The organism is Novosphingobium album (ex Hu et al. 2023), assembly GCF_022832385.1.
GTDB lineage: Bacteria > Pseudomonadota > Alphaproteobacteria > Sphingomonadales > Sphingomonadaceae > Novosphingobium > Novosphingobium album.
The window spans coordinates 113,210-167,232 of record NZ_JALHLE010000019.1 but is presented as its reverse complement, the minus strand read 5'-3'; the positions used below and the strand labels follow the sequence as shown (position 1 = coordinate 167,232).

Genomic DNA, 54,023 nt, shown 5'->3' with positions numbered 1-54,023 from the left:
TTACACTAACAAATCACACGGACCACTCAGCGGGGGCCGATCACAGGAGTAAGGGGATCGGCCAGCGATCCCTTTTTCAGTGCGTCGAGCGACGCGGGTGTGAGTGTCTTTGCAACGTCTCTTGCCATAACCGATGCTCCGGTCGGCTCCCGTCACAGCAAAAATCATGACACAAATCCTGACACAATTGGTGTCCAACCGGGGCTAGCCGAGGCTTACCCAGTCCAACACACTGTGCTCAGCTTTGTCTCGTAACGCACTGTGAAAAGGCTGAATCTTGAGAGACTCGGTTGGCTGGGGCGGCAGGATTCGAACCTGCGAATGCCGGTACCAAAAACCGGTGCCTTACCACTTGGCGACGCCCCAGCAGGAATAGCTGCATGTGCGCAGCCTTCGAGAGAGGTGCCGCGCTTAGCCGCTAATCCAAGCGCTGAAAAGGCCTTTTGGGGCACATTTTCCACGCCGGATTTTGTACCTCGTCAGGAGGGCATGACTGCGTCGATGTCTGCAGCACTGTGCCGTTCGGCGATGAAGCCGTCGCTGGTGCGATTTACCACCGATCCACGTTTCACTGCCTTGCGCTGGCCGATCGTGTCCACCCAGCGGGCGAGGTTCTTGTAGCTTGCCATGTCAAGAAACGTTGCGGCGTCGCCATAGGCATCGCCTGTGACCAGCCGCGAGAGCCAGGCCCAGGTGGCGATGTCGGCGATGGTATAGTCTTCACCCGCCAGATAAGTGCTCTCGGCCAGGCGCCGGTCGGCGACGTCGAGGATGCGCTTGGCTTCCATGGTGTACCGGTTGATCGGGTATTCGTATTTCTCGGGGGCGTAGAAATAGAAGTGGCCGAAGCCGCCGCCGATCACCGGCGCGGTCGACATCTGCCACATCAGCCAAGAGATGCATTCGGCGCGGGCGGCAGGCTCTGTGGGCAGGAACAGGCCGAACTTTTCGGCGAGGTGCATCAGGATTGCACCGGATTCGAACACGCGGATGGGTTCCGGGCCGGAGCAGTCGAGCAGGGCGGGGATCTTCGAGTTCGGGTTGACCGAGACGAAGCCGGTGGAGAACTGGTCTGCGTCAGCGATCGAGATCAGCCAGGCATCGTATTCGGCACCGGTCTTGCCGGCCGCGAGCAGCTCTTCCAGCATGATCGTGACTTTCTGCCCGTTGGGCGTGCCCAGCGAATAGAGCTGCAGCGGGTGCTGGCCGCGCGGCAGGTCCTTTTCATGGGTGGGACCGGCGATGGGGCGGTTGATCTTGGCCCATTCGCCCCTGTTTTCCGCGTCCCAGGTCCAGACTTTCGGCGGCGTGTAGGTGGGATCGGACATGACGGAGGCTCCTGTATCGCGGGGAGGTCATCAGGTAGGTTCGGCACCGGCGCGGAGCAACCACCGGCGCCCTGAAAGTTCGCGGACTGGCCATTGGCGACTGGGCGGCAAGCGGGGCGCGGCGTCTGGACGTTGGATCAAGCCGCCGCGATTGACAGGCGAGGGCTTCAGGCGTGCATTGGCCGGAACGATTTCGGGGAGAGACTGTCATGGATGCCGATGCCGCACTGCCGCCTGTCCATGCACCGGGCAACCGCACCGTCGAGACGATCCGCGGTCAATATCACAAGTTCATGCTGATCCCGATGATCGACCACCATGCCGAGTGGTTCGAGGCAGGGCCCGTCTCTATCGCCGTCGAGGCGCGGGCGCTGGGCGACAGCCCGCAGCGCATGGTGCGCGGCCCCAGCATCCACGTGTTCAACGCGGCCCGGACCGAAGAATACATTCGCTTCGACGTGTTCGGCAAAGTGCTGCACTATCACTACATTCTCAACGGGCCGCAGCATAACATGCTGTGGGGCTATGATCCGGACGTGAACGGCCCGATGATCCCCTGGGCCTGCACTGCGCTTCGCGACCGGTTGCCGGTCATGCTGCGCCGGGCCGGTGCCGATGCGCTGGCGGTTGAGGTGGAAGAGCAGGGGTGGGACAGTTCGGTGCTGGAAGCCGTGACACGCGCGGCCACGTCGGCGCTGGCCCCGCGCGACGACGACATGATCCGTGCCCGCGAAGGCATGGACTGGATGTACGAATGGAAGCGAGTGCATCCGCAGTTCAACACGGTGGAAGAGGGCGAATACTGACATCTTCCCGTCGCGGGGCTTGCCGGTCAGCGCTCATGTCCCCATGGTCGGCCCGGTCAAACGGATCGGGACAAGATGAGCACACCACAGGTACAGCCCGCGAAGGCCAGGCCGGCGCGCCGGCGCAACAAGGCTTTCGATGAAACGCACACCGCTCTTATCGAAACGGCGGTGCGGCTTGTTTCCGAAAAGGGCATGGAAGCGCTCTCGCTGTCCGAAGTCGCGCGCGAGACGGGCGTCAACCGCACGACCATCTATTACCACTTCGACAGCCGCGAGGCGCTGGTGGATGCCGTGAGGGACTGGTCGTCCCGCCAGCTTGCGGCCGCGTTCTCCCCCGGGGATTCACGCGAAGACCGCACACGCTACATCGCCCGCTTCGTAATAGAGAACCCGGAATTGATCGGCCTGTGGGCCGAGGAGTTTCTGTCGCCCGGCGCGATCGTCGACCGTTACCCCGAATGGAACCGCCTTGTCGCCGGGATGCGCGAACAGCTTGCCTCGCGTCCGGAAACCGCCGGTATCGATGCCGAGGCGTACTGCACGCTCATGCTGACCTGGGCGATGCTGGGGCCGCGCGTCTATCGCGGCAGCGTGCGGCCCGATCTGCCCGTCGAGGAGGCCATCGAGCGCATGACGCAAGCCCAGGTGGGCATCATGCGCCTGCATGGAATCGAGTCGTTCTAATTTTTACGACAGACATGTTGTAAAAAGTGGGGCGGGGGCCTATACCGGTTGTCGCAGCCCAGAGTCGTTTGCGGGATCCGGGCGGGAGAGAGCGCCATGAATTCACCCACGACATTCACCCCTGTAGGTCAGGACGAGCTTGACTGGCTGGGCACTGATCCGGTGCCAACCAAGCCTTATTACGACCCCGCATGGTTTGAGCTGGAGCGTGAGGCGGTGTTCCGCCGCAGCTGGCAGCAGGTCGGCCACGTTTGCGAACTACCCGAGCAGGGCAGCTTCATCCGCCGCGAACTGGAAGTATTGGGCGCCTCACTGTTGATCGTGCGTGGCAAGGATGGCGAAGTGTGCGCGTTCCACAACGTATGCACGCATCGCGGCACGCAGCTGGTCGATGAAGCGGCGGGAAAGCGCAGCACTTTCAGCTGCCCCTATCACATGTGGACTTTCGGACTCGATGGCGGGTTGATCTCGGCGCCTGACTTCGAATCCTTCCACGTGACCAAGGCCGAATGCGCGCTTCCTCAGTTGGCTTGTGAAGTGGTGGGCGGGCTGATCTTCGTGCACTTCGGCAAGCCCGAGAGCAGCTTGCGCGAATGGCTTGGGCCTTATGCCAACAAGCTGGAGATGATGCCGGTGGCCCGCGCGACGACGTTCTCCGAATATGTCTATGACATCGATGCCAACTGGAAGCTGACCTACGACAATTTCCAGGAAAACTACCACCTGCGCTTCATCCACCCCTCGGCAGCAGGGCCGTCGACGAGCCCGGACAATCCCTTTGCCTATCCCACGGCCTATGATTTCCACGGGCCGCACCGCTCGCAGCGGATCTGGACGAAACCCGACATGGCGCCGCCCACTGGCGTGCAGGCGGTGGCTTTCCAGCGCGGCGCCATTTGCGCGATGGCGGATGGCATTCTGGGTGCGGAAACCGCCAAGGACTACATCGGCCTGTTCCCGAACTTCTTCGTGTTCGGCTCGCCGATGCAGCACTTCTCGCACACCGTCTATCCGATTGCGGCTGACAAGTCGCGCGGGGTGATCCGGCTCTACTGGATCGGGGAAGACGAGACACCCAGCGAGCGCTTTGCCCGCGAATACTTCATGGCTGTCGCCCGCGACGTCCATACCGAGGACCGCGCGGTGATCGAGCGTGGCCACAAGGGCCTTGCCAGCGGTGCGCTTGAATACCTGCATTTCCAGACGCAGGAATCGCTATGCCGCCACTTGTTCAACATGGTTTCGGAAAAGGTCGAGGCCTATCGGGCAGAACTGACTGGCCGGGCCGAACAGGAAGGAGCCAGGGCATGAGCACGCAGACCTTGCTTCCCGAAAGCTTCGCCGCGCTCGAGCCGTACGTCGCTGGCTGGGCGCGGAACGGTTCGGCTGCACGGGCGGGCAGGCGCGGCAACTCGACGGCGGAGGAACGCGAGGCGTTCTATGCGGCGGTGGCGGGTGAATTGCCCCGTGCACTCGACTACCTCGACGCCAAGGGTTTTGCCGCGTTGGATGACGCCGATCAGCGGTTGATGAACATGATGCTGTGCCTCGGCCACGTCGCACTGGCGGTGGAGCAGCAGAACGACGCCGAACCGCGCCACGCGCGCGACCGTGCACACATGCACATCACGCACACGCCTGCGGGAGCCTGATTTTCATCAGGACGAGGGTGCTGAAAAGGAAAACCCCGGAGCAGTATGCTGCTTCGGGGCTTTTTTATGTCCTGTTGCGGCAGGCCGCCTTAGCCGATCTTGCGCACCCAGCCGTGGGTGTCCTCAGCTTCGCCGCGCTGGATCGCGACCAGTCGGTTCTTGAGCTTCTGCGTCAGCTGGCCGGGGCCGCCCGAGCCGATGGTGAACTCGCCATCGCGTCCGGAAACCTTGCCGACCGGCGTGACCACCGCAGCGGTACCGCATGCGAACGTCTCGATCAGCTTGCCCGAAGCGGCATCCTCGCGCCACTGGTCGAGGCTGTAGCGGCCTTCCACCACCTTGAGCCCTTCCTCGCGCGCCAGCGTCAGCAGGCTGTCGCGGGTGATGCCGGGCAGGATCGTTCCGGTCAGTGCCGGGGTCAGCAGGGTGCCGTCCTCGAATGAGAAGTAGAGGTTCATGCCGCCCAGTTCCTCGATCCACTTGTGCTCGGCGGCATCGAGGAAGACGACCTGATCGTGCCCGCGAGCCATGGCCTCGCTCTGTGGCACGAGGCTCGCGGCGTAGTTGCCGCCGCACTTGGCGGCGCCGGTTCCGCCGGGCGCGGCACGGGTGTAGTCCGAGACCCAGATTGAGACAGCCGGTGCGCCTGACTTGAAGTAGTTGCCGGCAGGGCTGGCGATGACGATGAACTTGTACTGTTTGGCCGGACGCACGCCGAGAAAGGCTTCGGTCGCGATCATGAACGGACGCAGATAGAGCGAGGCTCCTTCGGCCTCCGGAATCCACGCGCGATCGATCTGGACCAGCCGCTCGACGGCCTCGACGAACAGGTCCTCGGGCAGCGTCGGCATGGCCAGGCGTTCGGCCGAATGGTTGAAGCGTGCCGCATTGGCTTCCGGGCGGAACAGGGCGATCGAACCGTCCGCCTGCTTGTAAGCCTTGAGGCCTTCGAAGATTTCCTGCGCATAGTGCAGCACCGCCGCCGCCGGATCGAGCGCGATGGGTGCGCGCGGGCCAATGACCGCGTCATGCCAACCCTGAACCTCGGTCCATTCGATTACTACCATGTGGTCGGTGAAGTTCGTGCCGAAGCCGGGATTGGCGAGCACGGCTTCGCGCGCCTCGCTGCTGGCGGGCGCGGGGTGGGGCAGTGTGGTGAACTTCAGGCCGGCATCGGCGAGACTCGCCATGGTAGAGGGGATCCTTGCTATGGAGTGACTGCGCGCCGTTGAATGAAAATTACGTTTAATGCAATAAAAAAGTAATTTTCCATCACGACTGATTTGTCATAGCACGGTGGCCATTGGGCGCAAATGGGATCAGGGCTGAACCCTGATTTGCCGAGGCGTGGAAAACTGCCAGCCGGTGCGTGGACGCGGTGGGATGCTGTCTCTAGCGGCGGCGCCATGAGCATCATTGCAACGATCATGAATTCGGCCACCGGCGAGCCGATCCAGAAAATGACCTTCGGGCGCATGCCCAAGCCCTGGGCCAGCTTCAACCTTGCCACTGGCGAACTGGTCACGGCAGACCGGGTTCATGTCGGCAAGCCGGCGCCGGGCAAGTTCATAACGCCGGTTGAGGTTTGGGTCACGCCCAAGGGCTAATCCGGTTCGCCCAAACGATAAGGTCGCACCGGTTTTCCGGTAAGGTACGGGGGAGTGGCTGGCCACAAATGAGAAGGGCCGCACCGGATCACCGGTACGGCCCTTCGCATGGTCAGCGGCCGGAAGTGCCGCCAGCGAGTACCTTTATCGCTTAATCAGAAATCAGCGATAATGCCTCGCGACGGAAATTGCCGACCTCTCTGCTGAACCATGAGACATCGGATCACCTCCTTTCGCGCTGTTGAGCCAAGTTAGCCACATCATGTGACCGGGACTTCGAGTTCCCCCGGGCGCGTTTCCCGGGTCTCGTCGTCCTGAGCCAATGTGTGTCTGATTCCGCAGCGCACAACAAGTCTTGCAATCATTTTTTTTGCCGTCATTATCTTGGCTTCCGGCCAGTTTTCCCCAGCTGTGCGGTGATTTGCAGGCACGGTTCGGGGCGCAGTGAAGTGCGGCCTGAAGCAGCAGCGAAATTCGGTATTTCAGGCAGTGACCGGGCTTACCGGCAGTCTTCTATGACTCGTGACACTTCAGCCCAGCTCGGAATGTAAAGCGGAGGAGTGCCTGCTGCCTCCACGGCAAAGCGCCCCCGGCTGAAGGCCATGGCATCGAGCAGTGGATCACGTGCGGAGAGCGTCACCCCCACGCCGCCTGCGACCGGGACCGCCGGCAGTGAGCGGACCGTTTCGCTGGTGCGGATCGTCATCGTGACCTGCCCGCTTGCTGAGCTGGCGGAACGTAGCAGTGTGATGGTCTGCCGCGCCGGGTCACAATGCATGATGAAATGCCCGTTCGCGAAGACCGCGTCAGATCCAGAATCCGAGAGCGCCCAGTTCCAGTTGCCCGGGGTTTCGGGCCGGTCCCGCCAGTCCGGAGAGGGGGCGGCAGGCACGGGCTGCGGGGTCGGGCGTGCGGTGGCCGTGGGGGCTGGTGTCGGGGCTGGTTTTGGCGGCTGCGGTACGCAGCCTCCCAGCATTGGCACGGCGACCAGCACCGTGAGAGTAAGGACGCGAAGAGTGGTGGCGCGGCTGCGCGGATTTGCCATCATGCCCCCGGTATGGAATGACACGCGCCCCACCTCAAGTATGCAAGCCCAGATGACTGACCCGTCCGCCCCTCGTCCTGTCGAAAAAAGCCGCGCGTCGGCCAAGATCCGCGTCGATCAGCTGCTGGTCGACCGCGGTCTTGCCGAAAGCCGCACCCGCGCGCAGGCGCTGGTGCTGGCCGGTCTGGTGTATTCGGGCGAAACGAAGGTCTCCAAGCCAGGGCAGGGCATCAAGTCCGATGCTCCGCTGGAAGTGCGCGGACGCGATCATCCCTGGGTTTCGCGCGGCGGCATCAAGCTGGCCCATGCGATCGAGCATTTCGATCTCGACCCCGCCGGTGCCGTGGCCATGGACATCGGCAGTTCCACCGGCGGCTTTACCGACGTGCTGCTGACCAGGGGGGCGGCCCGTGTATTTGCGGTCGATTCGGGCACCAACCAGCTCGCCTGGAAACTGCGGCAGGATCCGCGCGTGACCGTGCTCGAAAAGACCAGCGCCCGCATTCTGACACCAGAGCTAATTGATGCTCCGTGTAACTGGGTGGTGTGCGATGCGAGCTTTATAGGTCTTGCCAAGGTTCTGGAGGTGCCGCTGCGTCTGGCTGCGCCATCGTGCCGGCTTGTCGCGCTGATCAAGCCGCAGTTCGAGGTCGGGCGCAACGAGGTGGGCAAGGGCGGCGTGGTCCGTGATCCGGCGTTGCATCAACGTGTCTGCGGCGAAGTTCGCGGCTGGCTGGAAGGCGAGGGATGGGAAATTCAGGGCATTGTCGAAAGTCCGATCAAGGGACCCGAAGGCAATGTAGAGTTTCTCGTTTCGGCACGGCGCGGTAATTGATTGTTAGCAGACGATTGCGCCTTGGGCTTCGCGCCTGCACAAAACGCGCCGTCTCCGTGGCTGCCAAGTGATTCGGGAGTAGTTAAGCGAAATGACCCTGCTCGCCTCTTCGGGCCAGTTGCGTGCCAGTTTCATCCGTTGGGCTCTTGTTTGCGTTCCGGTGATCCTCCTTCTCGGGTTCCTGTCCGGAACGGCTGCGCAGAGCGGACCGCAAAATCCGTGGTTCGCCGCCCTCGTCAAGCCGGAGGCCTATCCGCCTCCGCAGGTGTTCGGAATCGTGTGGAGCGCGCTTTACGTCCTGATGGGGCTGGCGCTGGCGATGATACTGTCCGCGCGCGGCGCGCGGGCACGTGGTCCGGCGGTGATCGGCTTCGCCTTGCAGTTCCTGCTCAATCTGGCGTGGTCACCCGTGTTCTTCGGTGCCCACCAGCTGACCGGCGGGCTGATCGTGATCGCGGCGCTCGATGTCGCGGCGCTGGCTACGGTCTATCTGTTCAGCAAGGTCCGGCCGGTCGCTGCATTGCTGCTGGTGCCTTATGTGCTCTGGCTGCTTTTCGCGACGTACCTCAACTACGCGTTCCTCGAGGCCAACCCCACGATGGACGGCGTTGACGGGAATGGCGCGGTGGTGCGTTACCAGATCTGATCTCCTCTTGCGCTTGGGCGCACAGAGTTCCATCTAGGCACCATGCAAAGCGAAAACCCCTTCATCGCCGATTTCGCCAAGATGATGAACAGCGCTGCCGGCACGCTGGCCGGCATGGGGCGCGAAGCCCGCGATAATGCGCGCGAGCGGTTCAAGGAGTTCATGGGGGACATGGACTTCGTCAGCCGCGAGGAGTTCGAGGCCGTAAAGGACTTGGCCGCGACTGCTCGCGCAGAGGCTGAGGAGCTCAAGTCCCGGCTGGACGCGATCGAAGCGAAGCTCAACGCCGGCGGCTGACACTGCGCCCGCCTGCTGGTGCTTCGACAGGCTCAGCATGAGCGGTTTCCGTAGCGATTCCTTGATCCTCCAAAATCCGTTCATCCTGAGCTTGTCGAAGGATGTGATAAACGCCGCGGTTGCGGCCTGACCGGCAACCGACCAAACAGACCCCATGCATTTCCGCGCGCCCGCTCTTGTCTGTGCCACCCATCCGCACGGTGAGACGGCCGTTATCGCCCGGCTGCTGACGGCGGACCACGGGCTTGTCGCGGCCTATGTCGCCGGGGGCAGGGGCAGGCAGCTGCGCCCGGTGCTGATCCCTGGCAACCTGGTTGAGGCGGATGTCCGCTCGAAAGCCGAAACCCAGCTTCCCTTCGCCCGCGTCGAACTGCTTCAGAGCCGCGGGCCCTGGCTGACCGAGCCACTGCCTGCTGCCGCAATCGCCTGGGTGACGGCGCTTACTGCCTCAACCTTGCCCGAGCGGCATCCCTATTCGGCGCTTTACGAGGCGCTGTCCGGCCTGATCGAGGCGGTGTGCATGGCGCCGTCCGCGCGCGGCTGGGCCATGGCGCTGCTGTCCTATGAAGTGCTGCTGCTGCGCGAGCTGGGTTATGGGGTGCCGGTGCAGCGCCCCGACCAGTCCGACTGGGGCGCGATTCTCGACGCATTTGACCGCATTGGGCGCGAATTGGCGCGCTACCCGCTTGCCGATCGCCGCAGAGACGTTATGGCGGCGCGCGACTTGCTGCGCGAGCGGCTGAAGCGGATCGAAGGCTGACTATCATGACGAAGAACTCCCTGCGCATCGCGGTTTTCGCCGGTGACGGCATCGGCCCTGAAGTGACCGAACAGGCCGTGCGTGTCCTCGAAAAGCTCGGTCTTGAAGCGCTGGATCTGGTCGAAGGGGATGTCGGCGGCGCGGCCTACCGCAAGCACGGCCACCCGTTGCCCGCCGAAACGCTGGACATCGCGCGCTCGGCCGATGCGATCCTGTTCGGAGCCGTGGGCGATTTCTCGCTCGATCATCTCGACCGTCACCTGCGTCCCGAGCAGGCGGTACTGGGCCTGCGCAAGGAACTGGGCCTTTTCGCCAACCTGCGCCCCGCGCGCGTATTCAAGGGCCTTGAGGACCTGACCACGCTGCGCCCGGAAGTCGCGAGCCAGATCGACCTGCTGATCGTGCGCGAACTCAATGGAGACGTCTATTTCGGCGAGAAGGGGACGCGCACGCTGCCCGACGGCCGCCGTCAGGGCTGGGACATGATGTCCTATGCTGAGGACGAAGTGCGCCGCATCGCCCACACCGGCTTCACCGCCGCGATGGGCCGTTCGAAAAAGCTGTGCTCGGTGGACAAGGCCAACGTGCTGGAAACCTCGCAACTGTGGCGCGACGTGGTGATCGAGGTGTCGAAGGAATACCCCGAAGTCGAATTGAGCCACATGTATGTCGACAACGCGGCGATGCAACTGGTGAAGAACCCCGGCCAGTTCGACGTGATCGTGACCGGCAATCTCTTCGGTGACATCCTGAGCGATCAGGCGAGCATGTGCGTTGGCTCGATCGGCCTGCTGGCGTCGGCGAGCCTCGCTGAGGGCACTTATGGTCTTTACGAGCCCATCCATGGCTCCGCGCCCGACATCGCGGGCAAGAATCTGGCCAATCCGATGGCGACGATCCTCTCCGCTGCCATGCTGCTGCGCCACTCGTTCGGCCTCGAAGAGCAGGCGGTGCGTATTGAAAATGCCGTTGCAGCGGCACTGGCGGCAGGCGTAAAGGGCGGCGATCTGGGCGGCTCGGCCGGCACGCGGGAAATCGGTGGCGCGGTGGTCGAACGTCTCTAATAAGGCCTTCTTGAAATTCAACGCGTAAATACGGGGGCATGAAGATTACCAGTTCCGACCTTGCCCAGGCGGCGGATGCTGCCGCAGCTGTTGCCAGTCGTCCGCTCGAACTGGCGGTGGTGCTGCCGACCTATAACGAACGCAAGAACGTGGCGACCATGATCGCCCGTCTCGAAAAGGCGCTCGCGGACATCGCGTGGGAAGTCATCTTCGTCGACGACAACAGTCCGGACGGCACCTCGGACGAGGCGCGCCGGCTGTCGTTGACCGACCCGCGCGTGCGCTGCATCCAGCGCATCGGGCGCCGCGGCCTTGCCAGCGCAGCGATCGAGGGCATGTGCTCCACCGCGGCGCCGGTCGTCGCGGTAATGGATGCGGACCACCAGCACGATCCGGAACTGCTGCCGCAGATGCTGATGGCGGTGACGTCCGGCGAATACGATCTCGCGTATGCCTCGCGCTTTGCCGAAGGGGCCAGCACCGAGGCATGGGGGCGACCGGACCGGGTGAAGGCTTCGGGCCTTGCCAACAGGATCGCCAACAAGGTGACAGGCGTCGAACTGACCGATCCGATGAGCGGCTTTTTCATGCTGCGCACGGAAACCCTGCGCAATGATGCGCATCGCCTGTCAGGCGTCGGCTTCAAGATCCTGCTCGACATTCTTGCCACGGTCGACCGGCCGCTGCGCGTCAAGGAATTTCCCCTCAACTTCGCCGCCCGTGCGGAAGGCGAAAGCAAGCTGGACCAGACCGTCGTGTTCGAATTCCTCGTGGGCCTTTACGATAAGTGGCTTGGCCGCATCATCCCGACCCGCTTCGCGCTGTTCGGCACTGTGGGCGGACTGGGCGTGCTGGTGCAGCTCGGCGCACTGTGGGTGCTGCTTCATCACATCTTTGGCGAGCGTTTCGTCTACGGAAACTGGTCTGAAAGCACCACGTTCAACACGGCGAACACGCTGGCCGCCGTCATCGCGATGACGTTCAACTTCGTCCTCAACAATGAACTGACCTATTCGGACAAGCGCTTGCGCGGGTTCGGCCCGCTGATGCGCGGCTGGGCCCAGTTCGGCGTGACATGCTCGCTGGGGCTCCTCACCAACGTCGGCTCCGCGGCGGTCCTCAAGACGATCGGCATCCATGATGTGATCGCCGTTGTGACCGGCATTATTCTCGGTTCGGTTTGGAACTTCGCGCTCTCGTCCAAGTTCGTCTGGGGAAAGTACTGACCACTAGTTGCCGTTCGTCGGTTCCGGTAAGTCGTTTGCCGGAATCGTTTTGAGAATCGCAAAGTAATCGTCTCTTCGCCCGCGACCACATAAGCGGGAGAAGTTTGATGATCTTTCACGTTTCCATCGATGCGCGCGATCCGCAGCGCGTCGCCACGGTGCTGGCGGAGCTGCTGGGCGGCAAGGCCACGCCGTTTCCGCCGGTCGCGCAGGGCAGCTGGGTCGCCCACGCAGGCGATGACCGCAACACCCTTGTAGAAGTCTATCCGCGCGGCACCGAACTGGTCGAGGCACAGGGCGACGCCGATGCCGTCGGCGTGCCGGGCTATGACCGCCTGAGTTCGACTCACTTTGCCATGGCGACCAAGCTCGATCAGGCTGGTGTCTTCACGATCGCTATGCGCGAGGGCTGGCCCGCCAAGTACCGCAAGCGCGGCGGCGCGTTCGGCGTCATCGAGATGTGGATCGAGGGCGACCGCATGCTCGAAGTGCTGACCGACGAGATGCAGGCCGAATACCTTTCGGCGATGACGCTGGCCAACTGGGAAGACATGCTCGCCCATGGCGACGAAAGGCATCGTATCCCGGCGTGAGCTGGATGGCAGCCTCCCTGTCTCCTGTGGGGCAGGGAGGTTCCGGCATGCCCAGGCGCTGGCGGTAATAATGCAGGCTGCCATGGCAGATACCGATGCCAAAGCGGACTTGCCGGACACGCCGACATTGCGGACGTCCAACTATTGACCTGCAGCATCCGCTGCAGGGCTCTTCCCGCAGCGCTACCGGTCATTAATCCTGCGACGCGTGTTCCTTGAACTTCTCGATCAGCTTCGAGAAGTCACCAGACATCGCCTCCTGCCGTGGCGGGAATTCCGCGAAGGTCATCACGTGCTTGGTCATGAAGTCGATGATCGGCAGCAAGACCCAGCCCTTGTGCTCGGCCAGCTTGCGGTTGACGTCGCCCCACTGCCGTTCGAACGGGTCCATCAGGATATTCGTAATCATCGGCCGTCCGAGATGGACCAGCGGGTTGTCCCACTTGCCTTCCATCTTCGCCGCGATCGTCACCTTCCACGGGCCATAGCGGACTGCGGCCAGATTGGTCTCGTCGTAGTAGAAATAGTGTTTGCGCGCCGAGGGGCCCTTGCCGGTGAACAGCGCGGTCTGGTCGTAGCCGTCAAGGTGGACCTTGTACTTCTTGCCCTCGTGCTCGACGCCCTGCTTCAGCTTCTTGTCGATGTCCGGCATACCGACAAGCGCCGCGAAGGTCATGAAGAAGTCCTCCATGGCAACGATTTCGGAACTGACCTGCCCGGCCGGGATCTTGCCCGGATAGCGGATCACGCAGGGCACGCGCACGCCGCCTTCCCAGGTCGTGCCCTTGTCGCCGCGGAACGGCGAGGTACCACCCTCGGGCCACATGTACTGGTAGGCACCGTTGTCGGTGGTGTAGACGACGATAGTATCCTCGGTGATGCCCAGTTCGTCCAGCTTGGCGAGAAGCTGGCCAACGTGTCCGTCGTGCTCGGCAAGGCCATCGCCGTAGATGTCAGCCTGCGAAGCGCGGGAAACGCCCTTTCGTTCATCCAGCAGGTGCGTGAACACGTGCATGCGGCTCGCACAGTGCCAGATGAAGAAGGGCGTATCCGCCTTGACCTGCCGTTCCATGAAATTGCACGACTTGGCGACGATTTCGTCGTCCAGCGTCTTCATGCGTTCGGTCGTCAGTGGCCCCTCGTCCTTGGTCGGGCCATCGGCTGTGCCCGACACCATGCCGCGCACGTTCCATTGGTCTGCAAATTCCCTGGTCTGCGGGCGGTCCGGATCTTCCGGATCCTCGTTGGCGTTGAGGTGATAGAGGTTGCCGAAGAACTCGTCGAAGCCGTGACGGTGCGGCAGGTGTTCCTCGCGGTCGCCAAGGTGGTTCTTGCCGAACTGCGCGGTGGCATAGCCATGCATCTTGAGGATTTGCGCGATCGTCGGGTCCTTGTCGGACATGCCTTGCGGCGCACCGGCACAGCCCACAGTCGTAAGGCCGGTGCGCGCAGGCATCTGACCAGTGATGAAAGCGGCCCGCCCTGCCGTGCAAGAGGGCTGGGCATAGAATGAGGTGAGCTTGATCCCGTCCTCGCCGATGCTGTCGATGTGGGGCGTCGATACGCCCATTGTATCGCCGCCAAAGGAACTGACGTTCCAATAGCCGATATCGTCACCGAAGATGACAAGTATGTTGGGCTTGGCCTTGGGCATGGAACTCTCCTGTCGAGGATGTAGGCGGTAGTTCTAGGCTCTGGACCAGCAGGTCATGATCGGGACAAACCTTAGACAGCGTCGGGGAAAACCCGGTGCTGTCAGAACAACGTTATCGATGTTTACGCCTGCTTGCCTGCGGCTTTTTGTCCATGCGGCTTGGCAAATCGGCGTCCCGATCGCAGCTGGCCGCTAGGGCCAGCGCTTGCTCGGGGCTCCCACCGGTTGGATGAAATTCTCTGCGCGGTGTTGGCTGTCCTGGTCCTCTAACGCCAGCTCGGCAGCCACATCCACAGGTTGTAGGCGTCCTTGTAGGGCAGCGGGGCGGCAGAGATGATCGGGTAGAACACCGCGAACATCAGCAGCGAGAGCGCCATCGAGCCCGTCGCCACCCAGCGCCAGCGGTATCGGCGCTGCCACAGCACGTCGAGCCACAGGCCCATCAGCCCCATCAGGAAGGCGCCCGGCAGCAGGTAGTGGTAGTAGAACTGCACCGGCTTGCCGTTGAGCGCCCACATGGCAAGGCACGCGGCATAAAGCACGATCAGCGCCAGCGCGTCGGCGCGGCGCCGGATGAGCATGGCCCACAGGCCCCACAGCAGCGCCACCAGCCCCGCGAGCATCGAGAACGGATTGCCGAGCATGACGATGCCACGCTGGGCGCCGTCCACGTCCTTGAACAGGTACCAGATCGCCCGCCAGTTCACGACCCACTGATACCACAGGCTCTGGTAGGGATGCGGCTTCTTCACGCTGTCCTGTAGCCTGATCATGTATTCGTGGTGGCCGATGAAATCGAGCGGGTTCACCGGTCGGTCGCTGTAGAACATCGCGGGCAGGAACGTCAGCCAGTACACTGCCAGCGGCAACAGACCCAGCCACAGCACAGCCTCGGCCAGAGAAACGCCCTTGATCGGCCCGGCGCCCTTGCGGCCGACGATGAACACGCCGCGCTCGCGGATGCGCAGGATCAGGAAGGCGAGGCCAGGCATCATCAGCGCCGGAGCGCTGCTCCATTTCGCACCGAGCGAAAGGCCGAGCGCTATGCCGCTCAGCACCAGATGAAAGCGCGCGCCGCTGGTCGAGCGGGCGCGCAGCGCCGCGGCGAACTGCCATAGGCCTACCATGCACATCCCGGCTTCCACCATGTCGAGCATGGCGATGCGGCTCTGGATGAACCACATGCAGTTGGTCGCGAGCAGGGCGGTGGCCGCCAGCGTTGCCGCGCGGCGGCGCGAGAGATGCCAGATCAGGCGCGAGAAGCCGAACAGGCCGAGCGTGCCGAAAAGCACCGGCCCCAGCCGCCATGCGAGCGGCCGGTCGCCGAGGAAATGGATGCAGGCGGCGATCACTTCCTTGCCGAACATCGGATGTTCGCGGTTGGCGGGGATCAGGTCCAGCAGCTTGAGCGAGGCCGGGACATAGTGCACCTCGTCGAAATAGTATGCCGACGGGATTTCCAGCCGCCACAGCGCCAGCGTGAGGAAAAGCGCGGTGATGCCCAGGCACCAGCCGATCGGGTCTCGGGCTTGTCGGGGGGATAGCGGCATTGGTTGTGCGGGATAGCACGAACGCGGCTCTCCGCAAGAGCGCTTGCACGGCAACCGCTTGCCTTGATCCCCACGCGCTCCTAGAGGCCGAAATCATGAAACGCACGACCGGACAGGACCGCACCCAGACCCGCAACTGGCGCCCCGCCACCCGCGCAATCCGCGGCGGCACCTGGCGTTCCGAAATGGGCGAGACGAGCGAGGCGCTCTTCCTCACCTCGGGCTATTCCTATGATGACGCCGCGACTGTCGCCGCGCGCTTTGCCGGCGAGCAGGATGGCATGACCTACTCGCGCCTCCAGAACCCGACCGTGGCGATGCTGGAAGAGCGGATCGCGCTGCTTGAAGGTGCCGAGGCGTGCCGGACGCAGGCCTCGGGCATGGCGGCGATGACAGCGGCGCTGCTGTGCCAGCTTTCGGCGGGCGACCACATGGTTTCGGCCCGTGCCGCGTTCGGCTCTTGCCGCTGGCTGGGCGACAGCCTGCTGCCGCGCTTCGGCATCGACGTGACCGTCATCGACGCGCGCGATACCGCCGCGTGGGAAGCCGCGATCCGCCCCAACACCAAGGTGTTCTTCTTCGAGACCCCCGCCAATCCGACGATGGACGTGGCAGATCTCGAAGCGATCGCAAACATCGCCAAGGCCCATGGTATCACCACTGTCGTCGACAATGCCTTCTGTTCGCCTGCGCTGCAGCGCCCGATGGAATTCGGCATCGACGTGGTTGCCTATTCGGCTACCAAGCTGATGGACGGGCAGGGGCGCGTGCTTGCGGGTGCCGTCTGCGGCAGCGAGGAATTCATCAACGACAAGCTGCTGCCGTTCCAGCGCAACACCGGGCCGAACCTTTCCCCCTTCAACGCCTGGGTCGTGCTCAAGGGGCTGGAGACGCTGGACCTGCGCGCGAAGAAGCAGAGCGAGAACGCGCTCAAGGTCGGCCAATTCCTCGAAGGGCGCGTGCCGGTGATCCTGCATCCCTGGCTCGACAGCCATCCGCAGCAGGCGCTCGCGCAGAAGCAGATGGATGCCTGCGGCCCGATCTTCAGCTTCGTGCTCGACGGCGGGCGTGAGCAGGCTCATGCACTGCTCGATGCGCTTCAGCTCATCGACATCTCGAACAACATCGGAGACTCTCGGTCGCTGATGTGCCATCCTGCCTCCACGACGCACCACAACATGGGGCCGGAAGGCCGCGAAGCTATGGGGATCGGCGAAGGCATGCTGCGCATCAATGTCGGCCTTGAAGACGCCGACGATCTGATCGAGGACCTTGACCAGGCCCTGAGCAAGGCCGGTCTCTGAACGCGATCGATCCCGGAGCGGATCCCGCGGCGCTGCTCGCCGCGATCGTTGAATCGAGCGACGACGCGATTGTAGGCAAGGCGCTGGATGGCCGCATCCTGAGCTGGAACGCGGCCGCCGAACGGATTTTCGGCTGGCCCGCCGACGAGATCATCGGGCGCAATGTGCGCACCCTGATCCCGCAGGACCGGCTGGACGAGGAAGACGCGATTATCGCCCGCATCAGCCGGGGCGAGCGGATGCCCTCGTTCGAGACGCTCCGCCAGCGCAAGGACGGCAGCCTCGTCAGCGTCGCCGTTACCGTGTCTCCGGTGCGCGATGCCGAGGGCAGGGTGGTCGCGGCCAGCAAGATCGCGCGCGACATGTCCGAGAGCATCAGCATCAAGGATCAACTGGCCCTGAGCGAGGCCCGGTTCCGCCTGTTGGCCGACAACATGAGCCAGCTCGCCTGGATCGCCGACAGTGACGGCTGGATCTTCTGGTACAACAAGCGCTGGTTCGACTACACCGGCACCACGCTCGAGCAGATGGAAGGCTGGGGCTGGAAGGCGGTGCATCATCCCGATCACGTGGACGCCGTGGTTGAAAAGATCTCCAGCCACTTCGAATCCGGAGAGGATTGGGAAGACACCTTTCCGCTACGTGGCGCGGACGGGGAATGGCGCTGGTTTCTTTCGCGCGCCAAGCCCATCCGGGACGAGAATGGCGCGCTGCTCTACTGGTTCGGCACCAATACCGATGTGACCGAGATGCGTGATGCGGAAGAGCAGATTGAGCTGCTGCTTCAGGAAGTGAACCACCGTAGCAAGAACATGCTAGCAGTGGTTCAGTCGCTGGCACGGCGTTCCGACATCGACAACTCTGACTTCATCGACCGCCTGGAACAACGCATTCGCGGCCTTGCCGCGAATCAGGACGTGCTGGTGCGGCGGGCCTGGTCGCGCATTCCCGTGCGAGAGATGGTGGAGGCACAGCTACGTTCGCTGGGCGAGGCACGGGCGCAGATCACCTCCGCGGGGCCGGAGGTAAAGCTTTCTCCCGGTGCGGCAGAGGCGCTGGCCATGGCGTTCCATGAAATGGGTACCAACGCCGTCAAGTATGGCGCGCTTTCGGTGCCGGAGGGACGAGTCGCGATAGGCTGGTCACTCGAAGGGGACGGCAGGGATGCCCGCTTTCGCATTGCCTGGACGGAAGAGGGCGGTCCGCCCGCCATCGAGCCGCAGCGCAAGGGCTTCGGTACGCGCATCATCGTGGATGTGCCGCGGGTCAAGCTTGATGCCGAAATCGTGACCGAATACCCGCCAGAAGGGTTCCGCTGGGCCCTGGAATGCGCGGCTCCTTCGATCCTGTGACGCTGCCGTGGTGGCGTGCACAGCGCAGGACAGCAAAGCGGTTGTAGGTGCGCGGATTCGCCGTTAGGCTTGTTCCTACCATGAAGGAACTGTTCCAGCATACCGCACTCACTGATGGCGTTACGGTTCGCGTCGCCGTCAATTTTCTGCCCGAGCAATCACGCATCGAGGCGGGCAAGTGGTTCTGGGTCTATCATATCCGCATTGAGAACGACACGCCGCACACGATGCAGCTGATCTCGCGCCACTGGCGTATCACCGATGGCAATGGCGATGTCAGCGTCGTCGATGGCGAGGGCGTGGTGGGAGAACAGCCAGTGCTGCGTCCCGGCGCCAGCCATGACTACGTCTCGGGTTGTCCGCTCTCGACGCCGCAGGGTTCGATGGAGGGGTACTACACCTTCCGTCGCACCGATGGTGTGGAGTTCAAGGCACTGATTCCGTTTTTCCCGCTGGCCGCCCCCGCCACGGCAGGGTGATTTGCCACGCCGTGAGGAGCGATTCGACGGCAGGCAGGGTTGGCCACAAGCTCGGCACCCCGGTATTCTCGTGCCCCGTTTCTTCCCTGCAACAGGAACTTCGTTGCCCTGCGCGTCCGTGCGGCATAGGGAAGCGGCATGAAGCGCACGCATCTGCCCCTCAACGCCCTTCGCGTGTTCGACGCGGCCGCGCGGCATCTTTCGTTCACGCGCGCGGCGGACGAACTGGCGGTGACGCCTGCCGCCGTGGGCCAGCAGATCCGCGCGCTGGAAGACCTGCTCGGCGTCGTCCTGTTCCGCCGCACCAGCAAGGGGCTGGAACTCACCGACGAGGCGGGGGCCGGCCTGGCTGCCCTTCGCACCGGCTTCCTTCATTTCGAGGATGCGGTTCAGGCGATGCAGGCCAGCCAGTCGAGCCACGTCTATACCATTGCCGCGCCGCGCGAATTCTTCGCTGCCTGGCTGGCGCCGCGTCTCGCTGCGTTCCGGGCGGAAAATCCGGAGGTGCGCTTCGTGCTGGTGGACGGCGAGATGACCGATTTTACCGAAGCCAATCTCGATATCGCCGTGCGCTGGACGGATGGGCCCGGCGAGCTGGAAGGCGTGCCGCTGGGCGATCCGGACTGGGTCATGGTTGGCGAAGGGCCCTGGATCGGCTGGCCGGGCGATCCCGCGCCGGAAGGCAGCGATGCCGCGTCCGCCGACAGCGACGGGGAGGAGGACAAGCCGCCGGTCATGGTCGCTGATGCCGGGCAGGCGATCGCCGCGGCATTGGCGGGGCTGGGGCAGGTGCGCGTACCCGCTCTGCTGACCGCGGGTCTCCCCGCTGCCCCGGTCACTGCGATCGATACACCGTGCCGCCGCGGCTACTGGCTGGTGGCACCGCTGCCGCAGTGGCGCCAGAAAAAGGTCAAGGCGCTGGTCGCGGCGCTGACCGCCGGAGCTTGACGCTGGCGCAGTGAACCGGCGCTGCGGGCCATCCTCATTCTCCGGCGGAGACGGACAAGTAAAAAGGGCGATGGCAATCCTGCCACCGCCCTTTTTTTGAGGCTGACCGCGTGGCCCGTGGCCCCGGCGGCGTTCGTTCAGAAGCCGAGGTCTTCGATCTTGCCGTCGAAATTGTTGCCGAGCTTGTGGGTGGCCTTGGCCAGCTTTTCGCCCGGCTGTCCGGCAAGGTAACCGTCGATGATGCGCTGGTAGTTGCTGATCAGGCCTTCGACGTCGCCAGACAGGCGCATGAATTCGAACCCGTCGGCGTGCATCCCTGCCTGCTGGATCGGAATGTTCGAATAGTCCTGGCGCGGGATCGGCGGGAAGTCCGGGCTGTCGTAGGGCAGAACGGTCGGCTCCATGACCGGCTCGGGCTCCTGGCCTTCGGGGAAATGGGTCAGCGACCAGATCTCGAAAAAGCAGCTTTCCGGGCCGAGCGGCCGGATGCGGTACGCCGAGAACGAGGTGAAGGTCGGCAGCAGGAAGTAATGCGGGAACAGGAATTCCACGGCATTGACCGGATCGGACTGCTTGACCGCCAGCAGATCGGGAATGTCCTCACCCCGCTCGCGCAGGGTCTGGGTGATCGCCGCGAGCACCATGCCGAACCAGGTCTGCATGGCCAGCATCGGGTCTTCGGGCAGGTTGTCGATCGGCACGCCGCGCGCGATTTCGACTTCCTTGGCGTGGATCATGCCGGCCATGCCGTCGCTCAGCAGCTTCATGCCGTCGAGCTGGGCTTCGATCATTTCCGCGATGTTGGTCGGCGTTGGGGCGGTCTTCACATCGTCGATGCCGCCGTAGCGTTCCGTGTAGAGTTCCGGCGTGCGGTAGTGCAGCTGCGGGTGTGTCTGCAGCACGTGGTAGCCTTCCATGAAGGCTTCCATGGCGATCTTCCAGTTGGCCGGGAGCACCGTGCCGTAGTGCCATTCGGCGCGCACGTTGGCGAGGCCATTGGCTTCCAGCCGGTCCGCCACCGGACCCAGCGTTTCGCGCAGGGCCGGGGCATCGTCGTCGTGGTTGATCCACGCGCAGCCGCCGAAGGTTTCCACGCGGCAGGGGACGAGGTTGATGTCGTCGTCGAGCTGCCGCTCGCTGAAGATGTGCTTGGCGTAGACGAGCGTGTTTTCGCCATCCATGTTCCAGCGCCAGCCGTGGAACGGGCAGACGAAGCCCTTCTTAGAGCAATTGCCGTGCGCGCTGGCGTGCGAGCAGCCAATCGTGGTGCCGCCTGCAAAGGGCACGCCGCGGTGGCGGCAGGCATTGTGCCAGGCCTTGATGCCGCTTTCCGTGCGCACGACGATGACCGACTTGCCGACGTTGCTGTATTCGACCCAGTCTCCCACTTCGGGAATCTGTTCGAGCCGGCACGCCATCTGCCAGGCGTGCGGCCAGAGGTGGTCAAGCTCCGCCTGATAGAATTCGGCATCGTAATAGCGCTTTGCCGGGATCCGCTCTGGATCGTCGATCGGAAACGGTACCGGCCGAAGGCCGCCGTCAGCTGATTTGAGCACTCCCACACCTCTTTTGATCGTGAGTCTGTTGTTATCGGATAAGTGTACAGTCCGGGGAAGGCGAGGCAATGCCGCACGGCGGCCTGATCATCGCGGGCACGCTAAATAGGCGCACTTTTACGCGCCGGGACAAGCGGCGGGCGGCACTTGGCGGTGTACACTCTGGTACAAACATTTCCTAGTGCAAGCGGTTCGGGTCGAGCGCCGAGCGCTTTGGCGCTGCTCCCGCGCGCGGCACCGAAACCGCAGCTGCCGTGCCGCCTCCGCCCATCGCCATCAGTGCGGCAATGCGCTTTTCGGTCGCCGGGTGAGTGGAGAACAGCTCCGACACATGCGAGGGTACGATATAGAGCTGCGCGGTTGCCGGATTGCGCTCGACCGCTGGGTTGGGCAGGTGCGCGGCGGGCCCGGCGATCTTTGCGAGCGCGGAGGCGAGCGCCCGGGGATTGCCGCTGATCTCTGCTCCGGCCTTGTCCGCGCCGAACTCGCGCGTGCGGCTGATCGCCATCTGCACGATCATCGCCGCGAACGGCGCCATGACCACCGCCGCGATGGCCGCCAGCGGATGAGGCCGGTTGTCACTGTGGCCGCCGAAGAACAGGCCGAAGTTGGCGATCATCGAGATAGCGCCCGCGATCGTCGCGACCATGGTCATGATCAGGGTGTCGCGGTTGCGCACATGGCCCAGTTCATGCGCCATGACCCCCGCCACTTCCTCGCGGCTGAGCATGGACAGCAGGCCGGTGGTCGCGGCAACCGCGGCGTTTTCGGGATTGCGGCCGGTGGCAAAGGCATTGGGGGCCTGCGTGTCGATCAGGTAGACGCGCGGCATCGGCAGTCCGGCATTGCGAGCCAGCCTTTCGACAATCGCGTAGAATTCGGGCGCGCTGCGGGCATCGACTTCACGCGCGTTGTGCATCCGCAGGACGATGCTGTCCGCGTTCCAGTAGGTGAACAGGTTCATGCCCGCCGCCACGATCAGCGCGATTCCCGCGCCGCCGGTGCCGCCGAACATGTAGCCGAGCGCCATGAACAGCGCCGTCAGCGCCGCCAGCAGCATGGCCGTCTTGATGCCGTTCACGTGTTTCTACTCTCCATTATGCCTGTTTCGTGCGTGCACCGGGAATCTAGGATGGCGTGAGCGGGTTTCAACGGCGGGCCGGGGGATAACGGTCTGCTTGGCGCCGGTGTACTTGGCAGAGCCGCCCGCAGCCGATAGACGGAGTTGAACGAAGTTTCAGGATCAGAGGAGCGGCTCGGGTTGGCACAGCAGGAATCGGACGCAAAGGCTCCCCGACGCCGGCGGCGCACGTCCGAGGAAGTGGCGGACCGCATTCTCGAAGCCGCGGCCGAGGAGTTCGAGCAGTCGGGCTATTCCGGTGCCACGACCGCCGCCATCGCGCGGCGGGCCGATGTCACCGAAGCGCAGATCTTCCGCTTCCACGCATCCAAGCAGGACCTGTTCCGCGCCGCGATCTTCACCCCGCTCAACCGCCATTTCAGCGATTTCCAGTCGCGCAGTATCGCGGATCTTGGCGCGGGGCGCGAAGGCAAGGACCTGGCCAGGCAATATATCGGCGAGTTGCAGGACTTCATGTCCAGCCATTCGGGCATGTTCATGTCGCTGATCGTGGCCAGCGCCTATTCGCCCGGCTCGACCGGGGCGATCACCGAGCTGGAAGGGCTGCAGGCCTACTTTGAAAAAGGCAAGGCGCTGATGAGCTCGCGGATGGGCTCCGACGCGCCGGTTTCCGCCGAGCTGATGGTGCGCGTGTCTTTTGCCGCGGTGCTGGCCAACCTGATGTTCCGCGACTGGCTGTTCCCGCCGGGCCTCGCCAGCGACGAGGAAATCCGCGACGCCATCGCGACCTTCGTGATCGAGGGGATCGAGGCGAACGGGCCGGTGGGCGAGGGGCGGAGCGGAGAAGTGCCGGGCTGAATGCGCGGAGGTCCCGGGGGAGCGGATGTTGAACAGGCCACCCCGCCGCGACTACGCTAGCCAAGTCTCGCGGCATTCGCGCGAACGGGCGGGCGGAATTTGGGGCTCGTTGAGGCATGCCTCGGATCGCGGGTAGGCTGTCTCCACGGCCGCAATCAGCCCCTTCCGCGACCGGCAGTTTATCTGGCCACGCTATAGCCGTCCGGTTCCGCGACTGGCTTTCTCGCGGCCACTTGCATGAAGCGCGGCGGATTGGCGGGCATATCGCAGGCCAGCGCCAGAGGATAAAGTCCCGGCGGCAGAGCCGCGAGCGGCATTCCGGCGGCGGCGAGGGCATAAGGCGATACGCGGTGGCGCGTACACAGGCCGCCGGCCCCGTCGCTGACCAGCGGCGTTTCGAACTGGACGACGAAGCGGGTCTCTTCCGATCGGACGACCGTGGAATAGGCGAGTTGGCCGCTGCCGAGATCCAGCACGACGTCGGTGCCGGCAGGCACTCCCATCAGGCCCTCGATCATCGCGCCGGTCTTCGAGATACTGCGCATGACGGCATCGTAGCGGTGATCTTCGTGGATGACGCCGATTCGGCGGATCACGGTGCGCCGCTCCGGGCGATGCCGGGCAGGCCCCGAAGGCGCAATCTTGAATTGTTCGGGGCCGACCTGTTCCGCGATCTCCTCCGGCGTCAGCGGCTTGGAATAGAGCCACCCCTGGATGAAGCGTGCGCCCTTCGCACGGACCAGTTCCAACTGGTCGAAGGCCTCCACACCCTCGACGGTCGTCTCCATGCCGATCGCATCGGCAAGGCCGACGATCGCTGCGATGATGGTCGGACTGTTCTGCTTCTTGAGCGTGCATGTCTCGACGAAGCTCTTGTCCACCTTGATCTTGTCGAACGGCGCGGTGCGCAAGTAGCTCAGCGACGAGAAACCCGTGCCGAAATCGTCCAGGACAAGGCGAACCCCCAGGACCTTCAACGTCTTGAACGTGTGCTCGGCGGCTTCGCCGTCGACCAGGAAAATGCCTTCCGTCAATTCCAGTTCCAGCCGTTCGGCGGCGAGTCCGCTTTCCTCAAGGGCAGACGTGACCATCGCGACGAAACCGGGATGCGCGAACTGGACGGCGGAGACATTGACCGCCACGCGCACGCTCTCGGGCCAGTTCAGCGCTTCCATGCAGGCGCGGCGCAACGCCCATTCGCCGATCTGGATGATCAATCCGGATTCTTCGGCAATCGGCACGAAGATCTCGGGGCTCACATCGCCCCTTTCCGGATGGTCCCAGCGCATCAGGGCCTCGAAGCCGACAACGGCGTTGTCGTCGGCCCTCACCACCGGCTGATAGCGCAATTGCAGCGCGTCGCTGCCCAGTGCCTTGCGCAAGTCGTCGAGAAGAAGCTGGCGCTCCACCTTTTCGTCCTTGAGGTCGGCGGAGAAAAACCGGAACTGCCCCCGGCCGCCCTTCTTGGCGGCATAGAGCGCGAGGTCGGCGCTCTTGACGAGATGCTCACGTTCAAGGCCGTCATGTGGCGCTACCGCGATGCCGACAGACGTGCCGATGACGGCTCTCTCGGCATCGATGGGATAGGGCTGGGACACGATCTGGATGATCCGGTCCGCCAGTTCGCCAAGCCTGCCGCGATCGTCCATGTCGGGAAGAATGATCGCGAACTCGTCCCCGCCGAGGCGGCCGATCTCGCCGTTGTCTCCCACGATGCGGCGCAGCCGGTCCGCAACCTGGCGCAGCAGTTCGTCACCGGCGGGGTGCCCCATCGTGTCGTTGACCTGTTTGAAGCGGTCGAGATCGAGCAGGATCAGCGCGCAGCTTCGCTTCGCGGCGCTGAAGGCGCTCAGATAGCCATCGAGCTGCGCATTGTGCCGGTGGCGATTGGCCAGCCCTGTCAGCGCATCGGACATGGCCTGGTGCATTTCGTCCAGTTCGCGCTGGTACTGCTCGGTAATGTCCCGGAAGCCGCCCCGGTAGCCCTGGAAGTTGCCGGCATTATCGAACTTGGGCCTGCCTGAAAGCGAGAGCCACAGCGGCTGGCCGTGCCGCTTGCCGCTGCCGGCCTTCGGTCGGACCGTCAGATCCGTGACCTTGAGCCGGCTGCCCAGCAGAAAGGTGAGGGGGCGGCTCGATTTCTCGTCGAGCTTGTCCGGGTCCGTTTCGACGAGGTCTCCGAGTGGCTGGCCGAGCGCACTTGCCGCATCGACCCCGAGTGCGTCGAGGAGTCTGTCGGAACTGTAAACGAGGTTGCCGTGCTCGTTCGTGGCCCACAGCCAGCCCATTCCGAGGGCTTCGTATTCATCGAGCAAGGCGAGACGTTCTCGGGCAGGAATTGGCGCATGCCTTCCGTTCGCCCCTGCGGAGCGTTCCTGACCGATCCGATGGCCGAATCCCTTTAGAATGTTCCTGACGGCCATAACTGAAATTCCATCGAGTCTTAACTCTCAATTCGAGGGCTCTACATGGAATTGGTTAAAATCCGTTTTGTGTCTTGCCGTAATGAGTTGCTCGAGGAAATATTATCAATTGTTGTCATCGTCGCGTGATTATTCAAAAGGTTTTGAGAGGTCCTCTGCTTCCCGAGTGAACACCTGTTCCGCTTTCTGTTGTCTGCCGTCTTGACGAGCCGCCGGTCCGATGGCTTCACGCCGGGCACGCCTCGGGCCTCTCCCGCGGGCGGAACGGGGCCGAGGATCGCCCGGCGTGGGCATCGCGACGCTACGAAATATCGAACCCGAACACCCGCGCCGCGTTCTCGCTGAGCGTCTTGCGGGTATCCGCTTCCTTCAGCCCTTCGGTCATCTTCAAGGCCACATCGCGCGAATGCGGCCAGATCGTTAGATCGTTGCCGAGTGCGGGTAGTCGGAGGAGAACATCGTCATGCCCGCCATCCAGGGCCACAGGCCGGTGCCGATCATCTGGTAGCCTGCATAGTCGTCGACATTGGTGGTGAACACGTTCTTGCCGATGAACTCGGTCGGGCTGTGCTTCAGCTTCACCGGGAACCACGATTTCTGGATGTCCCAGTGGTGTTCCATGGTCTGCACCCAGAATGGCGCCCAGCCGCAGTCGACCTCGGCGCCGACCATTTTCAGGTTCGGGTACTGGTCGAACACGCCGGCGAAGATCAGGTAGGAGAAGGGACGCAGGCACGAGAAATAGCGCGTGACGATCCCGCCGATCGAGACCTTGTCCTCCTGCAGCCGGTCCCAGTCTGTGGCATCGGGCGGGCCACCGTGGTTGCGGTGCATGCACAAGGTCATGCCCAGTTCGTCGGCCGTCTGCCAGACCGGGTGGTAATGCGTGGGGTGGTTATACGGGATCGTAGGATTGCCTGGTATGTACATGGCCCGGCATCCTTTTTTTGCCACCCGCTTCATTTCGGCGACGGCGTGCTCAATGCCCAGTTCGGTCGGGTTGATGGCAAGGCCGCACAGCCGTTTGGGGTCGCAGGCCTGGAAATCGTCGAGGATCCAGTCGTTGTAGGCGACGAAGCCTGCGGCAGCGACTTCCTTGTCCGGGTGGGTGTACAATACCGGCCCCATGCCCGGATAGGTTACCGAGGCCCAGGTGCCGTCGATGTCCATGTCCTTCAAGTGCTCGGTCCCGTTGTAATTGCCGGGACGCAGCTGGTCGTAGCGCAGCCCGCTCATGCGGTAGTCCTTCTTGTCGAACCCGGCCATCGCCTCGAGGCCGTAAGTGCGCTTGGGCGGGGTGCCGTCGATCGACCAGCCTTCGCCGCCGTCCTTGCCCACGATCACGCGCGGAGCCTTGTCCTTGAGGTGGGCGGGGAAGCGGTCGAGGAACAGGTTGCGCGGTTCGTTGACGTGGTTGTCGGCGCTGATGAGCTTGATGCCCAGCGCGTCGATCCGGTCCTTCGGCGCGTCGATAGCGGCAGTGGCCATGGCGATTCTCCCTTGGTTTTATGACCCGGATCATACGCGTATCGAATAATGTAGCAAGCGCTTGGTTATCGTCGGCGCGCTACCGTGGAACTGCAGGGTTCAGGGGCTTTCGTGTGCTTGTAGGGGGACGGGTGGTGCCATACCCTGCGGCAAAGAACCAAAATTGGGAGGAGCAGGATGTCCATTCTCCATGATGAGACCCAGCAGGAGATCGCGGCGGAAACCGCCCGTGTCCTTGGTGCGCGCAGGGACAAGGCGCGGCTGCTGGAAGTGCTGGACCGTTGCGGTGAGTGGGACGAGGGCTTTTGGCGCACGGCGGTGGAGCAGGGCTGGACCGGGCTCGCGGTTCCGGAGGATTTCGACGGGCTGGGGCTCGGTCTCACTGAACTGGGACTGGTGGCGCAGGAGGCCGGGCGCGTCATTTCCGGCGCGCCGTTCCTGACCTATGGCCATGGCGCCGTCTGCGCCTTGCTGGCCTGTGGGGACGAGGCCTTGCAGGACGCATGGCTGCCGCGGCTGGCGCAGGGTGAGGTGCGGGCAGCGATTGCGTTCGCAGAAGGCACCGATCCGATCCCGCTGTGCCCGCAGGTGGAATACCGGGATGGTGGCCTCCATGGCGAAAAGGCAGGTGTAGCAGGAGCTCTGGCGGCGGATATCGCCGTGGTTTCTGCATCGCGGGACGGCACACCGGTGCTGGTGTTGGCCGATCTGAACGCGGCTGTGTCCGGACAACTGGAGCGAACGGCGATCCACAGCATCGACAATGGGCGCCTGTTCGCCAATCTGGGATTCCATGGCCTGCCTGCCACGGTGCTGGCGGAAGGTGACGCAGCACGGGACCTTGCGCTCGAGATGCAGGCGCAGATGGCGGTGCTTGCCGCACATGAGCAGACGGGCGGGGCCGAGGCGCTGATGCTCGCCGCGCGGGACTATGCGGTGGAGCGCAAGGCCTTCGGCCAGCCCATTGGCGCGTTCCAGTCGGTCAAGCACCGCATCGCCGAGCTTTACGGCCTCGTCGAGATCGCGAGGGCCAACTGCATCCACGCCGCCTCTCTGCAAGGGCAGGCTGGATTCCTTGAAGCCGCGGCCTGCGCCCGCCTCAGTGCGACCGAGGCCTACGACACCGCCGCGCGCGATGCGGTGCAGATCCATGGCGGGACCGGGGTGACCTGGGAAGGTGCGTTGCATCTCCACACGCGCCGTGCCCGGAGCCTCGCGATCGAACTGGGCAACGGGCTGTTCTGGGAGGATGTGCTGGTGACCGGGCTGACGGGAGTGGCGGCATGATTGCGCTCGATGAATGGCAGGAACGGGCCAGGGCCTGGCTCGCGCAGGCAGTCCCCGAATTCGGCCTCGCGGCCCGTGCCGGGCTGACACAGGACGAGGACCTCGAAGTGGGCCGCCGCTACATGGCCGCCAAGTACGATGTTGGCTTTTCCGGTATCACCTTGCCGCCCGAATTCGGCGGGCAGGGGCTCTCGCGGCTGCACAAGGTGCTGTTCGACACGCTGGAGATGCAGGTGGCGATGCCGGTCGGCTATTTCGGCGTTTCGACCGCGATGCCGTTGCCGATCCTGATCCGCTATTGCGAGGACAAGGCCTGGGTGCGCGAGCGCGTGATCGCCGCGCTGCGCGGTGAGGAAATCTGGTGCCAGCTCTTTTCCGAGCCGGCCGCGGGGTCTGACCTTGCCGGGTTGCGCACAAGGGCGGAAGGCGGCGAGCAGGGCTGGACCGTCAATGGTCAGAAACTGTGGACCACGTTCGCGCAGTATTCGGACTACGGCATTCTCGTCGCCCGGTCCGATCCCAGCGTACCCAAGCACAAGGGGCTGACGTTCTTCTGGATCGACATGAAGGCGCCGGGGGTGACTGTTCGTCCGTTCCGCCTCGCCAATGGCGATATTCAGTGCAACGAGGTGTTCTTCGACGACGTTGCGATGGCTGACAGCCAGCGGCTGGGCCCGGTCGGCGAGGGCTTTTCGGTGGCGATCGCGACGCTGATGATCGAACGCTATGCGGCCTCGGACGCCGACGGGTTCGGCCCGCCTATCGAGGCTTTCATAGAAACGCTCCGGCCGCTGACTATCAATGGCCGCCCGGCGCTGGAGGACGGGCGCGTGCGTGGGGTCATCGCGCGCAACCACGCGCTGCGGCAGGGCCTCGATTCCATTCGCCGCCGCGCTCTGCTGGCGATGGAGGCGGGCATGGAGCCGGGGCCGGAAGGCTCGCTGAACAAGCTGTTTTCGGTGCGCAGCCGCCAGAAGCTGTCGGAACTCGCACTTGACCTGCAAGGCGCAGGCGGCCTGTCCTATGCAGAAGGTGCCTATACGAAGGCGGATTGGGCCACTAGCTGGATGGGTGCGCCGACGATGCGGCTGGCTGGGGGGGCGGATGAAATGCTGCTCAATACCATCGCTGAGAAGATATTGGGCTTGCCGCAGGACTATCGCCCGGACAAGGGCGTGCCTTTCAATGCAATTCCGGTCTAGGGCGCAAGAACAGGGAACCTGAGAGGGAGCTAGAGCGAAGATGGCATTCAAGACCCGCGTAACCGAGATGCTCGAGATCGAGCACCCGATCGTGCAGGGCGGTATGCAGGGCGTGGGCCTTGCCGAACTGGCCAGCGCGGTTTCGAATGCGGGCGGCCTTGGCACGCTCACCGCACTGACCCAGCCGAGCCCCGAAGCGCTGCGCGATGAAATCGAGAAGTGCCGCTCGATGACCAGCAAGCCCTTTGCAGTGAACATCACGGTGCTGCCCACGATCCTGCCGCCCGACTACAAGGGCTATGCGCAGGCCGCGATCGACGGCGGGGTGAAGATTATCGAGACCGCCGGCACCCAGGAAGTGCGCGAGATCTGGGAGATGGTGAAGCCCCACGGCATCAAGGTGCTGCACAAGTGCACCGCCGTTCGTCACGCGCTTTCGGCCGAGCGCCACGGGTGCGACATCATCTCGATTGACGGTTTCGAATGCGCTGGCCACCCCGGCGAGGACGACATTCCCGGCCTGATCCTGATCCCGTCGGCTGCCGACAAGGTGAAGATCCCGATGCTCGCCTCGGGCGGTATCGGTGATGCGCGCGGGTTCGTGGCGGCGCTGGCGCTGGGCGCAGAGGGCATCAATATGGGCACGCGCTTCTGCGCGACGAAGGAAGCGCCGATCCACGACAACATCAAGCAGCTCTACGTCAACAACGATGAACGCGGCACCAACCTGATCTTCCGCAAGTTCAAGAACACCGCGCGCGTGGGCAAGAACTCGGTCTCGGACAAGGTGGTCGAGATCTCGGCCCGCCCAGACGCCGTGTTCGAGGACATCAAGCCTTACGTCGCGGGCGCCGTCGGCCGCGAGATGCTCAAGAGCGGCGATGTCGATCAGGGCATCTTCTGGGCCGGCATGGTTCAGGGCCTGATCCACGATATCCCCACCTGCCAGGAACTCATCGAAAGGATGGTTGGCGAGGCCGAGGAAATCGTGAAGGGACGCCTGGGCAAGATGCTGAGCTGAGGCAGCCAAGTATCCTTTCTCCGTTCGTGTCGAGCGAAATCGAGACACCTGGGCGCAAGTGGTTCTCGACTGGGCTCGAACCGAACGGATATCGTTTGGAATTCGGTGCGACTGCCCGAACGGAGAGAATTGAATGGCTTACGAGCATATCCTCTATAGCGTCGAGGACGGCGTCGCCCGCATTTCGCTGAACGATCCCAAGACCATGAACGGCGTGACCGAAGCGATGGGCCTTGAGATGGCCGATGCCTTCGACCGTGCCTCCAAGGAATCGCGCGCCGTCGTGATGACGGGCGAGGGCAAGGGCTTCTGCTCGGGTGCCAACCTTGCCGCCGCGCAGGACATGCTGGCCGATCCCATGCGCGATGTCGGCGGTCAGCTCGACCGCGCGTTCAATCCGGTGATCATGGCGATCAAGTGCATGGAGCAGCCGGTGATCACCGCGATCCGCGGCCCGGCAGCCGGTTTCGGCGCGGGCCTCGCGGCGGCGGGTGACGTCGTGATCATGGCGGATAACGCTTTCTTCTTCTGCGCCTTCTGCCACGTTGGCTTGGTGCCCGATGGTGGTGCGACGTACCTGCTCGCGCAGGCCGTCGGCCGTGTGCGCGCGATGCAGATGATGCTGCTGGGCGAAAAGATCGATGCAAAGACTGCGCTCGACTGGGGCCTTGCCACGCGCGTGGTGCCCGAAGCCGACCTTGATGCCGAAGCGATGAAGCTGGCGAAGTCGCTCGCCGCAGGGCCACGCTCGCTTGGCATGATCAAGCGCATGGCCTGGGACGCGCTCGATTCCAGCCTCGAGACCGCGCTCAACGCCGAACGTCGCGGCCAGCGCGATGCCGGTCGCACCGAGGACTTCCTCGAAGGCGTCGGCGCCTTCATCGAGAAGCGCAAGCCGGTGTTCAAGGGCCAGTAAGCATCAGGCTACGGTCATGTCCGCCACCAACGTGCGGATATGGCTGGCCAGATGCAGCGCGGCTGGTGAGCGGGTTCGCTCGCGCAGATAGACAAGGCTGATCTCCGCCTTGGCGACGGGCAGGCCGGGCACGTCCAGTGCCACGAGGCGGCCCGATGCCAGGTCGTCCGCGATCAGGGCCCGCGCCACCAGCCAGCTGCAGTCCGTATCGCGCACGATGTCCTGCGCGATACCGAAGTTCTCGCAGACGATGCCGCCCATGGCACCCGCCTTCGCCTGTGTTCCGTAGTCGTAGGTCTGCGCGGACGGATAGGCATCGAGGCCGCTCATGGAAACGGTGCCGCGTTCCGCCAGAGGGTGTCCTGCGCGAACCGCTGTCACCATTTCGATCTGCCCGAGGGGCTCTTCGGCGACGCCCGGCACCATGCTCAGCTGCCATGCGTTGGCCACGATCAGATCGAGCGTGCCCTCCAGCAGGGCCTCCAGCATCGTGTCCGGCCTGCCGGTCCGCGTGACGAGCGTCAGCCGGGGGCTTTCGCGCAGCAGTACCTTGCCCAGCGCGGGGAGCAGCAGGCTCGCCATCATCGGTCCCATGCCGATGCCGAGGCGTCCCGCCCGACCTTTGCCGAAACGGCGCATGTCGGCGTCGAACTCGCCGACGGCGGCCAGCAGTGTCCGCGCTTGTTCCACCGCAAGCCGTCCGGCCGGGGTCAGCGTCACCGCACCCTTGCCCCGGTCGAACAGGCGCACGGCATATTCTTCTTCGAAGGCCTGGATCGAGCGGCTGAGCGCGGGTTGCGATATGCCGCATTCCTCGGCGGCGATCGAGAAGCTCAGGCTTCGGGCGACGGCGATGACATGGCGGAGGCGAGTCAGAGTAATCATGCAATCAAGGTATACGATTTTCAAATCAAATGCATTGGACATCATTCGTCCGACGGCGCTAGCTGAACCCACCAACTGGGAGTCGAAATGATGGATATCCGGGTTTACATGATGTGGGTAACGGCGGGGGCGGTTCTCGTGTTGCTGGCCGAGGTCGTAACCGGCCGTCACAAGGGCGTGTACAAGGCCCGGGGTGAGTTCCCGCTGCTCGGGCTGAACATGGCCATAGGCCGTTTTCTGATCGGGCCGCTCATGGCTGTCTTCGTGGCGGCGGTCTGGGGCTTCTTCCTGCCTCGTTTCGCAGGCTCACTCAGCGCGATGCCCTTGTGGCTGGCGCTTCCAGCGGTTCTGCTGTTTGCCGAATTCTGCTTCTACTGGGTCCACCGCTGGGCGCATGAGGGCGTGAAGAAACGCTCGCTGCTGTGGATGATCCACCGCACCCACCATTCGGCGACCTACATGAACGTCAGCGTGTGGATGCGACTCAATGTCTTCTGGTACATCATCATTCCCAATGCCTGGACGATGGGGCTGGCGATCTATCTGGGCCTGCCGGAGGCCGCGGGCATTGCCATTGTCCTGATCGCCGTGTGGAACATCGTCACGCACAGCAACTTTCGATGGGACGACACGGTGCGCCGTCACAAGGTGTTCGGCCCGGCGTTCCGCGCGCTGGAACACGTGATCGTCTCGCCGGGGATCCACCACACCCACCACGGCTTCGGCAAGGACGGCGCGTCCTACCGCAATTTCGGGGTCATGCTGTCGGTGTGGGACTGGGTGTTCGGCACCCTGCACATCCCGGAGGGGCGCCCCTGGCGCTATGGTCTGCCCGGCCACAATGCGCACTGGCTCGAGGAACTGGCCTATCCGCTGGTGCGGATCGGGAGGCCTCGCGCAGACTAGCGCAAACGGAGCAGTACGATCGCCGTCACTGCTCCTGCGCTGCCTTCTCGTCTTCGCGCTGCCGGCGGTTCTTTTCCACCTGCTCCAACTGATCCGCCATCGAACGCCATGCGGCCTCTGAGCGCAGTTCGCGATCGCGTACATTGTCGAGAACCGCATTGGAGCCTGCTTCAGCAGCTTCGCGCGCACGGGCTTCGCAGAAATCCAGACTGAATGCCATGGATGACCCTCCCTTTCATTCAGGGGGTGGGGGAGGCCGAAGCGCGCTTATCGAACGCTTCGGCCTGCCATGGCGTCAGGCGGACTGCAGGTTCACTGCCGAAGCCTTGCCGTTGCGGCCAACTTCGATCTCATAGGAAACGCGCTGGTCCTTTTCGAGCGTGAACATGCCGGCGTTCTGAACGGCAGAGATGTGGACAAAGCTGTCCGCGCCGCCGTCTTCGGGGGCGATGAAGCCGTAACCCTTGTCGGTGTTGAAGAATTTTACGGTGCCGATGGGCATGGGTGTTTCCTTTCCAGAAACGAATTGGGCGGCCGCGAGATTGCGAACACCGGTCGTGCGTCAAATCGTCAATTGAAAGGAAATCGCCGCAAGCGGGAAAGGCAGCGCTACTGCGCTGCCAGAGCCAAGATTGTCGAGACCAGTCGTGTATCCGACTTCTGCAGAAAACTTCATAGCACGGAACCCGTGCACGCGACAGGGTAATCCACGCAGTGACCGCAAGGCGCAGATGAATGGGGAGCCATGCCTGTCCGATGGGGCTATCCACAATCAATCAGCCGAGCCTGCGAACAGTGCTTGCGCACGGGCGGGAAGGCGCCCATGGCACATCCATCACGCCTGTCATGTCGCAGGCGTGCTCCGGCTGAGAGACGCGCTGTGCTCCCGCTTGCAGCCGGGGTCAGGCAATGCGGGCAGCATCCTTCAATTTCCTCAATTCGCATAGTCTTCCGATCCCCTGGGGGAACCGGATGCCTTTCTGAAATCGAGTGCTTGCGCCCTGGCGGCGTGGGCCTGCCGGCCGGGCGGAGTCCGGCATGAGGCATTGAGCGCCGGGAGTATTCATGATCGAGGAAGATGTGCTGGTGGGCGTGGCCCACGTGCCCGGCGGCGTCGAACTGCGGCTGGTGCGGCATGGCGATGGCTTCACCATCCTGCTCGAAGAGACGGAGCTGATGAGTACCGATGCCAGTGCTTCCGAGGAAGCGCTGGCGACGATGACTTGCGAGCGGCTCGGCGGGCGGGAAGCGATCCAGATGCTGGTCGGCGGCTATGGAATGGGCTTCACCCTGCGTGCTGCGCTCGCGGCCTTGCCGGACGATGCCAGCGTCTGCGTGGCCGAGATCGTGCCCGAGATCATCGAATGGGCGTTGGGGCCGATGCGCGGGGTTACGGCGGGATGCCTAGACGATCCGCGCGTCATGCTCGTCGATGAGGACGTAGCCACGCTGATCCGGGCGGCGCGGGATGGCTATGACGCCATCCTGCTCGATGTCGATAACGGCCCGGAAGGGCTGACGCGGCGGGAGAACGACGGGCTCTATTCGCAGCGCGGGCTGGGCGAGGCGATGCGGGCGCTGCGGCCTGGCGGAATCCTTGCGGTCTGGTCCGCCTGGCCTGATCCTGTCTTTACCGAAAGGCTGGAAGAGGCCGGGTTCACGGTCTCTACATCGGCCCTGACCTCTCTTCCCAACGGCCAGGGCTACGATCACGTGATCTGGTTCGCCCGCAAGCCCTGATCGGGCCGCGGTGCTGAGCGGCATCAGATGATTTTGAGGTCCTTGAGCTCGGCAATGCGCTCGGCGGTGTAGCCGATTTCGCCCAGTACTTCGTCGTTGTGCTCGCCGAGTATCGGCGGGGCCCGGCGGATGGTCGCAGGGCTTGCGCTCATCCGCGCGAGCGGGCTTTCGATCAGGTCGACGTGACCGGCCTTGGCCCAGGCATGCGGCGTGCGGGCGCGCAGGCCCCGGTGCTGGACCTGCTGGTCCTCCCAGACATCGGCCAGTTCGTTGTACTTCGCCGCGGGAATACCGGTCTCGTCGAGCATCTTCTGGACTTCGGCGCTGGTGTATTGCCGGCTCCAGGCGTTGATGATCTCGATAAGTTCGGCACGGCCCGACTTGGCGCGCTTGAAGTTGCTGTCGAAACGGGGGTCGGTGAAGAGTTCGGGCTGGCCCATCAGCACGGTGAGCAGGCGGTAGTGCTCGTCGGTGCCGGCGGTGAGGTAGATGATGCCGTCCGAACAGTAGATCAGGTCCGCCGGACCGCCGCCATTGCCGCCATTGCCGAGGCGCTGCGGCGGGATGCCGCTGATCAGGTAGTCCTGCATGATGTGGCTGACCATCGCCACCGAGGTGTCGAGCAGGGCTATGTCGATGTACTGCCCTTCGCCGGTCTGGTTGCGGTACATCAGCGCGCCGAGGATCGCGAGCGCTGTGTTGTGGCCAGTGATGAAGTCGACGAGGCTGGGGCCGGCCTTGAGCGGCCCGGCGCCGGGCAGGCCATCGGGAATGCCGGTGACGGCCATCATGCCGCCGGTCGCCTGGAACAGGCCGTCGTAGCCCGGCAGGGCCGCCAACGGGCCGTCCTGGCCATAGCCGGTGACCGAGCAGTAGATCAGGCGCGGGTTGATGGCCTTGAGGCTCTCGTAATCGAGGCCGTACTTGGCAAGATTGCCGACCTTGTAGTTCTCGATGAGAACGTCGGCCGTCTCCACCAGCTTGCGGATCACTTCCTGCCCTTCGGGCTTGGAGTGGTTCAGCGTGATTGAGCGCTTGTTGCGGTTGGATACAGTGAAGAAGCTGGATTGGCGCGTTTCGATCCCGTCCTTGCCCTCGACCCAGGCCGTGCCATAGCCGCGCCCGTCGTCGCCCACGCCGGGCCGTTCGATCTTGATCACGTCAGCGCCGAGGTCACCGAGGATCTGGGCCCCGACCGGGGCCGCGAAGACGCGGCTCATGTCGATCACGCGGATGCCCGAGAGGGCGCTCTTGTTCGGGGTCATGCAGGTTCCTCGCCGCTGAATGCTGTATGGTATCAGAATCGCTTCAGGCTCGTCCCTTAACATCTCTTCCGCACGGGTGAAGAGGTGATTATCCAACGATGTTGTGTATTAACTTCGCCTGTGCGAATTCGTGCCCGCGCGCTGCCCCTCACGAGGCGGGAGTGATATCGCGGAATGCGCAGAGACCTGAAGCGGAAGAGGAATACGGCAATGAAGGTGGCGATCATTACCGGTGCGGGCAGCGGCATCGGTCTGGAAACGGCAAAGCTCCTGCACAAGGAAGGCTTCGCGATCGTCGGCGTCGGCCGCAGTAAGGACAAGCTGGCGACGCTTGAAGCCGAGATCGGCAATCCGGATCATGTTCTGGCGATCAGTGCCGACGTGACCGATCCCGCCGCGCCGCAGATGATCGTCGACGAGACGCTCGCCCGCTTCGGCCGCATCGACGCGCTGGTCAACAACGCAGGCGTCGGCAGTCCCAAGCCGCTCGACGAGACCGACGATCCGACGCTGGACTACTTCCTCGACATCATGCTGGTTGCGCCGTTCCGCCTGTGCCGGGATGTGATCCCGCACCTCGGTGAAGGGGCCAGCGTGGTCAACGTGACCAGCACTTTTGCGCATATTGGCGGGCGCCGCGGCGGGGCCTATTCGGCCGCCAAGGGCGGTCTCAAGTCGATGACCGAGCACATGGCCTGCGAATACGGCCCGCGCGGAATCCGCTCGAACTGCGTAGCGCCCGGCGTGACGATGACCGACATGGTCGCGCACCGCTTCGAGGACGAAATCTTCAAGCGCAGCAATGTCGAGACTACGCCGTATCCGCGCCTTGCGCAGCCGGAAGACATCGCCTCGGTCATCGCTTTCCTCTGCCTGCCGGGCAGCGAAATGATCAACGGCCAGTCAATCGTGGTCGATGGCGGCTGGACTGCGACCAAGTACCTGAGCCCGCGCGTGACGCGCACGAAGTGGATTGAGCCCGACGAGGAATGAGGTACTTGCCGCTGCGGTCAAGCGGCGGCGATTGCCTGGTCATGTGCGATCCCGGATAGTTCGCAGCAAATAGCGTTCCGGGAGAACAAGCCATGATCAGAGGTATCCATCACATCGGCGTGAATTGCCGCGATATGGCGCGCATGAAGCGCTTCTATTGCGAGGCCTTTGGTTTCGAGCCGGTCGACGAGGATGGGTTCGGCTGGGCCGACATGGAAGTGATGGACTATATCGTCGATGTGCCCGGGTCCGCTGCAAAAGGCAGCATGCTGAGGGCGGGGACGTGCTACCTTGAACTGTTCCAATACAGCGAGCCCGCTTCCGATCTGGAGAAGCCGTTGCGGCCTTATGATCGGGGCTACACCCATTTCTGCATCGACGTGACCGACATCGAAAAGGACATCGCGCACCTCAAGGCCTGTGGCATGACCTTCAACGATCGCGAGTTCGTGGACGTGGGGCATGTGAAGACGCTCTATGGCTACGATCCGGAAGGCAATGTGATCGAAGTGCAGCAATGCACGCCCGCGAACGGCTTCACGCTGGAAGAACTGCGTGAGCGCGCTCCGGCGGATTGATGACGGGGCCGGCGAGGTCATCGGGCTGGCCGCAGGGTGTAAGCTTTGTCCCCGTGCGGGAGTTGGCCGGCATTTTCAAAACCGCTAGGAAGGAGCCGACGTGCCGGGAAAGGCGCGCGGCTATAGGGGAGAGAGCGGCTTGGCCGATGTGAAACTGACCGCTGCCCAGGAGTTCCGGCACCATTGGAAGATGGTGCTCGCTGCGGCCATCGGCTTTTCATTCACTTCGGTCATGACGGCTGCAACCGGCCTGTTTATCGCACCGATCAGCCAGGAGTTCGGCTGGAGTCGGGCATTGGCATCGTCTGGCGTATCGATAACGGCTGTGCTGGTATTCCTGTTCTCGCCCCTTTTCGGTGTATTCATTGACAAGTGGGGGGTGCGCCGCATGGCCATTCCCGGGCTGGTACTGATGGTGGCAGTTATCTGTTCGCTCAGTCTGCTCGATGGTTCGGTGTGGCAGTGGTTCGCGATCTGGACGTTCTACACGGTGGCCGCCCTGATGACGAAGTCCACGGTCTGGACCGCGTCGGCCAACAGCACCTTCGATACCGGTCGCGGGCTGGCGCTGGGGCTGGTGCTGTCCGGCAGCGCGCTGGCGCAGGCGTTCACGCCGCTTTTTGCCGAATACCTGATCCGCACGCAGGGCTGGCGCATGGCTTTCATTTGGCTTGCGGTGACTTGGGGCTCTGTGGCGGTGCTGCTGTGCGTGGTGTGGCTGCGCGACGGCTACGAGATCAGCCGCAAGCAACGCGCCGAGAATCCCTCGCAGGGAAAATCGGATGCCTTGCTGGACGTGCCGGGACTGACCGTACCGCAGGCGCTGCGCGATCCGGCGCTGTGGCGCATCGCGATTTCCACTTTCGTGATCATGACCGTGACGATCGGCCTTGTCGTCCATCAGGTGCCGATCCTGACCGAAGCGGGGTTCAGCCGCGAAACCGCCGCGGTCTATGCCTTGCCTGCCGGGCTGGCGGGCATTGCGGGCAAGTTGATTACCGGTTCTTTGCTTGACCGGTTTCCGGCGCGTTGGGTTGGCGGGCTCACCATCGGCGCCACGGCGTTCTCGTTCCTGCTGCTGCTCATGCCTGGAGCGCCGGCATGGGCGATGATCACGGCCCTGATGATCAACGGCTATGCAGGCGGCACCAAGCTGCAACTGGTGGGGTATCTCACTGCAGCCTATTCTGGCATGCGCAAGTTCGGAGCCATTTTCGGGCTTATGGCCAGCCTGATCGCAGGCGGCTCAGGGCTTGGGCCGGTGCTCGGAGGGGTCATCTACGACGTCTGGCACACCTATACCCCCGGCTTGTGGGGAGGTTTCGTGCTGACGCTGTTCAGCGCGCTGCTGTTGCTGGGCCTTGGCCCGTATCCGGACTGGAATCGGCGGGAGGAGGCACCGCGCCGGTAGTCGGTGCCGGCATCACGGAATCCCGGATGATCAGTTCTGCCTCGAAACCGTCGGTTGCTTCCGCCTCCGACGTACCTTTCGCAATGCGGCCGACGGCCTCATGTGCCATTGCGACCCAGGGTACGCTCATGGACGTCAGCGGCGGCAATGTGCGGACCGCGAGGGGGGTGTCGTCGAAACCGACGACCGAGAGGTCCGCAGGAATTGTCAGCCCGGCCTGCATCGCAGCATGGAGCACGCCGTTTGCCATTTCGTCGTTGCAGGCGACGATGGCCGTGGGCCGCGGGCTGACTTCCAGCAGCAGCCGGCCGGCGGAGATGCCGGATTCGAACGTGTTGTCACCGGCTACGATCAGCGAAGGGCCGCGATCCAGCCCGTGGTCGGCCATGGCGTCGAGATAGCCCAGCTCGCGCTGCTGCGCCGTCAGCGAGCTTTCCGGGCCCCCGACGAAGCCGATGCGGTTGTGTCCGAGCAGGACCAGCCAGGTAGTCAGGGTGGCCATGGCGCCGCGATCGTTGCAGGTTAGCCCGTGATCGCCGCGCACCCGCCCGAGGCGGACGCAGCGCACTTGTGCATCGGTACAGATTTCGGCCAGATCCTCGCGCTCAGACAGCGGTGGCAACAGGACGACGCCGGTCGGACGCAGCCGGTCGATGAAGGCGCGCAGGCGGACGGCGGCATCACGCGCAGCCATCGGCTGGAGAACAAGCGCCAGTTCGCTGCCTTCCAGCGCCTGGGTCATGCCTGCTTCGACCAGTTCGAACACGCCGCGATCAGAATTGTCGTGAATGAGTGCGACAAGGAAGTTGCGTTGCAACGCCAGTGCGCGCGCCTGGGCGTTGGGCACGAAGCCGGTATCGGCAATCACCGTTTCGATCTTTGCGCGGGTTTCTCCGCTCAGCAGGTCGGCGTGGTTGAAGTAGCGGCTGACCGTTTTCTTCGAGACGCCGGCCATTTCGGCGATCTCGGTAATGGTCATACGCGTAGAGGGGACCTTCATCGGCAATCCTTCAAGGTCCGCAAATCCAGGGACCATGGGTGAAACAGAATGGGTCCTAAGGAAATGGGACCAGCCCGCAAGTCAAGGTTTCACGCAGTCACCGCACGGCCAAAACCACAAGGTTTGCATGAAGGGGCGTGCAAAACGCTTTCCCGTCACGTCCTTTTGCCTGATTGCACCGTATCGGTGCTGAAACAACCGCGCGATTGCAGAGTGGAGGCAACCCGCCTAAGGCGACCTTCACTTTGGCCGCCAGAGCCGCCAGTTCGTACCTTGGAAAGAGATGAAGCCAGCGCCTTCGCAACGTCATTACGGCATGGATTGGCTGCGCATCGGCGCATTCGTGCTGCTGATCTTCTACCATGTCGGCTATAGTTTCACACCATGGGGCTATCAGACGCCGACACGCGGCGTCGTCCGCTGGGCTGAAATCCCGCTGCTGGGCCTGAGCCCCTGGCGGCTTTCGCTGCTCTTCGCGATTTCGGGCTATGCCAGCGCCGCACTGCTGGCCAAGGACAAGGGGAGCACCAGCGCGTTCTTCCGCAGCCGTCTGGCACGCCTCGGTATCCCGCTGATCTTTGGCCTTATCGTGGTCGTGCCGCCGCAGCCGTACATGGGGCTGGTCAATTCAGGCTATGACCACAGCTATTTCTATTACCTGATCCACGACGCGTTCAGCTTTCGCACGGTGAATCGCGAATACCTGCCGCGTACCATGCACTTGTGGTTCGTAATCTACCTGCTTGCCTACACCACGCTGCTGTGCGCGGTCCGCGCCGCATTGCCGCAAGGCTGGCGGGACCTGATCCGGAAGGCGGCGGAAAAGGTGCTGGCAGGGCCGCTGCTCCTGCCGCTGGGGATCGCTTTGATCTATGGCGTGCGCGAATACGTGCCGTTTGGCTGGACGGACATTCACAGCATTCTCGATGACCGGGCGGCGCACCTGCACTACTGCGGGATGTTCCTGTTCGGCTTTCTCCTGCGCCAGTCCGAAGCCTTGCGGCTGGCGATTGCAAAGCAGTGGAAGCTGGCCGCCGTCCTTGCCGTTGCGGGCTTTATCTGGACGGCGAGCGACACCGCGATTTTTCCCGGCAATGTGCCGACTCCGCCGGAATGGCGGGCGGCTCTATGCTTCTCCAAGTCGGTGCAGAGCTGGGCCACAGTGGTTGCCCTGTTCGGGATTGCCGACCGTTACTGGAACTATGACGCAAGCTGGCGCACGACGCTCGCCGAAGCGGTGTTCCCCGTCTACATCGCGCACCAGACGGTCATGGTGCTGGTCATGTACCAGATCCGCGACTGGGGCATGACTGCCTTGCCCGAATTCCTGGTGCTGATCGGTTCGGTGACGATCGGTTCCTGGCTGTTTTATCTGATCGGCCGGGAGATCGGGCCGGCGCGCCCGCTGATTGGCCTCAAGCGTCATAGTTCGCAGAAGCCCGCCGTGCCGAAGGAACCTGCTCTGGCGTGAAGCCAGGACGTGGTGTCCTTGGATGACGCAGGTATCGAACCGGCCCCGCGGGAGGAGAGCCCACGGGGCCGGAACCTGTTGAAATCAGTCCCTGGTCAGCAGCAGGGCTGCTGCCAGCGGCCCGCCGCCGGAAGTGGCGACTGCAACCTTGGGATCGCCCGGGATCTGGCGGTCGCCACCATTGCCGCGCAGCTGTGTGACGGCTTCGTGCGCAAAGCCGAAGCCGTGCAGACGGCCGGAACCGAGCTGGCCGCCGGAAGTGTTCAGCGGGAGTTCGCCATCGCGGGCAATGCGGGTGCCGCCTTCGATGAACTTGCCGCCTTCGCCCTTTTCGCAAAAGCCCAGGCCTTCCAGCCAGGTAATCGGGAGGAACGCGAAGCCGTCGTAGAACTGCGCTATGTCGACGTCGTTCACCGTGTAATCGGTGTGAGTCCACAGGTCGCGTCCGGCATCGTAAGCGGCAGGCCATTCGACCTGATCCCACGAATAGCGGTCCACCGATCCTGACATCGCGGCAATGCGGATCGGTTCGCACTTGATCTCGTCCAGCGCATCACCGGCCGACACGATGATCACCGTTGAAGCATCGGAAAAGCGATCGCAGTCATAGAGACACAGCGGGGTCGAGATAAGTCGCGCCGACATGTACTTTTCGAGCGTCAGCTCTTCCTTGGTGATTGCTCGGGCGCGCGGATTGAGCATTGCGTTCTTCGAGCCATTGATGGCGATCTGGCCCAGTTGCTCGCGGGTCATGCCATATCTGTGCATATGGCGCGCGGCGTACTGCGCGACCCAGCAGGCGGCTGAGGTGGCCCAGAACGGACTGGTCCACTGCGATGCGCCCGATGTGGTGTCAGATGGTGTCGGCATGTAATGCGCCGGATCGGCCATGCCGCCCGCCTCGTACACGGTGCGGAAGCACAGCACGTGGCGGCAAATGCCTTCCTTTACGGCCCACGCGGCCATGCCGATGGCGGATAGCTGTGCGGGCTGCTCAAAGGCCCCCATCTGCCATTTCGACTTGATGCCGAGTGCCTCGATCACATCGTCGGTCCCGATCGGCGAGAAAGCGAGATAACCGCTAGCCTTGCCCGGGAAAGAGAAGACACCGTCGATCTGGTCGAAAGTAAGGCCTGCTTCGGCCACGGCTTCCCTGGCTGCATCCAGCGTGAGCAGCAGCGGATGGCGCGGCAGGCGCACGCCGACTTCGGACTGGCCGACGCCGGTAATGTAGGCTTCCTTTGCCATCTCAGCTCACCTTCTCGAACAGGGGGTAGAAGATGCCGTCGTTCTCTTCGAAGGTGACGCGCACGGCATCGCCGAACTTCACATCTTCGACCGGCGAGTTGACGATGTTGGTGGTGAGATAGACGCCGGGCACGCCGTCGAGCGCGACGCGCGCGATCACGAAGGGCACGGGCAGATCCTTGGCCCAGGGCTGGTAGTTGACGGTCATCGTGTCAATCACACCGGTCCCGGCGACGGCCTCGGGGGCTACGTTTTCGGACTGGCAATGGCGGCACAGGACGCGCGGCGGATGGGTGTACTCACCGCAGTCGCTGCACTTGATGATGTTGAGCTTGCCGTCCGCTCCGCCCGTCCAGAACGGTGTGTTTTCCTGATCAAGCTTGGGCTTGGGCCGTGGGGGTGCCATCTGTGATCTCTCCCGTGTTCGGGGAGGACAGTTCGTCGGCAGCGCCTTATGCGTCAAGACTGTTGGAATATTGATCGTGTCGGCGGTTGCCGCGGTAACAGCACGCGCCTGCTGTCACCGGGATGACATGGCTTCCTGCCGCACGTGTTGCCCTGCAAAGTCCTGCTGCAAATTGTCCATGAGATCCAGCGCGGACTGGAGGTGCACAGCGGGAAGGCTCGCATGTGCTTCGTCGAGCAGCACGAGCGCCTGCAGCATGAGCGCCTCGGCTTTCAGCATGAGCGCCTGATTTCCGGGGGACATATCCATCTGCCATTCCATCCGCGAGAGTCGATGAATGCAGTATGAGCGTCCTGCCTTTCTGAAGAATTTCATGTTTGTGCGGGCAATGTTTCGCTTTGCCGGGCGAGGGGCAACGGTTGTTTTCAACGGACCGCGGGCATGATCTCCTCGGTCACCCATTGCGTATAGTCGTAATAGCCCTCGATCGAGGAGACGGCGGGAATCGGCACCGAACTCCAGGTGACGCCGAGATCCTTGAGATGCCCCAGCCGGTCTATGATCTCCTGACGTGACTGGTCGGCGCGGGCGCTGGGATCGTCGATCACCTTGTGACCTTCGCCGACGCGGCTGGTCGACATGCCATAGTACACGTCGGCCAGCTGGCCGTTGTAGTCCGGCTGGGACCGGATGAAGTCGAGCTTGCCGGGGATGTCGTCGGGCTTCGTCAGGAACGGCCACCAGCCTTGCGCATAGCGCGCCACGCGTTTGAGCACGGGCGCGGCATCGCCGCCGAACCAGACCGGAAGATGCGGTTTCTGCACCGGCTTCGGCTCGAAGGCAACGTCCTTGAACGAGACGTACTTGCCTTCGAATTCAGGCTCGTCCTGCGTCCATAGCGCGATGATGGCCTGGATGTATTCCTCGGCCATGGCGCCGCGCTCGCGGAACGGAACGCCGAGCAGAGCGAACTCTTCCTCCAGCCAGCCGACGGCGAAAGTGATGGTCACGCGGCCGGACGAGAGCCAGTCCATCGTCGACAGGGCCTTTGCGGTGACGATCGGGTGCTGCGCGGGCAGGATCGCGATGCATGAATTGACACGCACGCTCTCGGTCGCACCGGCGATGTAGGCCATCGCGGTATAAGCGTTGAAATAGAATGGTCCGGACAGCTCCACGTGGCTGCGCGGGATCACGTGATGCTCCGGAATGGCGATCATCTCGTAGCCGAGCTTTTCAGCCCACTTGGCCAGCTTGGTCTGGTCGGCCCCGGTGACCTGCATTTCCCAGGGCTGCATCATCGCCTTGAGTTGCAGCATGTGCGGCATCGCGAAACCGAGCTTCATGACTCTCTCCCCTCGAACGGATCGACGGGCGTTCTTCCTCAGTCGATCACTTTGCGCGCAATCAGATCGTCCATTTCTTCGTCCTGCAAGCCCAGCAGTTCGTGGTAGACATAGGCGTTGTGCTCACCGAGCAGCGGCGCACCGCGTTCCACTTCGGCCTGATCGGGACTCATCCGCCAGGACGGACCAATGATCGGGCGGGTGCCCGCGTGATGGTCCGTAACCATGCGATAGGCTTCGCGCGACCACAGAAAACCATCCGTGCACAGGTCTATCGAACTCATCGATTTGAACGCGGGAACCCCTGCAATCCTGAGCTTTTCGGCAAGCGTGGCGGCATCGTGGCTGCGGGTGAGTGCTGCCAGTTCGGCATCGAGCGCAAGGCGGTTGGCGAGCCGGTCATCCGGCGTGGCGAAGCGTGCGTCCGAAGCGAGGGCGGGGGCCTTCAGCACCGCACACAGCGCTTGCCATTCGCCGTCATTCGCCACCGCGATACTTGTCCAGCCGTCGTCCTGTACTGGATAGGCGCCATGCGGGCACATCTCGGGATGGAAGTTTCCGTCGGATTCGGGAACCTCGCCTGTCACCGACCAGGCAAAGAGGCTGTCGCCCACGAGGCTGGTCATCGTCTCCACGGCGGAGAGATCGATGAACTGGCCTTCGCCGGTGCTCTCGCGATGGTGCAGTGCGGCGACGCAGGCCAGCGCGGCACAGGCCCCGGCCGTCGAATCGCCATAGCGGATGTTCATGCCCTTGGGCGTTTCGCTCTCGTGGCCGACCAGTGCGGTGAGGCCGGACAGCGCGGCGAAGCAGGGGGCATAGCCGGTCTGATAGCCCAGCGGCCCGTCGTTGCCCCACATCTTGATTGAACACTGGATGAGGTCGGGCTTGAGGGCCTTCAGACTCTCGTAGTCGAGGCCCGAGCGCTCCATCGCGCCGGGGCGGATGTTGTCGATCAGGATATCGGCTTCGGCGATCATCTTCTTGACCAGATCGAGGCCCTCGGCGGTCTTCATGTTAACCTGGACCGAGAGAATTTCCTGATTGATCGAGAGGAAATAGGGGGCGGAATTGATATCCACTCCGCCATAGGCACGCATCTCGTCGAGGTTGCTCATCGACTCGATCTTGATGACCTCGGCCCCCAGATGGGCGAGCATCTTGCCGGCGTAGGGCCCGGCCCAGACCTTGGTCAGCTCGATGACGCGCACGCCCTTGAGCGGGCCGCCCCGGTCGATGAACTGGCGGTCAGGATGCGGCATGGACGGTCTCCTCCTGATCAGCGCCAAGTGCGGGGGCCGGCGAACGGACCAGCACAGGCGTGGCGCTCATGCGGTAGCAGGCACCGGGATAGGCCACCTCGCCGAAGGCTGGATGGCTGGCCGTCTGGAAGAATTCCCGGTGTATGAACTGTTCGTGGCGGGGAAGGTCAGCCGCTGTGTTGACCGGGACCATGGCGACGCCTGCCTTCTGCGCCGCCTCGGTAATCGGCAGCTTTTCCTGCAGCGCGATCCAGCCTTCGAAGTTCTCGCGGAACCGGGCGACATTGGGCGGTGTGCAGTCGAACTCCAGCCAATCCTCGCGAAATTCGGAAGTCCATGCCGGAGAGCCCATGAGTTCGCACAAGGCTTTCCAATGATGGCGGGTGGTCATGAACAGGAAGACATGACCGTCCGCGCAGGCGAAGGAAGTGCCCGGCCCGCCCATGTCGTAGGCTGTCCGCTCGTTGCTGGGATCGGCATCGCCCGCCAGCATCCGGTCGAGCACGCAGTCGATGCGGTTCAACTGTACTTCCACTTCGGACACGTCGACGAACTGCCCTTCGCCCGTTCGGCGGAGACGCAGCAGCGAGGCCAGGGTGCAGAGCGCTGCATCGATCCCGGCCTCGTAGTCAGAGAGGAAGCGCCCGGCGCCCTTGAGCGGTGGCTTGTCCGGCGGCGTTTCGCTCGGGCTGTGATAGGCCCAGCCCCCGGCGTTGATGACGTTGATCGGACGGCAGATCTGCATGTCCGCGGGTGCGCCCTGACCGAACGGAGTGACAACGGTGTGAACCAGACCGGGGAAGGCTTCTGCGACAGTGCATTGCGAAAGGCGGCGGCGCGTGCACCAGTCTTCGGCGTGGTCGTCGATCAGGGCATGGGCACGGAGCAGCAGCCGGTCGAGCACGGCCCGGTCTTCCGCCTTGTCCAGATCGAGCACGACCGATTTCTTGTTGGTGTTGAGATAGGCGAACAGGGCGCTTTCACCGTTCCTGAACGGTCCCATGCCGCGCGTCGGGGCGCCGCCCGGACGCTCGACCTTGATGACTTCGGCGCCGAGGTCGGCCAGCAGCTTGGCGGTATATTCACCGCTGACCCGCTCTGCGATTTCGATGATGGTAAGGCCGGCGAGGGCGCCCGGAGTATTCATTACAGCGATTGTCCGTCGTCGATGGTGAAAGTGGAACCCGTTACCTGTCGCGAGGCGTCGGAGAGCAGGTAGAGCAGCATGGCGTCCAGCGAGTCTGCGTCAAGCAGGCGGCGGCGGTGGAGGCGCTGGATATCGGCCTGTCCACGCTCACTGGCGAACCATTCTGTGTTGATTTCGGTGGGAATCCACCCCGGCTGCAGCGTGTTGACGTTGATGCCCTGGCGAACCCATTCACGGGCCAACTGGCGGCCGAGGTGGGCAAGGCCCGCTTTGGTGGCGGCATACATGGCATCGCCGGTGCCGATCTGCTGCGCGGTGATCGAGCCGATCAGCACGACACGCCCGTCACCGCGCTCGCGACTGCCCGATGCGATCATCCGCCGCGCACCTTCGCGCGCGACGAGATAGCTGCCGAGCAGGTTGGTATCGAGCACGCCGGACAGCCCTTCTGCCGGAACGTCGGTGGCATGGCCGCCCGTGCCGATCCCGGCATTGGCAACCACGCCATGCACAAGGCCGAAGCGCTCCTCAGCCGCATCGAAGGCCCCGATCACCGATGCTTGTTCGGTTACGTCGAGCGGTACGGCAAGCGCCTTGCCGCCTTCAGCCTCGATGTCTGCCGCGAGCACTTGCGTTCGTTCCAGCCGCCGCGCGCCAAGAACCACGCTGCCGCCCGCCTTTGCGATAGCCCGGGAAAACCCGGCGCCGATGCCCGAGGAGGCACCGGCGACCAGTATTGTCCTGCCGTGAAGCGGGAAGGTCACTTGCGCTGCAGGGCCTTCCAGTTCGGGATCTTCGGATCCATCGCCATGTACTTGTCGATGGCCTGCTCGAAGTGGCGGATACGGATTTCCTGATAGTCGCCCAGCGTCAGGCCCGGCTTGGCCGAAGCCTCCACGCCTTCCTGCTGAAGGAAAAGGTTGTCGGTATCCTGATCGAGAATGCCGCCGAACCCCGGGTCCATGCTTTCCGCGTCACAGAACGACTGCTCGGCCGTCAGGTGGACCGGCTCGGCCGTCTCGACATAGCTGCCGTCCTTGGGCTTGGGCCGCAGGAACAGCACTTCGTAGAGGCTTTCGCGGTGGTTCTTCGGGTTCGGGCGGAAGCGGTAGACCATCGGCAGCGAGATGCCCGGGAACAGGAAGGTGTTCGGGAAGATCGTATAGCTGAAGCAGTCCAGGATCTCGGAGTCGGAGACGCTGGAAAGGTCGGTGTTGGTGGCCTGTTCGAACATGCCGCGGAACATGTCGGCCATCATCTGGCGCGCGGTGGCGCCATCGGGAACCTGCGGCTTTTCCTTGACGATCGAGCTGTCGCCCACGGTGAACATGTCGAGCACGTCCTGCTCGGTGTACTTGCCGGTATGTTCGGGGCTGACGACACCCAGTGTCGAGATGAAGCGGTTCACGTGCTCGCCATATGTGTCATACTGCGAGTTCACGTCCGCGTTGGTCGGCGAGACCTGCGGGTGCGTGTCGGGCACGTGATAGGCCTCCATGAAAGCCTCGATGTTGAGCTTCCAGTTCGAGGGAATCGGCTTGGTTACGTGGCAGGTGATGTAGCGGTCTTCGAGCTTCCACGCCTTGATGTGTTCCAGCGCCTTGGGGCCGAGATAGTCTTCAAGGCTGGGCGCGTCGGGGTCCATGTTGATCCACACAAAACCGCCCAGCGTTTGCACCCGCGCCTCGGGCAGCGAGTATTCCTTGGGATCGGCATGCGGGAAGTCCCAGGGGCACAGCATCGACTTGTTGGAACCGTCGATGTTCCAGGACCAGCCGTGGAAACTGCACTTGAACTCGGAGGCGGCGCCTTCGGTGTTCGATGCGCGCAGCTTGGTTCCGCGATGGAGGCAGGCGTTGAAGTAGGCCCGGATCTCGGTCGGCGTCACGCGGGTGACGATGAACGAGTAGGGGCCGATGTCGTAGACATAGTAGTCGCCGACTTCGGGAATGTGTTCCTCGCGGCAGGCGAACTGCCAGGTGCGGGTCCACAGGCGCTTGAATTCCTCCTGCATGTATTCGGCGGAAGTATAGCGCTTGGTGTCGATATCCTCGCTTCCGAGATATTCATAGGACTCGCTGGCGACCCATTCGGGGGCCTTGTGCTGGTCGCGCGCAATGATGTCCTGCGTGCTGACGTCGGGGTGGCGCGCCTCTCCGGGCTGCATCTTGCCGGTCTGGACGTTCATCTGGGTATGCTCCTTATTCCGCGGGTTCGAGCGCGGGTGTGTTTTGCTTCGCGGCGAGTGCGGGGGACTTCTTCTGAATCGCTCCGTCCTTCATCACGAGTGCCACCTTTTCGGGGCCGGACAGGACGGACAGGTCGGTCAGCGGGTTGCCTTCGACGAGGATGAGATCGGCCAGCTTGCCGTCCTCCAGCGTGCCGAGTTCACCGTTGTAGCCCATGGCAAGGCCGCCGTTGCGGGTGGCGCAGATCAGGGCCTCGGCGGGCGAATAACCGTAGAGATCGACGAACGACTTGATGTCCCGGCCCTGCGTGCCGTGCGGGCTCCAGCCGAAGCCGTAGTCACCGCCGATCAGGTGGCGAATGCCGCGCTTGCGCAGTTCGGTGTGTGTTCTGACCGAGTTTTCCAGCAGTTCGGGGATGTTCATGTAGCCGCCCACTTCGGGCGATAGGCCATGACCTGCGGCCTCTCCGGCCATGATCTGCGCAAAGAGGCCCACGGTCGGCACGACGAAGATGCGATCCTTCGCCTCTGCCATCATGTCGAGTAGCTCCTCGTCGGAATATTCGACATGGAACAGGCCATCGACACCGGCGCGCACGCAATATTTGGAGCCGTCGATCGAGCGCGTGTGCGCGTTGATCTTGCGGCCATAGGCGTGGGCCGTTTCGGCCGCGACGCGGATTTCGTCGAAGGTCATCGGCGTCGTGTGCCCGGGCGTGTTCGGATAGAACGGGTCCCCCGAGACATCGAGCTTGATGTTGTCCAGCCCTTCACGGCAATGCAGGCGCACGGCCTTGCGCATTTCTTCGACGCCATCGACAATGGTCGAGGGGCCGACGCGCGGATTGTGGGCCTTGCTTTCATCGCCCATAGCGCCGGTCACGCTGATTTCGAGGCCGCCTGCGCGGATGCGCGGGCCCGGCAGGCGTCCGGCATTCACTTCGTCGCGCACGGCCACGGCCAGCTTGAGCTTGGCTTCGGATGCGCCATAGGCACTCGTGAAGCCGGCCTCGATAAGCGCCTTGGCGCCGCGGGCTGTGGTGAAGGCCTGGGTTTCCGGGCTCGGCGTGATCAAGTCCTCGGTGGCGCAGACATTCTCGAACGACAGGTGCGCGTGGCCCTCGGTCATGCCGGGCATGCAGAACAAGCCGGTGGCGTCGATGACCTCGTCTCCCGGGAGCGCCTTTGCGCCTGAACCGGCCGAGACGATGCGGTTGCCTTCGATCACCAGATCACCCTTGAAGGTGTCCGTGCCGGCAGCTGTGAATATCGTGGCGTTCTGGATCAGGGTCCGGCCCACGTTTCCTCTCCTTATTGCCCGGCAGGGCGCGGCCGCGCTGGATGCCGATTTCGGGAACTGCAAAGTAGTTTGGGAGGCTGCTGCGGCAAATGACTGGCCATGCAGAACCGGTTTCCCCTGACGGCGCGCGCAGGAGCGATCTTCACCGCCAGTCAAGTGGCGGCGCGCAGCAGGTCCTTTGCAAACTGACGTGCGCTAAGGCATGGAAACAAGGAAAGACGCATTTGCCGGGATAAAGAGCGGTGTCTGCGGGATTGAGAGGAAATTGCGAAAAATGGGCAATCTGAAAGTAACCATGACCGACGTCGAAGGCGTGACTCAGACCTTCGACGATGTTGAGGAAGGCATCAGCTTGATGGAACTCGCCAAGCAGCATGGCGTGGCGGGTATCATGGGCGATTGCGGCGGTGGATGCGCCTGCGCGACGTGCCATGTCTATGTCGATCCGTCGTGGTGGGAAAAGGTCGGTGATCCCGATGAGATTGAATTTGCCATGCTCGACATGGTCGCCGACGTGATGAAGGACAATTCACGTCTTGGTTGCCAGATCAAAATGTCACGGGAACTGGACGGGCTGGAGGTCACTGTAGCGCCTGCTTCGTCCTATTGACCACGGCGCTGCGGCCCGTTCGCAGTTGCCGGTGTCATTGCCGCCTTTGCAGATGGGGGCAAGCGCGGCTTCGAAGGCGGGCATGGCGGCTTGACGGTGTGGCGTTCATAGAACGGTCAAGAGATCGGCGCTGCGACGGCCAAAGGTAATGGCGCAGCCCAAGAGCAGGATGACAGGACGGCACTATGGCGACACAGACCACCGAGGACCGCGTTTCGGAGCGGCTTGAGCTTACCCCCGAAGAGGCGGCTCTGCTTCAGGAAGGCACGCTGGCAAATACGGCAATCCAGGCCCAGCCGCGCGACTTCTACCGCGCGATGCGTCATGGCGACCCCATCCACTTCGACGAGAAGCTGGGCTCCTGGCTGGTGACCCGGCACGAGGATATCTCGGCTGTCCAGTCCGATCCGATCACCTTTTCCGTCAAGCACGGCTATTCGGAACAGCAGGCGCGCGGCATGCGCGAGGAGTTCGAGGCTTACCTGCGTGAGCATGGCGGCGGTTACTTCCCCGACGCGATCATGTCGGACCCGCCCTATCACACGCGTATCCGCAAACTGATGGAAAACGCCTTCACCGCGCATCGCGTGAAGGAGCTGGAGCCGCGCATCACCGCCGTCGTGCATGACCTGATCGCCGATGTTGTGGCCAAAGGGAACGGCAAGTGCGATGCCGTCAAGGACATCGCCATCCCGCTGACCATCCGCGTGATCGTCGAACAGCTCGGCCTTGACCAGGGGATGGAGGACAAGATCTCGCGCTGGTCGGTCGCGGTCACCGCGCAGATCGGTGCCATGCAGACCCGCGAGACGATGCTGGAAAATGCCCAGCAGATTGCGGATCTGCAGAACTACCTCATCGCCAAGATGAAGGAAAAGGAAGCAAATCCGACCGAGGACATGATTTCCGACCTCGTTCATGCAGAAGTGACCAATGCCGACGGCACCAAGGAAAAGCTGACCTTCGAAGAGGCGGTTTCGCTGTGCCGCGCGACGCTGATCGCGGGCAACGACACCACGGCGACGGCGATCGGCAACCTGTTCTACGTGCTGACGACCAAACCGGGCATCGCCGAACTGCTCGAAAGCGTTGTCGATGACGAACGCCAGCTCAACCGCTTTATCGAGGAGCACCTCCGCGCCGAACCGCCGGTACGTGCGCTCTCGCGCATGACGACCAAGGACGTGGTCGTAAACGGCACCAAGATCCCCGCCGGGGCGCATATGCTGCTGGTCTACGGGTCCGGCAATGACGACGAGACGGTGTTCCCCGAACCGCGCAGCTTCGACATCACCCGCCCGAACCTTGGCCGCCACGTCGCGTTCGGCGGCGGGCCGCACCGCTGCATCGGGCTGGCGCTGGCCCGCATGGAAGTGAAGGTCGCCGCGCGTGAGATCGTCAAGCAGATGATGAACATGAAGCTGGCGATCGCCGAAAGCGAGATCACCTACACACCGACGGTGGCCACGCGCACGATCGAATCGCTGCCCATCACCTTCGAAGCGCGCTGAGAGCGGACCGGGGGGCACGGACGTGGCACAGGAACTGGCTGGCAAGGTCGCCATCATCACCGGCGGCGCCAGCGGCATTGGCAGGGCAACCGTGGAACTCTTCGTGGCCGAAGGCGCGAAGGTGGTCATCGCGGACATTCAGGATGCGGCGGGCGAGGCTCTGGCCGCGGCGCTGGGTGATGCGGCAGTGTATCATCACACCGATGTCGGCAGCGAAGAGGACATGCAGGCCGTCGTTGACTTTGCCGTCGAGCATTTTGGCGGCCTGGACATCATGTTCAACAACGCCGGTATGTCTTGCGGTGCCTACCCCAGTTTCCTTGATGACAAGCTTGACGATTTCGACCGTGTGATGCGGGTCAATGTTCTTGGGCCGATGCTTGGAACCAGAAACGCGGCCCGCGTCATGGCAGCGCGCGGGAACGGCGGGATCATTCTCAATACCTCGTCGATCGCGGGCACGCTCGCGGGCATGGCAATGATGACCTACCGCGCATCGAAGGCGGCGCTGGTTCAGTTCAGCAAGTCCTCCGCGATCGATCTTGCCCAGTATGGCATCCGTGTGAACTGCATTGTGCCGGGTCACGTCCGAACCGACCTTTCCGCGTTCAAGCAGGAGGGCGCGGACAGCGATGTCACAGCACGGATCGAGGAGGGCGTGAACGGCGTCTACTTGTCCAACCAGCTCATAAAGCGGCGGGGTGAGCCGGAGGATTGCGCCAATGTCGCGCTGTTCCTGGCGACCGACAAGTCGCGCCACATGACGGGCGCGGTTCTTCCGGTCGAGGGGGGCGTGACGGTGGGCGATCCGGTGAACCACTTGCGCGACATCATGGATGCGCGCGCTGCGGCGATGAAAGAATAATTGGTCCCCGAAATCGGGACGCAGGGAAGTTTTGAAGAAGAGGCGCGTCGGAAGAGCGCGCCAAATGAGGAGGGAAACCATGAGGCAACTGATGTTGGCCGCGCTTGCGGCCGGTACGTTCCTATCCGGTGCAGATACGGCGTTCGCGCAGGCTGCTGGCGAAGAGGGCGCGTCCAACGGCGAAATCATCGTTACTGCCCGCCGCCGCGACGAGACGCTTTCGACT

54 protein-coding genes and 1 tRNA gene (1 of these 55 cut by a window edge) are annotated in these 54,023 nt (G+C 63.4%); 31 read left to right on the top strand and 24 right to left on the bottom strand.

What is annotated here, in order from left to right; all coding sequences use genetic code 11:
* Positions 1-291 precede the first annotated feature (291 nt).
* A tRNA-Gln gene (locus MTR64_RS13375) sits at positions 292-366 on the bottom strand.
* A gap of 113 nt (positions 367-479) precedes the next feature.
* Positions 480-1,328, bottom strand: coding sequence for a glutathione-dependent disulfide-bond oxidoreductase (gene yghU / locus MTR64_RS13370; RefSeq protein WP_243994578.1), 849 nt, complete (start codon positions 1,326-1,328; stop codon positions 480-482).
* A 209-nt stretch (positions 1,329-1,537) separates the two neighbouring features.
* On the opposite strand from yghU, the gene MTR64_RS13365 reads away from it, so the two are divergent.
* The 4 genes from MTR64_RS13365 (at position 1,538) to MTR64_RS13350 (ending at position 4,473) form a co-directional block, all read left to right on the top strand.
* Entirely contained in the window at positions 1,538-2,134 is a 597-nt protein-coding gene (locus MTR64_RS13365; protein WP_243994577.1) for a DUF7700 domain-containing protein, read from the top strand.
* Between the two features lie 75 nt (positions 2,135-2,209).
* On the top strand, positions 2,210-2,821 hold the full coding sequence (locus MTR64_RS13360; protein ID WP_243994576.1) for a TetR/AcrR family transcriptional regulator: 612 nt from the start codon (positions 2,210-2,212) through the stop codon (positions 2,819-2,821).
* 96 nt (positions 2,822-2,917) lie between these two features.
* Positions 2,918-4,132, top strand: a complete 1,215-nt coding sequence (locus MTR64_RS13355; protein ID WP_243994575.1) for an aromatic ring-hydroxylating oxygenase subunit alpha — start codon at positions 2,918-2,920, stop codon at positions 4,130-4,132.
* Positions 4,129-4,473, top strand: coding sequence for a hypothetical protein (locus MTR64_RS13350; RefSeq protein WP_243994574.1), 345 nt, complete (start codon positions 4,129-4,131; stop codon positions 4,471-4,473). The genes MTR64_RS13355 and MTR64_RS13350 overlap by 4 nt, the downstream gene beginning before the upstream one ends.
* An 89-nt stretch (positions 4,474-4,562) precedes the next feature.
* On the opposite strand, the gene MTR64_RS13345 is transcribed toward MTR64_RS13350, so the two are convergent.
* Positions 4,563-5,663: a branched-chain amino acid aminotransferase gene (locus tag MTR64_RS13345; protein ID WP_243994573.1), complete on the bottom strand. Its 1,101-nt coding sequence runs from the start codon at positions 5,661-5,663 to the stop codon at positions 4,563-4,565.
* 216 nt (positions 5,664-5,879) lie between these two features.
* On the opposite strand from MTR64_RS13345, the gene MTR64_RS13340 reads away from it, so the two are divergent.
* Entirely contained in the window at positions 5,880-6,080 is a 201-nt protein-coding gene (locus tag MTR64_RS13340; protein WP_243994572.1) for a hypothetical protein, read from the top strand.
* Positions 6,081-6,579: 499 nt separating this feature from the next.
* On the opposite strand, the gene MTR64_RS13335 is transcribed toward MTR64_RS13340, so the two are convergent.
* Positions 6,580-7,128, bottom strand: coding sequence for a hypothetical protein (locus MTR64_RS13335; RefSeq protein WP_243994571.1), 549 nt, complete (start codon positions 7,126-7,128; stop codon positions 6,580-6,582).
* A 49-nt stretch (positions 7,129-7,177) separates the two neighbouring features.
* On the opposite strand from MTR64_RS13335, the gene MTR64_RS13330 reads away from it, so the two are divergent.
* The 7 genes from MTR64_RS13330 (at position 7,178) to MTR64_RS13300 (ending at position 12,546) form a co-directional block, all read left to right on the top strand.
* Entirely contained in the window at positions 7,178-7,960 is a 783-nt protein-coding gene (locus MTR64_RS13330; RefSeq protein WP_243994570.1) for a TlyA family RNA methyltransferase, read from the top strand.
* Positions 7,961-8,051: 91 nt separating this feature from the next.
* A complete protein-coding gene (locus tag MTR64_RS13325; protein ID WP_243994569.1) occupies positions 8,052-8,606 on the top strand; it encodes a TspO/MBR family protein in 555 nt (184 codons plus the stop codon).
* 42 nt (positions 8,607-8,648) lie between these two features.
* Positions 8,649-8,903, top strand: a complete 255-nt coding sequence (locus tag MTR64_RS13320) for an accessory factor UbiK family protein (protein ID WP_243994568.1) — start codon at positions 8,649-8,651, stop codon at positions 8,901-8,903.
* Positions 8,904-9,057: 154 nt separating this feature from the next.
* Entirely contained in the window at positions 9,058-9,663 is a 606-nt protein-coding gene (gene recO / locus MTR64_RS13315; RefSeq protein WP_243994567.1) for a DNA repair protein RecO, read from the top strand.
* A 20-nt stretch (positions 9,664-9,683) separates the two neighbouring features.
* The gene (gene leuB, locus MTR64_RS13310) at positions 9,684-10,727 is read left to right on the top strand and encodes a 3-isopropylmalate dehydrogenase (protein WP_243994586.1); all 1,044 of its coding nucleotides are present in this window, start codon (positions 9,684-9,686) and stop codon (positions 10,725-10,727) included.
* A gap of 38 nt (positions 10,728-10,765) precedes the next feature.
* A complete protein-coding gene (locus MTR64_RS13305; protein WP_243994566.1) occupies positions 10,766-11,953 on the top strand; it encodes a glycosyltransferase in 1,188 nt (395 codons plus the stop codon).
* 107 nt (positions 11,954-12,060) lie between these two features.
* On the top strand, positions 12,061-12,546 hold the full coding sequence (locus MTR64_RS13300) for a hypothetical protein (protein ID WP_243994565.1): 486 nt from the start codon (positions 12,061-12,063) through the stop codon (positions 12,544-12,546).
* Between the two features lie 193 nt (positions 12,547-12,739).
* On the opposite strand, the gene MTR64_RS13295 is transcribed toward MTR64_RS13300, so the two are convergent.
* Together MTR64_RS13295 and MTR64_RS13290 are read right to left on the bottom strand one after the other, a co-directional pair.
* A complete protein-coding gene (locus tag MTR64_RS13295; RefSeq protein WP_243994564.1) occupies positions 12,740-14,200 on the bottom strand; it encodes an arylsulfatase in 1,461 nt (486 codons plus the stop codon).
* A 266-nt stretch (positions 14,201-14,466) separates the two neighbouring features.
* Positions 14,467-15,750 carry a phospholipid carrier-dependent glycosyltransferase gene (locus tag MTR64_RS13290; protein WP_243994563.1) on the bottom strand — a complete coding sequence of 428 codons (1,284 nt, stop codon included), beginning with the start codon at positions 15,748-15,750 and terminating at the stop codon, positions 14,467-14,469.
* Positions 15,751-15,845: 95 nt separating this feature from the next.
* Between MTR64_RS13290 and MTR64_RS13285 the strand changes: the two genes are divergently transcribed.
* The 4 genes from MTR64_RS13285 (at position 15,846) to MTR64_RS13270 (ending at position 19,833) form a co-directional block, all read left to right on the top strand.
* On the top strand, positions 15,846-17,054 hold the full coding sequence (locus MTR64_RS13285; RefSeq protein ID WP_243994562.1) for a trans-sulfuration enzyme family protein: 1,209 nt from the start codon (positions 15,846-15,848) through the stop codon (positions 17,052-17,054).
* Entirely contained in the window at positions 17,051-18,406 is a 1,356-nt protein-coding gene (locus MTR64_RS13280) for a PAS domain S-box protein (protein ID WP_268740907.1), read from the top strand. Before MTR64_RS13285 ends, MTR64_RS13280 begins: the two co-directional genes overlap by 4 nt.
* Before the next feature lie 80 nt (positions 18,407-18,486).
* Complete coding sequence (gene apaG, locus MTR64_RS13275) at positions 18,487-18,885, top strand: Co2+/Mg2+ efflux protein ApaG (protein ID WP_243994561.1); 399 nt, start codon at positions 18,487-18,489, stop codon at positions 18,883-18,885.
* Between the two features lie 138 nt (positions 18,886-19,023).
* A complete protein-coding gene (locus MTR64_RS13270) occupies positions 19,024-19,833 on the top strand; it encodes a LysR family transcriptional regulator (RefSeq protein ID WP_243994560.1) in 810 nt (269 codons plus the stop codon).
* Between the two features lie 137 nt (positions 19,834-19,970).
* Here the strand turns inward: MTR64_RS13270 and MTR64_RS13265 are convergent, their stop codons facing one another.
* Together MTR64_RS13265 and htpX are read right to left on the bottom strand one after the other, a co-directional pair.
* Positions 19,971-21,389, bottom strand: coding sequence for an aromatic ring-hydroxylating oxygenase subunit alpha (locus MTR64_RS13265; RefSeq protein ID WP_243994559.1), 1,419 nt, complete (start codon positions 21,387-21,389; stop codon positions 19,971-19,973).
* A gap of 178 nt (positions 21,390-21,567) precedes the next feature.
* Positions 21,568-22,470 carry a zinc metalloprotease HtpX gene (gene htpX / locus MTR64_RS13260; RefSeq protein ID WP_243994558.1) on the bottom strand — a complete coding sequence of 301 codons (903 nt, stop codon included), beginning with the start codon at positions 22,468-22,470 and terminating at the stop codon, positions 21,568-21,570.
* 180 nt (positions 22,471-22,650) lie between these two features.
* Between htpX and MTR64_RS13255 the strand changes: the two genes are divergently transcribed.
* Positions 22,651-23,328, top strand: coding sequence for a TetR/AcrR family transcriptional regulator (locus MTR64_RS13255; protein WP_243994557.1), 678 nt, complete (start codon positions 22,651-22,653; stop codon positions 23,326-23,328).
* 179 nt (positions 23,329-23,507) lie between these two features.
* Here the strand turns inward: MTR64_RS13255 and MTR64_RS13250 are convergent, their stop codons facing one another.
* Both MTR64_RS13250 and MTR64_RS13245 read right to left on the bottom strand, forming a co-directional pair.
* Positions 23,508-25,643, bottom strand: a complete 2,136-nt coding sequence (locus MTR64_RS13250) for an EAL domain-containing protein (RefSeq protein WP_243994556.1) — start codon at positions 25,641-25,643, stop codon at positions 23,508-23,510.
* Between the two features lie 528 nt (positions 25,644-26,171).
* Positions 26,172-26,879, bottom strand: coding sequence for an amidohydrolase family protein (locus MTR64_RS13245; protein ID WP_243994584.1), 708 nt, complete (start codon positions 26,877-26,879; stop codon positions 26,172-26,174).
* A gap of 537 nt (positions 26,880-27,416) precedes the next feature.
* Between MTR64_RS13245 and MTR64_RS13240 the strand changes: the two genes are divergently transcribed.
* From MTR64_RS13240 to MTR64_RS13225, 4 genes are all read left to right on the top strand, one after another.
* Positions 27,417-28,526, top strand: coding sequence for an acyl-CoA dehydrogenase family protein (locus MTR64_RS13240; protein ID WP_243994555.1), 1,110 nt, complete (start codon positions 27,417-27,419; stop codon positions 28,524-28,526).
* Entirely contained in the window at positions 28,523-29,728 is a 1,206-nt protein-coding gene (locus tag MTR64_RS13235; protein ID WP_243994554.1) for an acyl-CoA dehydrogenase family protein, read from the top strand. Before MTR64_RS13240 ends, MTR64_RS13235 begins: the two co-directional genes overlap by 4 nt.
* 40 nt (positions 29,729-29,768) lie before the next feature.
* Positions 29,769-30,749 (top strand): NAD(P)H-dependent flavin oxidoreductase, encoded by a 981-nt coding sequence (locus tag MTR64_RS13230; RefSeq protein ID WP_243994553.1) that lies wholly within the window; start codon positions 29,769-29,771, stop codon positions 30,747-30,749.
* Positions 30,750-30,882: 133 nt separating this feature from the next.
* On the top strand, positions 30,883-31,665 hold the full coding sequence (locus MTR64_RS13225) for an enoyl-CoA hydratase-related protein (RefSeq protein WP_243994552.1): 783 nt from the start codon (positions 30,883-30,885) through the stop codon (positions 31,663-31,665).
* Positions 31,666-31,668: 3 nt separating this feature from the next.
* On the opposite strand, the gene MTR64_RS13220 is transcribed toward MTR64_RS13225, so the two are convergent.
* Positions 31,669-32,550 (bottom strand): LysR family transcriptional regulator, encoded by an 882-nt coding sequence (locus MTR64_RS13220; protein WP_243994551.1) that lies wholly within the window; start codon positions 32,548-32,550, stop codon positions 31,669-31,671.
* 90 nt (positions 32,551-32,640) lie between these two features.
* Between MTR64_RS13220 and MTR64_RS13215 the strand changes: the two genes are divergently transcribed.
* Positions 32,641-33,456: a sterol desaturase family protein gene (locus MTR64_RS13215; protein ID WP_243994550.1), complete on the top strand. Its 816-nt coding sequence runs from the start codon at positions 32,641-32,643 to the stop codon at positions 33,454-33,456.
* A gap of 25 nt (positions 33,457-33,481) precedes the next feature.
* Here the strand turns inward: MTR64_RS13215 and MTR64_RS13210 are convergent, their stop codons facing one another.
* The gene (locus MTR64_RS13210) at positions 33,482-33,676 is read right to left on the bottom strand and encodes a hypothetical protein (RefSeq protein ID WP_243994549.1); all 195 of its coding nucleotides are present in this window, start codon (positions 33,674-33,676) and stop codon (positions 33,482-33,484) included.
* A gap of 75 nt (positions 33,677-33,751) precedes the next feature.
* Positions 33,752-33,958, bottom strand: coding sequence for a cold-shock protein (locus MTR64_RS13205; protein ID WP_243994548.1), 207 nt, complete (start codon positions 33,956-33,958; stop codon positions 33,752-33,754).
* Positions 33,959-34,521: 563 nt separating this feature from the next.
* Between MTR64_RS13205 and MTR64_RS13200 the strand changes: the two genes are divergently transcribed.
* Complete coding sequence (locus tag MTR64_RS13200) at positions 34,522-35,196, top strand: spermidine synthase (RefSeq protein WP_243994547.1); 675 nt, start codon at positions 34,522-34,524, stop codon at positions 35,194-35,196.
* Positions 35,197-35,219: 23 nt separating this feature from the next.
* Here the strand turns inward: MTR64_RS13200 and MTR64_RS13195 are convergent, their stop codons facing one another.
* Positions 35,220-36,461: a CaiB/BaiF CoA transferase family protein gene (locus MTR64_RS13195; RefSeq protein WP_243994546.1), complete on the bottom strand. Its 1,242-nt coding sequence runs from the start codon at positions 36,459-36,461 to the stop codon at positions 35,220-35,222.
* A gap of 210 nt (positions 36,462-36,671) precedes the next feature.
* On the opposite strand from MTR64_RS13195, the gene MTR64_RS13190 reads away from it, so the two are divergent.
* The 3 genes from MTR64_RS13190 to MTR64_RS13180 all read left to right on the top strand — a co-directional run bounded on the left by MTR64_RS13190 (position 36,672) and on the right by MTR64_RS13180 (position 39,443).
* Positions 36,672-37,454: an SDR family NAD(P)-dependent oxidoreductase gene (locus MTR64_RS13190; protein ID WP_243994545.1), complete on the top strand. Its 783-nt coding sequence runs from the start codon at positions 36,672-36,674 to the stop codon at positions 37,452-37,454.
* A 92-nt stretch (positions 37,455-37,546) separates the two neighbouring features.
* Positions 37,547-38,032, top strand: coding sequence for a VOC family protein (locus MTR64_RS13185; RefSeq protein ID WP_243994544.1), 486 nt, complete (start codon positions 37,547-37,549; stop codon positions 38,030-38,032).
* Positions 38,033-38,180: 148 nt separating this feature from the next.
* Complete coding sequence (locus MTR64_RS13180; RefSeq protein WP_243994583.1) at positions 38,181-39,443, top strand: MFS transporter; 1,263 nt, start codon at positions 38,181-38,183, stop codon at positions 39,441-39,443.
* On the opposite strand, the gene MTR64_RS13175 is transcribed toward MTR64_RS13180, so the two are convergent.
* Positions 39,370-40,422: a LacI family DNA-binding transcriptional regulator gene (locus MTR64_RS13175; RefSeq protein WP_243994543.1), complete on the bottom strand. Its 1,053-nt coding sequence runs from the start codon at positions 40,420-40,422 to the stop codon at positions 39,370-39,372. The two genes, MTR64_RS13180 and MTR64_RS13175, sit on opposite strands and share 74 nt — an antisense overlap.
* Positions 40,423-40,726: 304 nt before the next feature.
* On the opposite strand from MTR64_RS13175, the gene MTR64_RS13170 reads away from it, so the two are divergent.
* Positions 40,727-41,914: an acyltransferase family protein gene (locus MTR64_RS13170; RefSeq protein ID WP_243994542.1), complete on the top strand. Its 1,188-nt coding sequence runs from the start codon at positions 40,727-40,729 to the stop codon at positions 41,912-41,914.
* An 84-nt stretch (positions 41,915-41,998) separates the two neighbouring features.
* Here the strand turns inward: MTR64_RS13170 and MTR64_RS13165 are convergent, their stop codons facing one another.
* The 9 genes from MTR64_RS13165 to MTR64_RS13125 form a co-directional block, all read right to left on the bottom strand.
* Positions 41,999-43,162 carry a thiolase family protein gene (locus MTR64_RS13165; protein WP_243994541.1) on the bottom strand — a complete coding sequence of 388 codons (1,164 nt, stop codon included), beginning with the start codon at positions 43,160-43,162 and terminating at the stop codon, positions 41,999-42,001.
* Position 43,163: 1 nt separating this feature from the next.
* The gene (locus tag MTR64_RS13160; RefSeq protein WP_243994540.1) at positions 43,164-43,568 is read right to left on the bottom strand and encodes a Zn-ribbon domain-containing OB-fold protein; all 405 of its coding nucleotides are present in this window, start codon (positions 43,566-43,568) and stop codon (positions 43,164-43,166) included.
* Between the two features lie 114 nt (positions 43,569-43,682).
* Positions 43,683-43,877: a hypothetical protein gene (locus MTR64_RS13155; RefSeq protein WP_243994539.1), complete on the bottom strand. Its 195-nt coding sequence runs from the start codon at positions 43,875-43,877 to the stop codon at positions 43,683-43,685.
* A gap of 116 nt (positions 43,878-43,993) precedes the next feature.
* Positions 43,994-44,914, bottom strand: a complete 921-nt coding sequence (locus MTR64_RS13150; protein ID WP_243994538.1) for a TIGR03619 family F420-dependent LLM class oxidoreductase — start codon at positions 44,912-44,914, stop codon at positions 43,994-43,996.
* A gap of 38 nt (positions 44,915-44,952) precedes the next feature.
* Positions 44,953-46,176: a CaiB/BaiF CoA transferase family protein gene (locus tag MTR64_RS13145; RefSeq protein ID WP_243994537.1), complete on the bottom strand. Its 1,224-nt coding sequence runs from the start codon at positions 46,174-46,176 to the stop codon at positions 44,953-44,955.
* Positions 46,163-47,323 carry a CaiB/BaiF CoA transferase family protein gene (locus tag MTR64_RS13140; RefSeq protein ID WP_243994536.1) on the bottom strand — a complete coding sequence of 387 codons (1,161 nt, stop codon included), beginning with the start codon at positions 47,321-47,323 and terminating at the stop codon, positions 46,163-46,165. Before MTR64_RS13140 ends, MTR64_RS13145 begins: the two co-directional genes overlap by 14 nt.
* Positions 47,323-48,087 (bottom strand): SDR family NAD(P)-dependent oxidoreductase, encoded by a 765-nt coding sequence (locus MTR64_RS13135; protein WP_243994535.1) that lies wholly within the window; start codon positions 48,085-48,087, stop codon positions 47,323-47,325. Before MTR64_RS13135 ends, MTR64_RS13140 begins: the two co-directional genes overlap by 1 nt.
* Positions 48,084-49,511 (bottom strand): aromatic ring-hydroxylating oxygenase subunit alpha, encoded by a 1,428-nt coding sequence (locus MTR64_RS13130; RefSeq protein WP_243994534.1) that lies wholly within the window; start codon positions 49,509-49,511, stop codon positions 48,084-48,086. The genes MTR64_RS13135 and MTR64_RS13130 overlap by 4 nt, the downstream gene beginning before the upstream one ends.
* Positions 49,512-49,524: 13 nt before the next feature.
* Complete coding sequence (locus MTR64_RS13125) at positions 49,525-50,811, bottom strand: metal-dependent hydrolase family protein (protein ID WP_243994533.1); 1,287 nt, start codon at positions 50,809-50,811, stop codon at positions 49,525-49,527.
* Positions 50,812-51,085: 274 nt separating this feature from the next.
* On the opposite strand from MTR64_RS13125, the gene MTR64_RS13120 reads away from it, so the two are divergent.
* From MTR64_RS13120 to MTR64_RS13105, 4 genes are all read left to right on the top strand, one after another.
* The gene (locus MTR64_RS13120; RefSeq protein ID WP_243994532.1) at positions 51,086-51,421 is read left to right on the top strand and encodes a 2Fe-2S iron-sulfur cluster-binding protein; all 336 of its coding nucleotides are present in this window, start codon (positions 51,086-51,088) and stop codon (positions 51,419-51,421) included.
* Between the two features lie 185 nt (positions 51,422-51,606).
* Entirely contained in the window at positions 51,607-52,932 is a 1,326-nt protein-coding gene (locus tag MTR64_RS13115; RefSeq protein ID WP_243994531.1) for a cytochrome P450, read from the top strand.
* A gap of 22 nt (positions 52,933-52,954) precedes the next feature.
* Positions 52,955-53,797, top strand: a complete 843-nt coding sequence (locus MTR64_RS13110; RefSeq protein WP_243994530.1) for a glucose 1-dehydrogenase — start codon at positions 52,955-52,957, stop codon at positions 53,795-53,797.
* A gap of 79 nt (positions 53,798-53,876) precedes the next feature.
* Positions 53,877-54,023 carry the 5' end (the start) of a TonB-dependent receptor gene (locus tag MTR64_RS13105; protein ID WP_243994529.1) on the top strand. Its footprint extends 2,205 nt past the window's final position, so the window shows 147 of its 2,352 coding nt (coding positions 1-147); the start codon lies at positions 53,877-53,879; its stop codon lies off the right edge, out of view.

Bases quoted from the DNA above. Each gene is read 5' to 3' on its own strand.
- MTR64_RS13170 (WP_243994542.1), top strand. From the start codon at position 40,727: ATGAAGCCAGCGCCTTCGCAACGTCATTACGGCATGGATTGGCTGCGC.
- MTR64_RS13345 (WP_243994573.1), bottom strand. From the start codon at position 5,663: ATGGCGAGTCTCGCCGATGCCGGCCTGAAGTTCACCACACTGCCCCAC.
- MTR64_RS13360 (WP_243994576.1), top strand. From the start codon at position 2,210: ATGAGCACACCACAGGTACAGCCCGCGAAGGCCAGGCCGGCGCGCCGG.
- recO (WP_243994567.1), top strand. From the start codon at position 9,058: ATGCATTTCCGCGCGCCCGCTCTTGTCTGTGCCACCCATCCGCACGGT.
- MTR64_RS13190 (WP_243994545.1), top strand. From the start codon at position 36,672: ATGAAGGTGGCGATCATTACCGGTGCGGGCAGCGGCATCGGTCTGGAA.
- MTR64_RS13325 (WP_243994569.1), top strand. From the start codon at position 8,052: ATGACCCTGCTCGCCTCTTCGGGCCAGTTGCGTGCCAGTTTCATCCGT.
- apaG (WP_243994561.1), top strand. From the start codon at position 18,487: ATGAAGGAACTGTTCCAGCATACCGCACTCACTGATGGCGTTACGGTT.
- MTR64_RS13115 (WP_243994531.1), top strand. From the start codon at position 51,607: ATGGCGACACAGACCACCGAGGACCGCGTTTCGGAGCGGCTTGAGCTT.
- MTR64_RS13330 (WP_243994570.1), top strand. From the start codon at position 7,178: ATGACTGACCCGTCCGCCCCTCGTCCTGTCGAAAAAAGCCGCGCGTCG.
- MTR64_RS13235 (WP_243994554.1), top strand. From the start codon at position 28,523: ATGATTGCGCTCGATGAATGGCAGGAACGGGCCAGGGCCTGGCTCGCG.
- MTR64_RS13285 (WP_243994562.1), top strand. From the start codon at position 15,846: ATGAAACGCACGACCGGACAGGACCGCACCCAGACCCGCAACTGGCGC.
- MTR64_RS13290 (WP_243994563.1), bottom strand. From the start codon at position 15,750: ATGCCGCTATCCCCCCGACAAGCCCGAGACCCGATCGGCTGGTGCCTG.
- MTR64_RS13210 (WP_243994549.1), bottom strand. From the start codon at position 33,676: ATGGCATTCAGTCTGGATTTCTGCGAAGCCCGTGCGCGCGAAGCTGCT.
- MTR64_RS13355 (WP_243994575.1), top strand. From the start codon at position 2,918: ATGAATTCACCCACGACATTCACCCCTGTAGGTCAGGACGAGCTTGAC.
- MTR64_RS13350 (WP_243994574.1), top strand. From the start codon at position 4,129: ATGAGCACGCAGACCTTGCTTCCCGAAAGCTTCGCCGCGCTCGAGCCG.
- yghU (WP_243994578.1), bottom strand. From the start codon at position 1,328: ATGTCCGATCCCACCTACACGCCGCCGAAAGTCTGGACCTGGGACGCG.
- MTR64_RS13205 (WP_243994548.1), bottom strand. From the start codon at position 33,958: ATGCCCATCGGCACCGTAAAATTCTTCAACACCGACAAGGGTTACGGC.
- MTR64_RS13150 (WP_243994538.1), bottom strand. From the start codon at position 44,914: ATGAAGCTCGGTTTCGCGATGCCGCACATGCTGCAACTCAAGGCGATG.
- MTR64_RS13215 (WP_243994550.1), top strand. From the start codon at position 32,641: ATGGATATCCGGGTTTACATGATGTGGGTAACGGCGGGGGCGGTTCTC.
- MTR64_RS13195 (WP_243994546.1), bottom strand. From the start codon at position 36,461: ATGACCCCGAACAAGAGCGCCCTCTCGGGCATCCGCGTGATCGACATG.
- MTR64_RS13295 (WP_243994564.1), bottom strand. From the start codon at position 14,200: ATGCCCAAGGCCAAGCCCAACATACTTGTCATCTTCGGTGACGATATC.
- MTR64_RS13140 (WP_243994536.1), bottom strand. From the start codon at position 47,323: ATGAATACTCCGGGCGCCCTCGCCGGCCTTACCATCATCGAAATCGCA.
- MTR64_RS13200 (WP_243994547.1), top strand. From the start codon at position 34,522: ATGATCGAGGAAGATGTGCTGGTGGGCGTGGCCCACGTGCCCGGCGGC.
- MTR64_RS13270 (WP_243994560.1), top strand. From the start codon at position 19,024: ATGAAGCGCACGCATCTGCCCCTCAACGCCCTTCGCGTGTTCGACGCG.
- MTR64_RS13160 (WP_243994540.1), bottom strand. From the start codon at position 43,568: ATGGCACCCCCACGGCCCAAGCCCAAGCTTGATCAGGAAAACACACCG.
- MTR64_RS13340 (WP_243994572.1), top strand. From the start codon at position 5,880: ATGAGCATCATTGCAACGATCATGAATTCGGCCACCGGCGAGCCGATC.
- MTR64_RS13175 (WP_243994543.1), bottom strand. From the start codon at position 40,422: ATGACCATTACCGAGATCGCCGAAATGGCCGGCGTCTCGAAGAAAACG.
- MTR64_RS13240 (WP_243994555.1), top strand. From the start codon at position 27,417: ATGTCCATTCTCCATGATGAGACCCAGCAGGAGATCGCGGCGGAAACC.
- MTR64_RS13155 (WP_243994539.1), bottom strand. From the start codon at position 43,877: ATGGATATGTCCCCCGGAAATCAGGCGCTCATGCTGAAAGCCGAGGCG.
- MTR64_RS13365 (WP_243994577.1), top strand. From the start codon at position 1,538: ATGGATGCCGATGCCGCACTGCCGCCTGTCCATGCACCGGGCAACCGC.
- MTR64_RS13245 (WP_243994584.1), bottom strand. From the start codon at position 26,879: ATGGGGCCGGTATTGTACACCCACCCGGACAAGGAAGTCGCTGCCGCA.
- MTR64_RS13185 (WP_243994544.1), top strand. From the start codon at position 37,547: ATGATCAGAGGTATCCATCACATCGGCGTGAATTGCCGCGATATGGCG.
- MTR64_RS13145 (WP_243994537.1), bottom strand. From the start codon at position 46,176: ATGCCGCATCCTGACCGCCAGTTCATCGACCGGGGCGGCCCGCTCAAG.
- MTR64_RS13320 (WP_243994568.1), top strand. From the start codon at position 8,649: ATGCAAAGCGAAAACCCCTTCATCGCCGATTTCGCCAAGATGATGAAC.
- MTR64_RS13220 (WP_243994551.1), bottom strand. From the start codon at position 32,550: ATGATTACTCTGACTCGCCTCCGCCATGTCATCGCCGTCGCCCGAAGC.
- MTR64_RS13225 (WP_243994552.1), top strand. From the start codon at position 30,883: ATGGCTTACGAGCATATCCTCTATAGCGTCGAGGACGGCGTCGCCCGC.
- MTR64_RS13300 (WP_243994565.1), top strand. From the start codon at position 12,061: ATGATCTTTCACGTTTCCATCGATGCGCGCGATCCGCAGCGCGTCGCC.
- MTR64_RS13130 (WP_243994534.1), bottom strand. From the start codon at position 49,511: ATGAACGTCCAGACCGGCAAGATGCAGCCCGGAGAGGCGCGCCACCCC.
- MTR64_RS13335 (WP_243994571.1), bottom strand. From the start codon at position 7,128: ATGATGGCAAATCCGCGCAGCCGCGCCACCACTCTTCGCGTCCTTACT.
- MTR64_RS13120 (WP_243994532.1), top strand. From the start codon at position 51,086: ATGGGCAATCTGAAAGTAACCATGACCGACGTCGAAGGCGTGACTCAG.
- MTR64_RS13230 (WP_243994553.1), top strand. From the start codon at position 29,769: ATGGCATTCAAGACCCGCGTAACCGAGATGCTCGAGATCGAGCACCCG.
- MTR64_RS13305 (WP_243994566.1), top strand. From the start codon at position 10,766: ATGAAGATTACCAGTTCCGACCTTGCCCAGGCGGCGGATGCTGCCGCA.
- MTR64_RS13165 (WP_243994541.1), bottom strand. From the start codon at position 43,162: ATGGCAAAGGAAGCCTACATTACCGGCGTCGGCCAGTCCGAAGTCGGC.